The organism is Streptomyces sp. NPDC025638 (assembly GCF_055558775.1).
Genome location: NZ_JBVHLX010000022.1, coordinates 1 through 55,704, shown reverse-complemented (window position 1 = coordinate 55,704; position 55,704 = coordinate 1). Strand labels below are relative to the sequence as shown.

51 protein-coding genes, 1 tRNA gene and 9 pseudogenes (1 of these 61 only partly in view) are annotated in these 55,704 nt (G+C 67.4%); 25 read left to right on the top strand and 36 right to left on the bottom strand.

The window, feature by feature from the left end:
- On the top strand, positions 1 to 491 hold the 3' portion of the coding sequence (locus ACZ4EG_RS39715) for a pyridoxal phosphate-dependent aminotransferase (protein ID WP_453547325.1). 709 nt of this gene lie to the left of the window's left edge; only the last 491 of its 1,200 coding nucleotides appear in the window; its start codon lies beyond the left edge, outside the window; the stop codon is at positions 489 to 491.
- Between the two features lie 223 nt (positions 492 to 714).
- On the opposite strand, the pseudogene ACZ4EG_RS39710 reads toward ACZ4EG_RS39715, so the two are convergent.
- From ACZ4EG_RS39710 to ACZ4EG_RS39700, 3 genes and pseudogenes are all read right to left on the bottom strand, one after another.
- Positions 715 to 957: pseudogene (locus ACZ4EG_RS39710) on the bottom strand (hypothetical protein); the annotation flags it as partial.
- 222 nt (positions 958 to 1,179) lie between these two features.
- Entirely contained in the window at positions 1,180 to 1,311 is a 132-nt protein-coding gene (locus ACZ4EG_RS39705; protein WP_467794092.1) for a DUF397 domain-containing protein, read from the bottom strand.
- Positions 1,274 to 2,188: a helix-turn-helix domain-containing protein gene (locus ACZ4EG_RS39700; RefSeq protein WP_467794145.1), complete on the bottom strand. Its 915-nt coding sequence runs from the start codon at positions 2,186 to 2,188 to the stop codon at positions 1,274 to 1,276. The genes ACZ4EG_RS39705 and ACZ4EG_RS39700 overlap by 38 nt, the downstream gene beginning before the upstream one ends.
- A gap of 177 nt (positions 2,189 to 2,365) precedes the next feature.
- Here ACZ4EG_RS39700 and ACZ4EG_RS39695 point away from each other — a divergent pair, with 177 nt between their 5' ends.
- Positions 2,366 to 2,830 carry an ATP-binding protein gene (locus ACZ4EG_RS39695; protein ID WP_467794091.1) on the top strand — a complete coding sequence of 155 codons (465 nt, stop codon included), beginning with the start codon at positions 2,366 to 2,368 and terminating at the stop codon, positions 2,828 to 2,830.
- Between the two features lies 1 nt (position 2,831).
- On the opposite strand, the gene ACZ4EG_RS39690 is transcribed toward ACZ4EG_RS39695, so the two are convergent.
- Complete coding sequence (locus ACZ4EG_RS39690; protein ID WP_467794090.1) at positions 2,832 to 3,191, bottom strand: hypothetical protein; 360 nt, start codon at positions 3,189 to 3,191, stop codon at positions 2,832 to 2,834.
- Between the two features lie 143 nt (positions 3,192 to 3,334).
- Between ACZ4EG_RS39690 and ACZ4EG_RS39685 the strand changes: the two genes are divergently transcribed.
- Entirely contained in the window at positions 3,335 to 4,555 is a 1,221-nt protein-coding gene (locus tag ACZ4EG_RS39685; RefSeq protein WP_467794089.1) for a hypothetical protein, read from the top strand.
- Between the two features lie 19 nt (positions 4,556 to 4,574).
- Here the strand turns inward: ACZ4EG_RS39685 and ACZ4EG_RS39680 are convergent, their stop codons facing one another.
- Positions 4,575 to 5,105, bottom strand: coding sequence for a type III secretion system chaperone family protein (locus ACZ4EG_RS39680; RefSeq protein ID WP_453547316.1), 531 nt, complete (start codon positions 5,103 to 5,105; stop codon positions 4,575 to 4,577).
- 139 nt (positions 5,106 to 5,244) lie between these two features.
- Here ACZ4EG_RS39680 and ACZ4EG_RS39675 point away from each other — a divergent pair, with 139 nt between their 5' ends.
- Positions 5,245 to 5,748 carry a hypothetical protein gene (locus ACZ4EG_RS39675; RefSeq protein WP_453547314.1) on the top strand — a complete coding sequence of 168 codons (504 nt, stop codon included), beginning with the start codon at positions 5,245 to 5,247 and terminating at the stop codon, positions 5,746 to 5,748.
- Positions 5,749 to 5,811: 63 nt separating this feature from the next.
- Here the strand turns inward: ACZ4EG_RS39675 and clpB are convergent, their stop codons facing one another.
- Positions 5,812 to 8,409, bottom strand: coding sequence for an ATP-dependent chaperone ClpB (gene clpB, locus ACZ4EG_RS39670; RefSeq protein WP_467794088.1), 2,598 nt, complete (start codon positions 8,407 to 8,409; stop codon positions 5,812 to 5,814).
- Positions 8,410 to 8,549: 140 nt separating this feature from the next.
- Between clpB and ACZ4EG_RS39665 the strand changes: the two genes are divergently transcribed.
- The gene (locus ACZ4EG_RS39665) at positions 8,550 to 8,963 is read left to right on the top strand and encodes a pyridoxamine 5'-phosphate oxidase family protein (RefSeq protein WP_467794087.1); all 414 of its coding nucleotides are present in this window, start codon (positions 8,550 to 8,552) and stop codon (positions 8,961 to 8,963) included.
- Between the two features lie 146 nt (positions 8,964 to 9,109).
- Here ACZ4EG_RS39665 and ACZ4EG_RS39660 read toward each other — a convergent pair whose 3' ends face one another.
- On the bottom strand, positions 9,110 to 9,445 hold the full coding sequence (locus tag ACZ4EG_RS39660; RefSeq protein ID WP_263210856.1) for a Rieske (2Fe-2S) protein: 336 nt from the start codon (positions 9,443 to 9,445) through the stop codon (positions 9,110 to 9,112).
- Between the two features lie 300 nt (positions 9,446 to 9,745).
- Between ACZ4EG_RS39660 and ACZ4EG_RS39655 the strand changes: the two genes are divergently transcribed.
- Both ACZ4EG_RS39655 and ACZ4EG_RS39650 read left to right on the top strand, forming a co-directional pair.
- Positions 9,746 to 10,783, top strand: a complete 1,038-nt coding sequence (locus ACZ4EG_RS39655) for a helix-turn-helix transcriptional regulator (RefSeq protein ID WP_453547308.1) — start codon at positions 9,746 to 9,748, stop codon at positions 10,781 to 10,783.
- 174 nt (positions 10,784 to 10,957) lie between these two features.
- Positions 10,958 to 11,323 (top strand): hypothetical protein, encoded by a 366-nt coding sequence (locus ACZ4EG_RS39650; protein WP_467794086.1) that lies wholly within the window; start codon positions 10,958 to 10,960, stop codon positions 11,321 to 11,323.
- 78 nt (positions 11,324 to 11,401) lie between these two features.
- Here the strand turns inward: ACZ4EG_RS39650 and ACZ4EG_RS39645 are convergent, their stop codons facing one another.
- The 7 genes from ACZ4EG_RS39645 to ACZ4EG_RS39615 form a co-directional block, all read right to left on the bottom strand.
- Positions 11,402 to 12,448, bottom strand: a complete 1,047-nt coding sequence (locus ACZ4EG_RS39645) for a helix-turn-helix transcriptional regulator (RefSeq protein ID WP_390708171.1) — start codon at positions 12,446 to 12,448, stop codon at positions 11,402 to 11,404.
- A gap of 343 nt (positions 12,449 to 12,791) precedes the next feature.
- A complete protein-coding gene (locus ACZ4EG_RS39640; protein WP_467794085.1) occupies positions 12,792 to 13,898 on the bottom strand; it encodes a substrate-binding domain-containing protein in 1,107 nt (368 codons plus the stop codon).
- 410 nt (positions 13,899 to 14,308) lie between these two features.
- On the bottom strand, positions 14,309 to 14,755 hold the full coding sequence (locus ACZ4EG_RS39635) for a heat shock protein transcriptional repressor HspR (protein ID WP_363296325.1): 447 nt from the start codon (positions 14,753 to 14,755) through the stop codon (positions 14,309 to 14,311).
- A 5-nt stretch (positions 14,756 to 14,760) separates the two neighbouring features.
- Complete coding sequence (dnaJ, locus tag ACZ4EG_RS39630) at positions 14,761 to 15,942, bottom strand: molecular chaperone DnaJ (protein WP_453547302.1); 1,182 nt, start codon at positions 15,940 to 15,942, stop codon at positions 14,761 to 14,763.
- 33 nt (positions 15,943 to 15,975) lie between these two features.
- Positions 15,976 to 16,629, bottom strand: coding sequence for a nucleotide exchange factor GrpE (grpE, locus tag ACZ4EG_RS39625; protein WP_467794084.1), 654 nt, complete (start codon positions 16,627 to 16,629; stop codon positions 15,976 to 15,978).
- Positions 16,626 to 18,461, bottom strand: coding sequence for a molecular chaperone DnaK (gene dnaK, locus ACZ4EG_RS39620; protein ID WP_453547297.1), 1,836 nt, complete (start codon positions 18,459 to 18,461; stop codon positions 16,626 to 16,628). Before dnaK ends, grpE begins: the two co-directional genes overlap by 4 nt.
- Positions 18,462 to 18,555: 94 nt before the next feature.
- On the bottom strand, positions 18,556 to 19,593 hold the full coding sequence (locus tag ACZ4EG_RS39615) for an MraY family glycosyltransferase (protein ID WP_467794083.1): 1,038 nt from the start codon (positions 19,591 to 19,593) through the stop codon (positions 18,556 to 18,558).
- 193 nt (positions 19,594 to 19,786) lie between these two features.
- On the opposite strand from ACZ4EG_RS39615, the gene ACZ4EG_RS39610 reads away from it, so the two are divergent.
- A complete protein-coding gene (locus ACZ4EG_RS39610) occupies positions 19,787 to 22,069 on the top strand; it encodes a (Fe-S)-binding protein (protein ID WP_467794082.1) in 2,283 nt (760 codons plus the stop codon).
- A gap of 100 nt (positions 22,070 to 22,169) precedes the next feature.
- Here ACZ4EG_RS39610 and ACZ4EG_RS39605 read toward each other — a convergent pair.
- A pseudogene (locus ACZ4EG_RS39605) lies at positions 22,170 to 22,376 on the bottom strand (antibiotic biosynthesis monooxygenase family protein); the annotation flags it as partial.
- Between the two features lie 22 nt (positions 22,377 to 22,398).
- Here ACZ4EG_RS39605 and ACZ4EG_RS39600 point away from each other — a divergent pair.
- On the top strand, positions 22,399 to 24,051 hold the full coding sequence (locus tag ACZ4EG_RS39600; protein ID WP_467794081.1) for a recombinase family protein: 1,653 nt from the start codon (positions 22,399 to 22,401) through the stop codon (positions 24,049 to 24,051).
- 133 nt (positions 24,052 to 24,184) lie between these two features.
- Here ACZ4EG_RS39600 and ACZ4EG_RS39595 read toward each other — a convergent pair whose 3' ends face one another.
- From ACZ4EG_RS39595 to ACZ4EG_RS39580, 4 genes are all read right to left on the bottom strand, one after another.
- Positions 24,185 to 25,549 (bottom strand): replication initiator, encoded by a 1,365-nt coding sequence (locus ACZ4EG_RS39595; protein ID WP_467794144.1) that lies wholly within the window; start codon positions 25,547 to 25,549, stop codon positions 24,185 to 24,187.
- A gap of 297 nt (positions 25,550 to 25,846) precedes the next feature.
- Positions 25,847 to 26,044 carry a hypothetical protein gene (locus tag ACZ4EG_RS39590; protein ID WP_467794080.1) on the bottom strand — a complete coding sequence of 66 codons (198 nt, stop codon included), beginning with the start codon at positions 26,042 to 26,044 and terminating at the stop codon, positions 25,847 to 25,849.
- Positions 26,041 to 27,342, bottom strand: a complete 1,302-nt coding sequence (locus ACZ4EG_RS39585; RefSeq protein WP_467794143.1) for an FtsK/SpoIIIE domain-containing protein — start codon at positions 27,340 to 27,342, stop codon at positions 26,041 to 26,043. Before ACZ4EG_RS39585 ends, ACZ4EG_RS39590 begins: the two co-directional genes overlap by 4 nt.
- Positions 27,342 to 27,689: an SCO3933 family regulatory protein gene (locus tag ACZ4EG_RS39580; protein ID WP_467794079.1), complete on the bottom strand. Its 348-nt coding sequence runs from the start codon at positions 27,687 to 27,689 to the stop codon at positions 27,342 to 27,344. The genes ACZ4EG_RS39585 and ACZ4EG_RS39580 overlap by 1 nt, the downstream gene beginning before the upstream one ends.
- Positions 27,690 to 27,853: 164 nt before the next feature.
- Between ACZ4EG_RS39580 and ACZ4EG_RS39575 the strand changes: the two genes are divergently transcribed.
- The gene (locus ACZ4EG_RS39575) at positions 27,854 to 28,633 is read left to right on the top strand and encodes a GntR family transcriptional regulator (RefSeq protein ID WP_467794078.1); all 780 of its coding nucleotides are present in this window, start codon (positions 27,854 to 27,856) and stop codon (positions 28,631 to 28,633) included.
- A gap of 368 nt (positions 28,634 to 29,001) precedes the next feature.
- Here the strand turns inward: ACZ4EG_RS39575 and ACZ4EG_RS39570 are convergent, their stop codons facing one another.
- Together ACZ4EG_RS39570 and ACZ4EG_RS39565 are read right to left on the bottom strand one after the other, a co-directional pair.
- On the bottom strand, positions 29,002 to 29,298 hold the full coding sequence (locus ACZ4EG_RS39570) for a hypothetical protein (protein ID WP_467794077.1): 297 nt from the start codon (positions 29,296 to 29,298) through the stop codon (positions 29,002 to 29,004).
- Positions 29,299 to 29,618: 320 nt separating this feature from the next.
- Positions 29,619 to 30,176: an ATP-binding protein gene (locus ACZ4EG_RS39565; RefSeq protein ID WP_467794076.1), complete on the bottom strand. Its 558-nt coding sequence runs from the start codon at positions 30,174 to 30,176 to the stop codon at positions 29,619 to 29,621.
- Positions 30,177 to 30,374: 198 nt separating this feature from the next.
- Between ACZ4EG_RS39565 and ACZ4EG_RS39560 the strand changes: the two genes are divergently transcribed.
- Complete coding sequence (locus tag ACZ4EG_RS39560) at positions 30,375 to 31,757, top strand: sporulation protein (protein ID WP_467794075.1); 1,383 nt, start codon at positions 30,375 to 30,377, stop codon at positions 31,755 to 31,757.
- Positions 31,758 to 31,761: 4 nt separating this feature from the next.
- Here the strand turns inward: ACZ4EG_RS39560 and ACZ4EG_RS39555 are convergent, their stop codons facing one another.
- From ACZ4EG_RS39555 to ACZ4EG_RS39545, 3 genes are all read right to left on the bottom strand, one after another.
- Positions 31,762 to 32,676, bottom strand: a complete 915-nt coding sequence (locus tag ACZ4EG_RS39555) for an aminoglycoside phosphotransferase family protein (protein WP_467794074.1) — start codon at positions 32,674 to 32,676, stop codon at positions 31,762 to 31,764.
- 169 nt (positions 32,677 to 32,845) lie between these two features.
- The gene (locus tag ACZ4EG_RS39550; RefSeq protein WP_467794073.1) at positions 32,846 to 34,621 is read right to left on the bottom strand and encodes a UvrD-helicase domain-containing protein; all 1,776 of its coding nucleotides are present in this window, start codon (positions 34,619 to 34,621) and stop codon (positions 32,846 to 32,848) included.
- Entirely contained in the window at positions 34,618 to 36,732 is a 2,115-nt protein-coding gene (locus ACZ4EG_RS39545; protein WP_467794072.1) for an ATP-dependent nuclease, read from the bottom strand. Before ACZ4EG_RS39545 ends, ACZ4EG_RS39550 begins: the two co-directional genes overlap by 4 nt.
- A 492-nt stretch (positions 36,733 to 37,224) precedes the next feature.
- Between ACZ4EG_RS39545 and ACZ4EG_RS39540 the strand changes: the two genes are divergently transcribed.
- On the top strand, positions 37,225 to 37,593 hold the full coding sequence (locus tag ACZ4EG_RS39540; RefSeq protein WP_467794071.1) for a hypothetical protein: 369 nt from the start codon (positions 37,225 to 37,227) through the stop codon (positions 37,591 to 37,593).
- Positions 37,594 to 38,099: 506 nt separating this feature from the next.
- Here the strand turns inward: ACZ4EG_RS39540 and ACZ4EG_RS39535 are convergent.
- Both ACZ4EG_RS39535 and ACZ4EG_RS39530 read right to left on the bottom strand, forming a co-directional pair.
- Positions 38,100 to 38,426: an antibiotic biosynthesis monooxygenase family protein gene (locus ACZ4EG_RS39535; RefSeq protein WP_467794070.1), complete on the bottom strand. Its 327-nt coding sequence runs from the start codon at positions 38,424 to 38,426 to the stop codon at positions 38,100 to 38,102.
- Between the two features lie 69 nt (positions 38,427 to 38,495).
- Positions 38,496 to 38,627 (bottom strand): annotated as a pseudogene (locus tag ACZ4EG_RS39530) (antibiotic biosynthesis monooxygenase family protein); the annotation flags it as partial.
- A gap of 71 nt (positions 38,628 to 38,698) precedes the next feature.
- Between ACZ4EG_RS39530 and ACZ4EG_RS39525 the strand changes: the two are divergent.
- The 6 genes and pseudogenes from ACZ4EG_RS39525 to ACZ4EG_RS39500 all read left to right on the top strand — a co-directional run bounded on the left by ACZ4EG_RS39525 (position 38,699) and on the right by ACZ4EG_RS39500 (position 43,866).
- A complete protein-coding gene (locus ACZ4EG_RS39525; RefSeq protein ID WP_467794142.1) occupies positions 38,699 to 40,036 on the top strand; it encodes an FG-GAP repeat domain-containing protein in 1,338 nt (445 codons plus the stop codon).
- Between the two features lie 194 nt (positions 40,037 to 40,230).
- On the top strand, positions 40,231 to 41,712 hold the full coding sequence (locus ACZ4EG_RS39520) for an FG-GAP and VCBS repeat-containing protein (protein ID WP_467794069.1): 1,482 nt from the start codon (positions 40,231 to 40,233) through the stop codon (positions 41,710 to 41,712).
- A gap of 52 nt (positions 41,713 to 41,764) precedes the next feature.
- Positions 41,765 to 42,775, top strand: coding sequence for a Yip1 family protein (locus ACZ4EG_RS39515; protein WP_467794068.1), 1,011 nt, complete (start codon positions 41,765 to 41,767; stop codon positions 42,773 to 42,775).
- A gap of 177 nt (positions 42,776 to 42,952) precedes the next feature.
- Positions 42,953 to 43,204 (top strand): annotated as a pseudogene (locus tag ACZ4EG_RS39510) (recombinase family protein); the annotation flags it as partial.
- Between the two features lie 77 nt (positions 43,205 to 43,281).
- Positions 43,282 to 43,407 carry a recombinase zinc beta ribbon domain-containing protein gene (locus ACZ4EG_RS39505; protein WP_467794141.1) on the top strand — a complete coding sequence of 42 codons (126 nt, stop codon included), beginning with the start codon at positions 43,282 to 43,284 and terminating at the stop codon, positions 43,405 to 43,407.
- Positions 43,408 to 43,425: 18 nt separating this feature from the next.
- Positions 43,426 to 43,866 (top strand): hypothetical protein, encoded by a 441-nt coding sequence (locus ACZ4EG_RS39500; protein WP_467794067.1) that lies wholly within the window; start codon positions 43,426 to 43,428, stop codon positions 43,864 to 43,866.
- A 139-nt stretch (positions 43,867 to 44,005) separates the two neighbouring features.
- Here the strand turns inward: ACZ4EG_RS39500 and ACZ4EG_RS39495 are convergent, their stop codons facing one another.
- Positions 44,006 to 44,749: a hypothetical protein gene (locus tag ACZ4EG_RS39495; RefSeq protein ID WP_467794066.1), complete on the bottom strand. Its 744-nt coding sequence runs from the start codon at positions 44,747 to 44,749 to the stop codon at positions 44,006 to 44,008.
- A gap of 598 nt (positions 44,750 to 45,347) precedes the next feature.
- Between ACZ4EG_RS39495 and ACZ4EG_RS39490 the strand changes: the two are divergent.
- Positions 45,348 to 45,845 (top strand): annotated as a pseudogene (locus ACZ4EG_RS39490) (IS30 family transposase); the annotation flags it as partial.
- Between the two features lie 194 nt (positions 45,846 to 46,039).
- On the opposite strand, the gene ACZ4EG_RS39485 reads toward ACZ4EG_RS39490, so the two are convergent.
- The 3 genes from ACZ4EG_RS39485 to dcd all read right to left on the bottom strand — a co-directional run bounded on the left by ACZ4EG_RS39485 (position 46,040) and on the right by dcd (position 47,771).
- The gene (locus ACZ4EG_RS39485) at positions 46,040 to 46,477 is read right to left on the bottom strand and encodes a replication initiator (protein ID WP_467794065.1); all 438 of its coding nucleotides are present in this window, start codon (positions 46,475 to 46,477) and stop codon (positions 46,040 to 46,042) included.
- Between the two features lie 203 nt (positions 46,478 to 46,680).
- Complete coding sequence (locus tag ACZ4EG_RS39480; protein ID WP_467794064.1) at positions 46,681 to 47,190, bottom strand: phosphoribosyltransferase; 510 nt, start codon at positions 47,188 to 47,190, stop codon at positions 46,681 to 46,683.
- A 5-nt stretch (positions 47,191 to 47,195) separates the two neighbouring features.
- Positions 47,196 to 47,771 (bottom strand): dCTP deaminase, encoded by a 576-nt coding sequence (gene dcd, locus ACZ4EG_RS39475; RefSeq protein ID WP_467794063.1) that lies wholly within the window; start codon positions 47,769 to 47,771, stop codon positions 47,196 to 47,198.
- Positions 47,772 to 48,299: 528 nt separating this feature from the next.
- Here dcd and ACZ4EG_RS39470 point away from each other — a divergent pair.
- Positions 48,300 to 48,373 (top strand) — tRNA-Gly (locus ACZ4EG_RS39470).
- A gap of 313 nt (positions 48,374 to 48,686) precedes the next feature.
- On the opposite strand, the pseudogene ACZ4EG_RS39465 reads toward ACZ4EG_RS39470, so the two are convergent.
- Positions 48,687 to 48,785 (bottom strand): annotated as a pseudogene (locus ACZ4EG_RS39465) (VapC toxin family PIN domain ribonuclease); the annotation flags it as partial.
- Between the two features lie 437 nt (positions 48,786 to 49,222).
- Here ACZ4EG_RS39465 and ACZ4EG_RS39460 point away from each other — a divergent pair.
- The 4 genes and pseudogenes from ACZ4EG_RS39460 to ACZ4EG_RS39445 all read left to right on the top strand — a co-directional run bounded on the left by ACZ4EG_RS39460 (position 49,223) and on the right by ACZ4EG_RS39445 (position 51,840).
- Positions 49,223 to 49,426 (top strand): annotated as a pseudogene (locus ACZ4EG_RS39460) (cold-shock protein).
- 180 nt (positions 49,427 to 49,606) lie between these two features.
- A complete protein-coding gene (locus ACZ4EG_RS39455; protein ID WP_467794062.1) occupies positions 49,607 to 51,097 on the top strand; it encodes a DEAD/DEAH box helicase in 1,491 nt (496 codons plus the stop codon).
- 111 nt (positions 51,098 to 51,208) lie between these two features.
- Entirely contained in the window at positions 51,209 to 51,478 is a 270-nt protein-coding gene (locus ACZ4EG_RS39450; RefSeq protein WP_059130431.1) for a CBS domain-containing protein, read from the top strand.
- Positions 51,479 to 51,525: 47 nt separating this feature from the next.
- The gene (locus ACZ4EG_RS39445; RefSeq protein ID WP_362698484.1) at positions 51,526 to 51,840 is read left to right on the top strand and encodes an SCO5918 family protein; all 315 of its coding nucleotides are present in this window, start codon (positions 51,526 to 51,528) and stop codon (positions 51,838 to 51,840) included.
- A gap of 127 nt (positions 51,841 to 51,967) precedes the next feature.
- Here the strand turns inward: ACZ4EG_RS39445 and ACZ4EG_RS39440 are convergent, their stop codons facing one another.
- A complete protein-coding gene (locus tag ACZ4EG_RS39440; protein ID WP_467794061.1) occupies positions 51,968 to 52,342 on the bottom strand; it encodes a hypothetical protein in 375 nt (124 codons plus the stop codon).
- Positions 52,343 to 53,048: 706 nt separating this feature from the next.
- Between ACZ4EG_RS39440 and ACZ4EG_RS39435 the strand changes: the two are divergent.
- Positions 53,049 to 53,372: pseudogene (locus ACZ4EG_RS39435) on the top strand (MerR family transcriptional regulator); the annotation flags it as partial.
- A 904-nt stretch (positions 53,373 to 54,276) separates the two neighbouring features.
- Here the strand turns inward: ACZ4EG_RS39435 and ACZ4EG_RS39430 are convergent.
- The 4 genes and pseudogenes from ACZ4EG_RS39430 to ACZ4EG_RS39415 form a co-directional block, all read right to left on the bottom strand.
- Positions 54,277 to 54,528: a SpdD protein gene (locus tag ACZ4EG_RS39430; RefSeq protein ID WP_467794140.1), complete on the bottom strand. Its 252-nt coding sequence runs from the start codon at positions 54,526 to 54,528 to the stop codon at positions 54,277 to 54,279.
- 25 nt (positions 54,529 to 54,553) lie between these two features.
- Positions 54,554 to 54,748, bottom strand: a complete 195-nt coding sequence (locus ACZ4EG_RS39425; RefSeq protein ID WP_467794060.1) for a hypothetical protein — start codon at positions 54,746 to 54,748, stop codon at positions 54,554 to 54,556.
- 15 nt (positions 54,749 to 54,763) lie between these two features.
- Positions 54,764 to 54,955: a mobile element transfer protein gene (locus ACZ4EG_RS39420; protein ID WP_467794059.1), complete on the bottom strand. Its 192-nt coding sequence runs from the start codon at positions 54,953 to 54,955 to the stop codon at positions 54,764 to 54,766.
- A 266-nt stretch (positions 54,956 to 55,221) separates the two neighbouring features.
- A pseudogene (locus ACZ4EG_RS39415) lies at positions 55,222 to 55,609 on the bottom strand (DUF2637 domain-containing protein); the annotation flags it as partial.
- Positions 55,610 to 55,704 lie beyond the last annotated feature (95 nt).

Below are 55,704 nucleotides of genomic sequence, written 5' to 3'. Positions count from 1 at the left end.
GGACGGTGACGATCGGCTCGGCGGGCAAGACGTTCTCCTTCACCGGCTGGAAGGTCGGCTGGGTGACGGCCACGCCGGAACTGGTGACGGCGGTGCGCTCGGTGAAGCAGTTCCTGACGTACGTGGCCTCGGGCCCGTTCCAGTACGCGGTGGCCGAGGCCCTCTCGCTCCCGGACACCTACTTCGACGCCTTCCGCGCGGACATGCTCGCCAAGCGGGACCTGCTCGGCGACGGCCTGCGGTCAGCCGGGTTCGAGGTCTACCAGCCCCAGGGCACTTACTTCATCACCACCGACATCACCCCCCTCGGTGAGAAGGACGCCTACGCCTTCTGCCGCACGCTCCCCGAACGCTGCGGCGTCGTCGCCATCCCCAACTCGGTCTTCTACGACGACCGCGACGCGGGCCGCAGCCAGGTCCGCTTCGCTTTCTGCAAGAGGGACGACGTTCTCACCGAGGCCGTCGGTCGCCTGCGAGGCCTGACGTCCTGAGCCCACGACCCCTTCGCACCGAATGAGGTTCGGTTGCTGCCCGGGTGTCCCGAGCGGTGCCCGCCCGTCGGGGCCATATGCGCTCAATGCGGTCGTGTCGCACGGCGTACGCTGCCGGACCACCTTTCTCTACGGCCCGGTGGATCGCGTCACGGCACACGACGAGCCGTTCGACCATCTCTGCACTGCGAAGCTGCTGGTTGTCCAGGTAGAACAGCACCGCCTCGCGCCGGCCGGGGCGAGGCGGGCGGCCTCCTGCTCGGAGAGGACGAGGCCTGAGCGCCCGCGAAATCAGGATCTCGCCCTCGTTGAAGTGCTCGCACAGGGCGGTGATGGTCGCGGAGGAGCCGTCGGGCAGGGAGGAGATGTACGCCCCTACCCCGATTGTGACCGCGCTGCCGCGCCGCTGGACGAGGGCGTTGGAGATCACCGTGAAGTCGGCTGTCAGCCGGGTGCGGACGTGCATCACACCGGAGGTCGGAGCTCCGGCGTCGGCGCGCAGGCGCGCGTTAGATGCGGGTCAGCCATCGGGAAGAGGTTCACTTCCTGATCGGTCAGGCCCTCGTTCGGGACGGCAATCCCGGCCGGGGGCCGTATCTGTTTGTGGTTGTCGCGGCGAACGTAACCGCCCGCGTCCCGCGCCTGCAAGCCGGTCACTCGGACGGGTGACGAGGGCTTCCCGGCCGACTCAGGGACGGCGGTGCCTGGCCTTCAACTCGCCTATGAACGCGGTCCAGGCAGCCGCTTCGAAGGACAGCACCGGACCGTGCGGGACCTTGCTGTCACGGACGGGGACGACGGCCTGGAACCCGTCGGCCACCTCCACGCAGTCGCCCCCCGCCTGATTGCTGTAGCTGCTCTTGCGCCAGGCGACGCCGTTCAGATCGGGACGGGAGATTCGAGCCACGGTAGTTGCCCTCCATCGTGGACCGGATCATGTCGAGTGACATGATCGGGGGCAGGGCTGCCGCCCGCAGCCGATCGTAAATCACCTTGTAGCGACTGACATTGGCCGGCTCCTCGCTGAGTTGGCCGTAGTCCGAACCCTCCGTGTAGGCCACTTCTGAGCCGTCCGGCAGGACCAGAATCGTCAGTGAGCCGCCCATGGCCTCGTGCCCGCCTTGGTCGAACGGCAGTACCTGCACAGTGATGTGACGCTCCGCTGTAGCGTCAAGCAGTCGCGCCAACTGCTTCCGCATCACGGCATGGCCGCCGATCGGACGCCTCAGCACCGCCTCGTCCAGGATCACCGACAGCTCCGGCCGGTCGGGCAAGCTCAACCGTTCCTGCCGTCCCATACGGGCAGTGACGCGCTCCTCCAACTGCTCATCGCCGTCCAACAGAGCGTCCAAGCTGAGAACAGCACGTGCGTAGTCCTCCGTCTGCAACAGACCCGGCACCACATGAGCCGCGTACTGCCTGATGGCCACCGCCCGCTCCGAGTACTCCATGAACCTCCGCGACCAGTCCGGAAACGCCTCCCGATACACGTACGGCCACAGCTCCACCAGCAAGTTGTCCGCCCCCAGCGCCGCGTCCAGCGCACGCGCCAGTTCCAGCGTCGGCTTCGCTCCGGACGCCCGCTCGATCTGTGTGATCCGCGTGCTCACCACATGCACCCTGTCACCGAGCTCGGCCTGGGTCAGGCCGGCCGCCATACGGAGCCTGCGCACCCGCGCGCCGAACAGCGCCGCCATCGACGCGCTGGGGTCAATTTCGTTGGCCAAAGCGTCACTTCCGTTCCTTACCGACTGAAAAGTAAGGCTGCGTCACCTGTCGAGCGTAGGGCGACCAGACGACTCTTGAGCACGGAACGTGACGACTCGCGTACGCCGCGGGATGTCTCAGGCTCGACAGACAAGGACCGACAAGCCGTGCTGACAGGAACGACCGACGAAGAGAACGAGCCGCGCGAGCTCCCCTCCCTCACAGCGCAGTTCGTCTCCTCACCCCGAGGTGCGCAGCTTGCCCGACGCCACGCCGTCCGGTGTATGGAGGAGTGGGGTCACCCGCCGCTGTCGGACGTGTCATGCACGGTCGCCCTCGTCGTCGGCGAACTCGCCGCGAACGCCGTACAGCACGGCCGGGTTCCCGGGCGCGGCTTCGGTCTCCGGCTCGCCATCGACGCGGTCGCGGGTCTGGTGCGTATCGAGATCGCGGATGCCGCCGCCGCGAAGCAGCCACCCACGGCCCTGCCCTCGTCGTACCCCGACGGAGAGTCCGGTCGGGGACTGCTCCTGGTGGATGTCCTGGCCACGCGCTGGGGGTCGGCACCCCGTCAACCCGTGGGCAAGACGGTGTGGGCGGAGTGCGCCATCGAGCCGCCGATTCCCTACTGACTCAGGTCGCGGCCTGGGTCTGCTTGAGCAGGTCCACGGCCGCGGCGAGGCTCAGTCCCGGCAGGGCTTCGCGCAGGGCCTTGACGGCCTTGATCTCCTGTTCCCTGACGTCCAGCTTGGCCTCGGCGAGCACCTGGGCGGCCCAGCGCACGCGCGGGTCCCTGCCGTCGCCGATCCCGTCCACTATTTCCAGGGCCTGCCGCAGGCCGGCTGCCGTGTCGCTGCCGATGGCGTCGTTCAGTGCCCGCTGGATCGCGGCGCGCGCCTCGTCCAGATCGTTCAGTACGACGAAGTGCGTTTCCTTCTTGCTGAACACTCTTCCCCCTTGGTCGGTCGGCGAGTCGGTCGGTGTATCGGTCATCGACGATCTTTGCCGAACCGCGGCCGTGCGGGCGTGAGGGACACGCCACCCCGTGTCACGCAGCCACGCCGGACGCCGCGAAATCGCACCCGCACGGCCGCCCATCGCTCGCGACGGCCCGTTTCCTCCTGCAATGTGCGGGTGTGACCCACGCCACGACCGTCGCAACGCCCACCGTCACCGAACCCGAGACGCTGCACCGTGCGCGCCCCGGGCTGTCCACGGGCTCCGCGCTGTCCCTCGCCGCGGCGAGCGCGGTGGCCGTCGGGCTGTTCCTCGCCGCCCGGCTCGCCGGAACGGCCGTACTCGCCGTGGCCGCCTGGGCCACCGGCAGGCAGCCGCTCGCCCTGCTCGGCCGGTCCTGGGACTCGGCCTGGTACCTGGGCATCGCCGCGCACGGCTACGGCCGCACCCTGTACTTCCACCCGACCGTCATCCACAGCGACCTGGCGTTCTTCCCGCTCTATCCGGCGCTGGTGCGGGTCATGACCGCCCTGACCCCGCTGAGCGGGGGCGCCGCCGGGCTGATCGTGTCGTGGACCGCGGCCGGGATCGCCGCCGGCGGGATCTACGCGATCGGGGCGCGGCTGCACGGGCGGGCCGTGGGCTCGGCACTGGTGCTGCTGTGGGCGCTGCTCCCGCACTCCGTCGTGCTGTCGATGGCGTACACCGAGCCGGTGCTCACCGCCTTCGCCGCCTGGTCGCTGTACGCGGTCCTGAGCGGGAGCTGGCTGTGGGCGGGGAGCCTCGCGGCGCTGGCCGGGCTGTCCCGGCCCAACGGTTTCGCGGTCGCCGCCGCCGTCCTGGCCGCGGCCCTCTGCGAGGCGTACCGGACCCTCCGGCGCCGCGGCCGGGTTTCCCACAGGCTGTGGACGGGCGCCGCGCTGGCCCCGCTGGGGTGGACGGCGTATGTGCTCTGGGTCGGCCGGCGCAAGGGGGATCTGCTCGGCGGCTACTTCGAGGTGCAGCGGCTGTGGGGGTCCCGGTTCGACTTCGGGCACGGGTCGCTGCACTTCATGCGCCAGCTGCTGCTGCACGGCAACCGCTTCGTCTTCCCCATGACCATGGTGATCGTGGCGGCGGCCGTGCTGATGTACGCGCTGCTGATCGCCGACCGCGCCCCGCTGCCGCTCGTCGTCCACAGCGGGGTGCTGCTGCTCATCGCGCTCGGCGGCTCCGGCTTCTTCGAGTCCAAGCCGCGCTTCCTGCTGCCCGCCTTCCCGCTGCTGCTGCCGCTGGCCCGGGCGCTGGTGCGGACGGCGAGAGCCCGGCCCTGGCACGCGACCGTGGTGGTCTGCGCCCTGGCCGGGCTCTCCTTCGTCTACGGGGCGTATCTGGTCGTGATCGCCCACACCCCGCTGTAGCTCCGCGGAGCCGAGGGTTCTACTCCTCGTCGTCCTCGGGCTTCTCGGCCTCGTTGACCTCCTCCTCAAGGCCGAGCTGCTCGACCAGCCACTTGTCGAACTCGATCGCGGCCCGCACCCAGCTGACCGTGGAGGAGACGAAGTGGTTGAGGTCGACGCCGGTGCCGATCAGCATCTGCGCCTCACCGATGAGGCGGACGGTGCCGTCGTCGTGGGTGTGGCTGTACACCTTGGGCCACAGGGTCCGCCGGTTCCAGTCGTCGATGGACTCCAGCAGCTGCGGCTTCTCGTCGATCTTGTGGGGCCGGTCGTAGAAGGTCCGCACCGAGAAGACCGCCTGTTCGGCCTCCCCGCGGAACATGAAGTACGTACGGAACTGCTCCCACGGCGCCGCGAGGTCCCCCTCGTCGTCGACGACGTACTTGAGCTCCATCTGGTCGAGGAGCTGCTTCACGAGGTCCTGATCCGGGACGACGGGGCCCGCCGGTCCTTGGGGCTGCGGCTCGGGCTGGCCCCCGAAGTTCGGAATCGAGGACGGGTCGATGCTCACCGTGTATTTCCCTTCGTACGGATTCCGCCATCCTCCCCCATGCGGGGAGGGGGGTGGCAAGCCCCGACGTGGCCTGTCGGCTCCTGGCTGACATGATCTGGCCGGTCGACGACGATCCGGAACGCGGGCAGGGGGCTCGATGGCGGGCGTGCGGGGCGGTACGGCGGGTGCGCGGGCGGGCCGGGGGCGGACCCGGTGGGGGGTGTTCGCGGCGGTCATGGCGCTGCCGGCGCTGATCCTGGCCGGGCTGGTCGCCATGGTGATCAGGTTCATGACCTCGGACTATCTCCTGGGCGGAGAGCCCGAGGCCGTGCCGTGCACGGAGGCACTGGCGTTCGGCGGGGCGAAGCTGCCGAAGGGGGCGTACGACGGTCAGTGCACGGTGCAGACCTGGCTGGACACGGACTATCACGCCGCGTTCCGGATGCCGAGGGGGGCGGTCCGGACGTGGCTGACGGACACCTATCCCGAGGGCCCGGAGCCGGGTACCGATCTGTGCGACACCGGCGCCGATCTCTGTCTGAATCTGAACACGCAGTTCGCGACGCCTCCGGAGGACGCGGGTGCCGACGCGGTGACCGTGAACGTGACCTACGAGGACGCAGGCACCGCGGTGGTGTCCTTCTCGGCGTTCACCGTCTGACCCACACCAGACGGCCCGCCCCCCGGGGGACGAGGGGCGGGCCGTCGCGTGTGCCGGAACGGGTCAGAGGGTCTTGCCGGTGGCCGGGCCGACGATCAGGCCGTCGCCGAAGGCGTCCACACGGACCGTGTCGCCGTCCTTGATCTCGCCGGAGAGGATCTCCTTGGCGAGGCGGTCGCCGATGGCGGTCTGGATCAGGCGGCGCAGCGGACGGGCGCCGTACGCCGGGTCGTTGCCCTCGTCGGCGAGCCAGGCCAGCGCCTCGGGCGTGACCTCCAGGCCGAGCCGCCGCTCGGCCAGCCGCCCGGCCAGCCGGTCGATCTGCAGCCGGGCGATCCGGGCCAGCTCCTCCTTGTCCAGCGCGGAGAAGACCACCAGGTCGTCGAGCCGGTTGAGGAACTCCGGCTTGAAGGCGGTCCGGACCGTCTCCAGCACCTGTTCCTTCTTCTCCTCGTCGCTGAGGACCGGGTCGACCAGGTACTGGCTGCCCAGGTTGGAGGTGAGGACGAGGATGGTGTTGCGGAAGTCGACCGTACGGCCCTGACCATCGGTCAGGCGGCCGTCGTCCAGCACCTGGAGCAGGATGTCGAAGACCTCGGGGTGCGCCTTCTCCACCTCGTCCAGGAGGACCACGGAGTACGGCCGCCTGCGCACCGCCTCCGTCAGCTGGCCGCCCTCCTCGTAGCCGACATAGCCGGGGGGCGCGCCGACCAGCCGGGCCACGCTGTGCTTCTCGCTGTACTCCGACATGTCGATGCGGACCATCGCCCGCTCGTCGTCGAACAGGAAGTCGGCGAGGGCCTTGGCGAGTTCGGTCTTGCCGACGCCGGTCGGGCCGAGGAAGAGGAAGGAGCCGGTGGGGCGGTCGGGGTCGGCGATGCCCGCGCGGGACCGTCGTACGGCGTCGCTCACCGCTTGTACGGCCTCGCTCTGCCCGATCAGCCGCTTGCCGATCTCCTCCTCCATGCGCAGCAGTTTCCGCGTCTCGCCCTCCAGGAGGCGGCCGGCCGGGATGCCGGTCCAGGACGCGACGACGTCGGCGATGTCGTCGGAGCCGACCTCGTCCTTGACCATCGTGTCCTTGGCGACCTCCTCCTCGGCCTCGGAGGCGGCCTCCAGCTCCTTCTCCAGGGCGGGGATCTCGCCGTACAGCAACTTGGAGGCGGAGTCGAAGTCGCCGTCGCGCTGGGCGCGTTCGGCCTGGCCGCGCAGGTCGTCGAGCTTCTCCTTCAGCTCGCCGACGCGGTTGAGGGACTGCTTCTCCTTCTCCCAGCGGGCGGTCAGGCCCCGCAGCTCCTCCTCCTTGTCGGCGAGGTCGCGGCGCAGCTTCTCCAGGCGTTCGCGGGAGGCCGGGTCGGTCTCCTTGCCGAGGGCCAGTTCCTCCATCTTCAACCGGTCGACGGCGCGCTGGAGTTCGTCGATCTCGACCGGGGACGAGTCGATCTCCATACGCAGCCGGGAGGCGGCCTCGTCGACCAGGTCGATGGCCTTGTCGGGCAGGAAGCGGGAGGTGATGTACCGGTCGGAGAGGGTGGCCGCGGCCACCAGCGCGCTGTCCGCGATCTGCACCTTGTGGTGCGCCTCGTAGCGGCCCTTGAGCCCGCGCAGGATGGCGATGGTGTCCTCGACGGTCGGCTCGGCGACCAGCACCTGCTGGAAGCGCCGCTCCAGCGCCGGGTCCTTCTCGATCCGCTCGCGGTACTCGTCGAGGGTGGTGGCGCCGACCATGCGCAGCTCACCGCGGGCGAGCATGGGCTTGAGCATGTTGCCCGCGTCCATGGCGGAGTCGCCGCCGGCGCCCGCGCCCACGACGGTGTGCAGCTCGTCGATGAAGGTGATGATCTGCCCGTCGGAGTCCTTGATCTCGGCGAGGACGGTCTTCAGGCGCTCCTCGAACTCACCGCGGTACTTGGCCCCGGCGACCATGGCGCCGAGGTCCAGCGCGACGAGCCGCTTGTCCTTGAGGGACTCGGGGACGTCACCCTTCACGATCCGCTGGGCGAGCCCTTCGACGACGGCGGTCTTGCCGACGCCGGGCTCTCCGATCAGCACCGGGTTGTTCTTGGTCCGCCGGGACAGCACCTGCACGACCCGCCGGATCTCCTGGTCCCGCCCGATGACGGGGTCGAGCTTGCCGTCGCGCGCGGCGGCGGTGAAGTCGGTGCCGAACTTCTCCAGGGCCTTGTACTGCCCCTCCGGGTCGGCGGTGGTCACGCGGCGTCCTCCCCTGGCCTTCTGGAAGCCGTCCAGCAGCTTCTTCGGTGTGGCCCCCTGCCGGGAGAGCACCTCGCCGGCCGCGCCGCCCTTCGCGGCGATGCCGATGAGCAGGTGCTCGGTGGAGAGGTACTCGTCGCCGAGGTCCTTCGCGGTGTCGGCCGCGTTCGCGATGACGGCGAGCAGCTCGCGGTTGGGCTGCGGGGGCGCAACGGTGGATCCGGCCACACTGGGCAGCGCGGCGAGGGCCTTCTCCGCTCCGGCCCGTACGGCGGCCTGGTCGGCGTCGACAGCGGCCAGCAGGTCGATGATGTTCTCGTTGTCCTGGCCCTGGAGCAGAGCCAGCAGCAGGTGGGCAGGCGTCAGATCCGCATGCCCCTCGGTCACGGCCCGGTTGGTGGCCGTATTGATCGCGTCCCGGCTCCTGTTGGTCAGCTCGGCGTCCACGTTCGCGTTCTCCTCCTCGGCGTCGGCTCGTCGGCCATGTCTCCCAGGCCTCCCAGTGCTGACTTAACCAACGTACACAAAGTTGAGTCTATTCCACTCAAGGTGGGTCCGGGAGGACTTCGGGGGCTAACTTCCGGGCCATGAGCACCTACTCCGTGGACCCGGTCGCCCCGAACGCGTCGTACCTCGCCTTCTGGCGCGAGCGCCATCTGTGCACGCTGACGACGCTCCGCCGGGACGGCAGCCCGCATGTCGTCCCCGTAGGAGTGACATACGACCCCGGGGCGGGACTGGCTCGGGTACTGACGAACCGGACGAGCCGCAAGGTGTCCCATGTCCTCGCGGCCGATCCGCTCGGCGCGCGGGTCGCCGTCTGTCAGGTGGACGGCCGCCGCTGGGCGACGCTGGAGGGGCGGGCCTTCGTGCGCACCGACCCGGAACTGATCACGGAGGCGGAGCGGCGCTATGCCGAGCGCTACGAGAGAACGCCCTCGCCGAACCCGAACCGGGTGCTCATCGAGATCGAGGTGGAGCGGGCGCTGGGGCGGGGCTGACACACGGCGGGTTTCGGTCACCGTGGAAGCGCGCCCATACCCTGAAATGTCGCCAGAAACTGCAGCGGCGTCACCGTGTTCAGGTCACGGTGACGCCGCTGCGGGGGGAAGTACCTGAGCGATCTTTTTACGACGGGGGAATCGCGTCAGGCACTGCGGGGGGTGGCAGAGATGGTCCTTACGTCCGGGATCTCCGGCTCGGTGAGCCGGTGATCCCGCTGGTCCAGGTTCACAAAGATCATTCCGTACCGGATGGCGCATCGCACGGGCTGCGGCGCGCCTCGGGGTTTGCGCAGGCATCGGTAGGCCCGTACGTCCTCGTCCTCGTCCCGCGTGACGACGACCGGCTCCCCGAAGACGGTCACCATCAACGAGTCACCGCTGTGGGGGATGGCGGTGACCAGGTCGATGAAGTGCCAGCCGGAGCGGTAGGCGGTGGCCATTTCGCGGCGGAAGGATCGGTCGTCGGGTGGAGTGGTCACTTCAGCTCCCGGCTCCATCGGTCATCGAGATCTGCCCATTGGTGTCGCCCGTGGTCACCGCATCCGCCACGACACTCGGCCACGTGGTGTTGGCACGAACGTCACCCTTCGCCTCGGAGTAGCCACTCCACACTCCGGCAGTCGCTATGACGGAGAGAGCGGCGACAAGTACCGAGCGAAGCACTTTGTTCCGCATGTTCGGCTTCGTCCTCACTTGAAGGTCCCCTTTTCCCCCGTCAGGTACGACGATGGCTCATTCGGGCACGTGGTGGCCACACAATCGGTGCATCATGTTCCTGCATGTTCAGGACCCTGGGGGGTGGAGATTTGGCAACGAATCGGGCGAAAGCGATACATCCCCACTCGGTGACGGATCTGTGCGAGGAAGGACGCCGACTTTACGCCGCCGCCCTGCGTACGGGACGCATCGCTCGGTCCGATGTCGGGGACGCCCCCTGCCTGATGGAGTTCGCCCTGCTCCATCCGGATCCGGACGACGCCGACTGGCTGCGCCCGGTACCCCCGGCAATCGCCCTGGCACACCGGCTCAACCCGATCGAACGCGAGATAACCGAGCGTCGGCGTCTGTCGATCGAACTCGCCGACGTGTTCGAGCCTTTCATGTCACTCAGCACACAGGTGACGGCGACCAGTGATGCACTCACCATCCTTGAGGGCGGTGACCGTATCAACGCGGCCCTCAATCTCGCCACCGAGCAGTGCCAGAGCGAGGTGCTCACGATCCAGCCGAGCGACCGGGTCTCCGAGGCCAGCGTGCTGCGGGGGCTGGAGCGCGACAGACCCCTCATCGAACGGGGCGTCCGGATCCGCACCCTGTACCAGCACACCGCCCGCTACAGCCCGGAGAAGCTGGCCTACGCGTCCCATCTGGCCGACGGCAAGGCGGAGTACCGCACCATCGACGAACTCGTGGAGCGGCTCATCGTCTGCGACGAGAGCGTCGCCTTCATCCCCATACGCGAGGACCAGCAGGTCGCGCTGGAACTCCGGCAGCCGGGCCTGGTCCGCTACCTGATCAAGGTCTTCGAGTTCATGTGGAGCCGCGCGGTCCCGCTGAGCATGGGCGGGCCCTACGAGGTCGCCTCCCACGGCATCACCGAGATCCAGCACTCCATCGCCAAGCTGCTCGTGGAGGGGCATGTCGACGAGGCCATCGCCCGCCGGCTGGGCATGAACGTACGAACCTGCCGCGCCCACATCGCCAAGCTGGCCCAGGCCCTGGGCAGCGGCAGCCGAGCCCAACTCGGCTACCTCATAGCCCAGTCGGGCATCCTCAAGCAGGACACCTCACTCCCGGACGAGAGCGGACACCGGTGAGCGCGCCCTGACGGCAGCGCTACGAACTGGCGCTGAATGAGGGCCGGTTGCCCGGCACCCTGAGGGGGATGGTGCCCGCCTCCCGAGCACGCGCCGCGGACGAACTCCGGTGCGGGGACGGGCTGGTGGAGCAGTGCGGGCCGCCGCTGGGAATCGAGCGAGCGCGGCCGGGCCGTGCTGACGGTCACCGTGGCCCGCGACCGGGCCCTGCTCGACCGGGGCGGCCGTATCCGCGCCCTCCACCCGCACACGCAGCGCCATACGCCGCTGGTCATCGGCCGGTACGAGCCGCCGCTCGCGGACTTGGAGCCACGTGCCCTGGACGAAGTGCCGGACCGGCACCTCGGCATCGACCGCACGGTGGCGTTCCCGCCCGCCGACGATGTCGGGCGGCTCGCCCCCTGGACGTGGGCCTCCCGGCGCTGTCCAGGTTCTTCACGGCAGCCTTCGGCCTGCTGGGGCGGCCGGCCACGCCGGTGTGTCCGCAAACCGTCCGGCTCCCCCGCCCTGAAACGGTGTTCGCCGACCGGCTTGGCATGATCGTGCGCGCCGGCCGCGTCCACGTCGTCCAACTCGCCGCGCCATCCGGCAGCGAGGGCTGGGTTTGACTCCGCTGTCTCAGCGCACGCTCGGGGATTCCTGGTCGGGGATGGTGACCGTGGGGACGTCGGCGGTGCGTGGGGGGCCGTCCAGGCCCACCTGGGCTATCCGTACGCCCAGTTGGGTGCGGCTCGCCGCGCCCAGTGTCTCCGACAGGCGGGCGATATGGGCCCGGCAGGTGCGGACGCTGATGCCCAGGCGCTCGGCGATCACCGCGTCCTGGTGGCCCTCCGCCAGCAGCGCGGCGATGGACTGCTCGCGGTGGGAGATGCCCTCGATGCCGGTGTCCGGGAGCGCGGCCGTCAGCGGGACCGCGAGGCGCCACAGCCGCTCGAAGACCGTCACCAGGTACTCGACCACCGCCGGGTGGCGCAGCTCCAGGGCCATCGTGCGGTCGGCGTTCGCGGGGATGAAGGCGACCGTGCGGTCGAACAGGATCAGCCGGTCGATGACCTCGTCGAGGGTACGGGCCTCGACCGCGTCGCCCATCAGCTCCAGGTAGTTGAGCAGGCCCTGGCCGTGCCGGGCCACATGCGTGTACAGGTCCCGCATGCGCACGCCCCGGCCGCGCAGCGCCACCGCGCGGTGCAGACCCTCCGTGAGCTCGGCCTCCCGCCGGATGCCGCCGGGCTGCACCGTCAGCACCTCGGTCGTACAGGCCTCGGTCGCCTCGTCCATCGCGGCCTGGATCCGGGACAGCCCGTCCAGCACGCGGATCGCCGTACCCTCCGTCGAGGGCGACGCCGAGGCCTGGAGCTGGCGCCCGAGACCGGCGTACCACTCGACGGCCGCCACCGCCGAACCCACCCGCCGCTGGCTGTCCCTGACCTCGTCGTACACCCCGCGCAGCAGCCGGGTCATGACCTCCTGCGGGGAGGTCGGCACCAGCCAGTCCATGTCGTCGGGGTCGGGGTGCAGCAGGGCGAGCTCAAGGAGGCAGGGCACCGGCTCGGCGTCGGTGCGCGGCACCCGGCCCCGCCGTACGGCCCGGGAATACACGCGATCCCCGGCCTCGCACAGGCGGTCGGCACCGTGTGGATGCTCCTCCGTTCCGTGCCCGGCCATCGCCCATTCCACCCCCGGTTTGCTGCCACTTCCGTGGCGCAACTATGCGCGGACGGATGCGGCTCCGCAACACGGCTCTCCACGCCATGGCCGCCGTAAACCGCCGGTATCGCCCCTTTCCTCCCAGCCTCCTCCCCTCCCCTTGCAACAAGCTGACGGTGGAGAGGCCACGGTCACGGGTGCATCGGGGCCACCCGCTTCCCCGGGGGTCACAACACCCGGCGGGGTACGCAACCAAGTGGCCGAAATCGATCCGGCCGGGCGGCGGGCGGAGGGCACGCCCCGGCGTGCGCGCCCCACCCTCGCGGGTGAACCCCTCGTTCCCCGCCGCATTGACCGCCGGCTACTTGAGGCCGATCGTCGCGCAGGCCGTCTTGTACTTGGGGGTGCAGATGTCGGAGATCTTGTAGATGCCGTCCGCGATGACCGTGTCCTTGATGTTGCCCTTCGTCAGGGCGGTCACGGTGACGAGCTGGGCCGGGATCTCCTTGTTGGTCGGGCTGTCGACGCGGTCCTGGGTGAGGGCGTCGAACTGGATGTCCCTGCCCTGGACCTTGGCGACGGCCATCTCGGCGGCGCTCTCGGCCTCGGCCGGGTAGGACTTGTATACGGTCATGTACTGCTCGCCGATGACGATCCGCTGCACGCCGTCCAGCTCGGCGTCCTGGCCGGTGATCGGCGGCATCTCGGTGACGCCCGCGGCCTTGAGGGCCTTGATGACACCGGACGCCATGCCGTCGTTGGCGGAGTAGACGGCCGCGATGTTGTTCTTGCCGATCTTGTTGATCGCCTCGGTCATTTCGGCCGTGGCGTTCTCCGGCTTCCAGTCCTTGGTGTCGTACGTCTCCGCGATCGTCACCTTGCCGTTCAGCTCGGAGAGGGCACCCTGCTTGAACTGCTTCGCGTTCGGGTCGGTGAGCGAGCCGTTCACCATGACGACCTTGTCGGAGGTGTCGACGTTCGACCCCAGGGCGTCCAGCAGGGTGCGGGCCTGCACCTCGCCGACGAGCTCGTTGTCGAAGGAGATGTACGCGTCGATCGGACCCTCGGCGAGACGGTCGTACGCGATGACCGGAATGCCCGCGTCCTTCGCCTTCTTCACATCGCCCGCGATGGCGTGCGAGTCGACCGCGTCGAGCAGGATGATGTCGACCTTGTCGGCAATCATCTGCTGCATCTGCCGCGACTGCTTGCCGGCGTCCGCGCCCGCGTTGGCGTACTCGATCTTGCCCTGCTTCTTGGTGAGCTCGGCGACCTTGTTCTTGATGATGGGGTAGTCGAACTTCCCGTACCGCGTGTTCGCCGTCTCCGGCAGCAGGAGCCCCACTGTGAGGTCGTTGCCCTTGGTCGGGCTTGCGTCGGTCGAACTCCCCGAAGCGTTCAGCACGCCGCAGCCGGCGAGCGAGAGGGTCATCGTGGAGGCTGCCACAGATATGGCGATACGACGCATTCGGGGGCTCACTTCAGGTGCGTTCCGGATGTGGGGCTGCTTGCGACCCAGATGTCTGAAAAGACAACGCGGCCGCAACACCCGGCGTCAAGCCGAACTACTTAACGAGTGCGCAACACCACGCTCCGCTTCGCTTGTGAAGGTCCAGCGGAATCACCTCCAAACACCCTTTACGGACCCTCCACTCAACAGAAGTTCATGGCACGGCAAAGATCAGTACAACCAACTCCAATCCTCACGAGTCGTGATCACCGGCGGCCGTGCACCGCCTTCCGATTCGACCAGAGGACCGAATGATCCCAGCCAGCCGCGCGACCACCACGGCTGTCGTGCTGCCCGCCGCCACGCAGTGGGAGCGCATGCGAAAGGGGCCCGGAGGGTCTCCTCCGGGCCCCTTTCGCAGATCGGTGTCAGTCCTGCTGCCGCTTCGGCCGCCACACCACCAGCGCGCTGGTCTGCTGGACCTCCTGGTACGGGACCAGGTCCCGGCGGTAGGAGGCGTGCACGGCGGCCTCGCGCTGCTGCATCGCGGCCGCCGCGCCGTCCAGGGCCGCCTGCAGTTCCGCGACGCGGGACTGGAGCGCGGCGACCTGGTTCTCCAGTTCGATGATGCGCTTGATGCCGGCCAGGTTGATGCCCTCGTCCTGGGACAGCGCCTGCACCTGACGGAGCAGTTCGATGTCCCGGGCCGAGTAACGGCGGCCCCGGCCCGCGGTGCGGTCCGGGGAGACCAGGCCCAGGCGGTCGTACTGGCGCAGCGTCTGCGGGTGGAGTCCGGAGAGCTGGGCCGCCACCGAGATGACGTAGACCGGGGTCTCCTCGGTCAGTTCATACGGGTTACGCCGACGGCCGTCCATCACTCTCAAGCTCCCTTCGCGGCCTCGAACAGCTCCGCACGCGGGTCCTCCCCCGCGGTCGCCTCGCGATACGCCTCCAGTGCGTCACGAGCCTTCCCCGACAGGTCCCTGGGAACACGCACCTCGACGGTGACCAGCAGGTCCCCGCGGGTGCCGTCCTTGCGGACCGCGCCCTTGCCCCGCGCCCGCATGGTGCGGCCGTTGGGCGTGCCCGGAGGCAGCTTCAGGGTGACGGCGGGGCCGCCGAGGGTCGGGACCCGGACCTCGCCGCCGAGCGCCGCCTCGGTGAACGTCACCGGGACGGTCACCGTGAGGTTGTCGCCCTTGCGGCCGAACACCGGGTGCTCCCCCACGTGCACGACGACATACAGATCGCCGGCCGGGCCGCCCCGCTCGCCGGGGGCTCCCTTGCCGCGCAGCCGGATGCGCTGACCGTCGGTCACCCCCGCGGGGATGCGGACCTGCATGGTCCGGGACGACTTGGCGCGGCCGCTGCCCTTGCACTCCATGCAGGGGTGCTCGGCGATCAGACCGCGGCCCTTGCAGTCGGGGCAGGGGTCGGTGAGCGAGAAGCCGCCGCCCGAACCCCGCGCGACCTGGCCCGTGCCGACGCAGGTCGGGCACACGCGCGGTGTGCCGTTCTTGTCGCCGGTGCCGGAGCAGGCCTTGCACGGGGCCTGCGAGGACATCCGCAGCGGGACCGTGGCGCCCTCGATGGCCTCGGTGAAGCTCAGCGTGACCTCGGACTCGATGTCCTGGCCGCGCCGGGGCTGGGTGCGCGTGCCCGCGCCGCCGCCCCGGTTGAACAGGCCCCCCAGGACGTCTCCGAAGCCTCCGCCGAAGCTCCCTTGGCTCTGGGCGCCGCCTCCGCCGCCGCCTCCGAAGAGGTCGCCCAGGTCGAAGTTGAAGGAGCCGCCGCCCGCGCCCGGCCCCGGGCGGAAGCCGCCGTTGCCGAAGAGGGCGCGTGCCTCGTCGTACTCCTTGCGCTTCTTGGGGTCACCGAGGACGTCGTTCGCCTCGGAGATCTCCTTGAAGCGCTCTTCCGCCTTGGCGTTGCCCTTGTTGGCGTCCGGGTGGAACTCGCGGGCGAGCTTCCGGTACGCCTTCTTGATCTCGGCCTCGGTGGCGTCCTTGGGGACGCCGAGGACCTTGTAGTAGTCCTTCTCGATGAAGTCCTTGGTGCTCATCCCCGACGTCCCTCCTTCCGTTCAGTGTTTACGTCAGCCCTCCTCCGGGCCACCGTTCTCCTTGTCGTCGTCCGCGGTGCCCTCGTCGGCACCCTCGGCCTTGACCGTCTGCGCGCCGGGCTGCGGCTCGGCGACGGCCACCCGCGCGGGGCGGATGGTGCGCTCGCCGATGCGATACCCGGGCTGCAGAATCGCCACGCACGTCGTCTCGGTGACGTCCGGCGCGTACGAGTGCATCAGGGCCTCGTGGATCGTCGGGTCGAAGGGCTCGGCCTCCTTGCCGAACTGCTGCAGTCCCATCTTCGCCGCGACGGTCTCGAGCGACTCGGCGACGGACTTGAATCCGCCGACCAGTTCGCCGTGTTCCCGCGCGCGGCCGATGTCGTCGAGCACGGGCAGCAGTTCGGTCAGGAGGTTCGCGATGGCGATCTCCCGGACCGCTACCCGGTCGCGCTCGACGCGGCGGCGGTAGTTCTGGTACTCGGCCTGGAGGCGCTGGAGGTCCAGCGTGCGCTCGTTGAGTGCCGTACGCACCTGGTCCAGCTGGGCCACCAGGCCCGCTGTCTGGTTCGCGTCCCCGGCCGGGGCCGCCCCCTCCTCGGAGGCGGCCTTCGGCTCGGCGTCGTCAGGGGTGGCGCCGGAGGGGACGTCGGGCTTCTCCTCGAAGCCCGGGGTCTCCTCCGTCACGCGGCACCGTCCTTGCGCTCGTCGTCGACGATCTCGGCGTCCACGACGTCGTCGTCGGCGCGCGGGGCCTCACCGGCGCCGCCCGCGGCCTGCGCGGCCTGGGCGTCGGCGTACATGGCCTGGCCGAGCTTCTGCGAGACGGCCGCGACCTTCTCCGTGGCCGTGCGGATCTCGGCGGTGTCCTCGCCCTTGAGCTTCTCCTTCAGCTCGGCGATCGCGGCCTCGACCTCGGTCTTGATCTCGCCGGGGACCTTGTCCTCGTTGTCCTTGAGGAACTTCTCGGTCTGGTAGACGAGCTGCTCGCCCTGGTTGCGGGTCTCGGCGGCCTCGCGGCGGCGGTGGTCCTCCTCCGCGTACTGCTCGGCCTCCTGGCGCATCCGGTCGACCTCGTCCTTCGGGAGCGACGAACCGCCGGTGACGGTCATCTTCTGCTCCTTGCCGGTGCCGAGGTCCTTCGCCGTGACGTGCATGATGCCGTTGGCGTCGATGTCGAAGGAGACCTCGATCTGCGGGACGCCGCGCGGCGCCGGCGGCAGACCGGTCAGCTCGAACATGCCGAGCTTCTTGTTGTACGCCGCGATCTCGCGCTCGCCCTGGTAGACCTGGATCTGCACCGACGGCTGGTTGTCCTCGGCCGTCGTGAAGATCTCCGAACGCTTCGTCGGGATCGTGGTGTTGCGCTCGATGAGCTTGGTCATGATGCCGCCCTTGGTCTCGATACCGAGGGACAGCGGGGTCACGTCGAGGAGCAGGACGTCCTTGACCTCACCCTTGAGGACACCGGCCTGGAGCGAGGCGCCGATGGCGACGACCTCGTCCGGGTTCACACCCTTGTTGGCCTCCTTGCCGCCGGTCAGCTCCTTGACGAGCTCGGCGACGGCGGGCATACGGGTGGAGCCACCGACGAGGACGACGTGGTCGATCTCGCCGAGGGAGATGCCGGCGTCCTTGATGACGTTGTGGAACGGCGTCTTGCAGCGCTCCAGCAGGTCCGCGGTCAGCTGCTGGAACTGAGCGCGGGTCAGCTTCTCGTCCAGGTGCAGCGGGCCCTCGGCGGACGCGGTGATGTAGGGCAGGTTGATCGAGGTCTCGGTGGACGAGGACAGCTCGATCTTCGCCTTCTCGGCAGCCTCGCGCAGACGCTGCAGCGCCATCTTGTCCTTGCCGAGGTCCACGCCGTGGCCGGCCGCGAACTGCTTGACCAGGTAGTCGACGACGCGCTGGTCCCAGTCGTCACCACCGAGGTGGTTGTCGCCGTTGGTGGCCTTCACCTCGACGACACCGTCGCCGATCTCCAGCAGCGAGACGTCGAACGTGCCGCCACCGAGGTCGAAGACCAGGATGATCTGCTCGTCCTTGTCGAGGCCGTACGCGAGCGCGGCCGCGGTGGGCTCGTTGACGATGCGCAGGACGTTCAGACCGGCGATCTCGCCGGCCTCCTTCGTCGCCTGGCGCTCGGAGTCGTTGAAGTAGGCCGGGACGGTGATGACCGCGTCGGTCACCTTCTCGCCCAGGTAGGCCTCGGCGTCGCGCTTCAGCTTCTGCAGGATGAAGGCGGAGATCTGCTGCGGGTTGAAGTCCTTCCCGTCCAGCTGGATCTTCCAGTCGGTGCCCATGTGACGCTTCACGGAGCGGATGGTCCGGTCCACGTTGGTGACCGCCTGGCGCTTGGCGACCTCGCCGACCAGCACCTCGCCGTTCTTGGCGAAGGCGACGACGGACGGCGTGGTCCTGGCACCCTCGGCGTTGGTGATGACGGTGGGCTCGCCGCCCTCCAGAACGCTGACGACGGAGTTAGTCGTGCCCAGGTCGATGCCGACCGCACGTGCCATGGTGATTTCCTCCAGCTGACTTGAGTGGAACGGACTCAAGTGTGCACGAGGCTCGCCACTGGGTCAACAGACCTGAGTCGTGGCGACTCAACTCTTATCCGTTCCTTACACGCAACTGCCGTGTGACCTGCGAAGATGCCATACGGCGGACCCCGTAGACAGGGATTCGAAGGAGTAGAAGTACGACCACGAGCGCCCCGCCGGCCACCCAGAGGACGGCACCGTCCCCGGCCCAGCCGGTGTGGGCGAGCACCCCGACGAGCACCCCGGAGAAGGCTCCGGTGCCGAGCAGGACGACGGTTCCCTGCGGGGTGAGCCCGAGACGGCGCAGCCGGTGGCCGAGATGGTCGGGCCCGCGCCTGAGGAGCGGGCGCCGGGCCATGCGCCTCGACACGGCCACCAGGGCGAGGTCGGCCGCGCCGAGGGCGGTGAGGCAGAACAGCACGCCCGCGCTGTCCCCGAGCCCGTGCCCGGCCCGGGCGAACACGGCGGCGGAGGCGAGCACGAACCCCGTGAACAGCGATCCGCACGCGCCGAGGCCGATCCGCGCGGGATGCCAGTTGTGCATGAGGAACCCGGTGAGGGCGGCGGCGAGCACGCTGAGCAGTACGGCCAGCCCGTCCATCAGCTCGGCCGCGGCGCAGGCGCCGACTCCGAAGGCGGTGATCACCCCGACCGTGCCGGCGAGCCCGTCGGCGTGATCGAGAGCCCGGAAGGCGAAGGCCACGAGGACGATCCAGCCCACGGCCAGGATCCCCGCGGGCACGCCCGTCTCGCCGTACGGCACGACACACACGGCGGCCAGCGCCGTACCGGCGGCGAGCACTCGCGGCCGCAGCCGCCACACGTCGGCGACCAGCCCGAGCAAAGCGACCCCGGCGCCCGCGCACAGCAGCCTGCCGACCCCGTCGCCCAGTGGCGCGACCCGCGTCCACTGCCCCGCCCCGGCGACCAGACAGGTGGCGGACAGCACGGCCACGCCCCCGAGCAGGGGCACGGGCCTCCGGCGTCGGGCCGGATCCGGCTGCCTCCGCTCGACGATCCCGGCCCGCAGGCCGGGCGCGCGGAGCAGCGCCGCGAGCACGGCGGTGAGCAGCAGGGCGGAGGTGGCGGCGATGATCCCGTAGAGCACGGCTCTAAATTAGGCGTGAATGGAGCAATTCGGTATGAATAACACGATCGGATTGCCGGTCCGGTTCAGGCGCCCTCAGCGACCCAGATCACCTCGCTCCTGGCTACAGCACGGGGGATGATGCGGGTAGTGTCGAACGGACTGCATAAGTTACCGCTTAGTAATGTCCCTCGCAGGCCCGAGGAGCCCCGAAATGCAACTCGCCGCGATCATCGTGTCGCTGGTTCTGATCGTGGTCGGCGTCGCCCTGTTCGCCCGCGCCGTCCTGCAGATCTTCAACTTCATGCGGCTCGGCCAGAGCGTGCCCGCGGGCACGCGCACCGACGAGCCCGTCCAGCGCACCCTCACCGTGGTCAAGGAGTTCCTCGGCCACACCCGGATGAACCGGTGGGGCATCGTCGGTATCGCGCACTGGTTCGTGGCGGTGGGCTTCTTCACCCTGCTGCTGACGATCGTCAACGCCATCGGCCAGCTGTTCCAGGCCGACTGGATCCTGCCGGTCATCGGCGAGTGGGCGCCGTACAACGTCTATGTCGAGTTCATCGGCACCATGACGGTGCTCGGCATCGCGGTCCTGATCGTGATCCGTCAGCTGAGCAAGCCGAACAAGCCGGGCCGCAAGTCCCGCTTCGCCGGCTCCAACTTCGGCCAGGCGTACTTCGTCGAGTCCATCATCCTCATCGTCGGCGTCTGCATCTTCATGCTGCACGCGCTCGAGGGCGCCCAGCACCACGTCGACGGCTACGAGGCCTCGTTCTTCATCTCGTACCCGGTGGTGTCGTGGCTGGAGGGCCTGGACGTCTCCACGCTCCAGAACCTCACCTACCTCTTCGCCGGCGTGAAGATCGCGGCCTCCTTCATCTGGATGATCACGGTCGCCCTGATGACCGACATGGGTATCGCCTGGCACCGCTTCCTCGCCTTCCCGAACATCTGGTTCAAGCGGAACGCGAACGGCGAGACCTCGCTCGGCGCGCTGCTGCCCATGACCTCCGGCGGCAAGCCGATCGACTTCACCGACCCCGGTGACGACGACGTCTTCGGCGTCTCCCAGGTCGAGCAGTTCTCCTGGAAGGGCCTGCTGGACTTCTCCACCTGCACCGAGTGCGGTCGCTGCCAGTCGCAGTGCCCCGCCTGGAACACCGGCAAGCCGCTCTCCCCCAAGCTCCTGATCATGTCGCTGCGCGACAACGCGCACGCCAAGGCGCCGTACCTGCTGGCCGGCGGCGGCAAGACCATGGAGGGCGAGGAGAAGGCTTCGGCCGAGGCCCTGAAGGACGTCCCGGCGTCCGCGCTGGCAGAGGCCGAGCGCCCGCTGATCGGCACCGCCGAGGAGAACGGCGTCATCGACCCGGACGTCCTGTGGTCCTGCACCACCTGCGGCGCCTGCGTCGAGCAGTGCCCCGTGGACATCGAGCACGTCGACCACATCGTCGACATGCGCCGCTACCAGGTCATGATCGAGAGCGCCTTCCCCTCCGAGGCGGGCACGATGCTCAAGAACCTGGAGAAGAAGGGCAACCCCTGGGGCCTGGCCAAGAAGCAGCGCCTGGAGTGGACCAAGGAGGTCGACTTCGAGGTCCCGGTCGTCGGCAAGGACATCGAGGACCTCTCCGAGGTCGAGTACCTGTACTGGGTCGGCTGCGCCGGCGCCCTGGAGGACCGCGCCAAGAAGACGACGAAGGCCTTCGCCGAGCTGCTGCACATCGCGGGCGTGAAGTTCGCGATCATGGGCGGCGACGAGAAGTGCACCGGTGACTCCGCCCGCCGCCTGGGCAACGAGCCCCTGTTCCAGGAGCTCGGCATGGAGAACGTCATGGCCCTGAACACGGCGTTCGGCGAGGAGCTGGACGACGACGGCAAGGTCACCGCGGAGTCGAAGAAGCCGAAGTCGGCGAAGAAGATCGTCGCCACCTGCCCGCACTGCCTGAACACCCTCGGCAACGAGTACCCGCAGCTCGGCGGCGACTACGAGGTCATCCACCACACCCAGCTGCTGCAGCACCTGGTGGACGAGGGCAAGCTGATCCCGGTCACCCCGGTCGAGGGCATCATCACCTACCACGACCCGTGCTACCTGGGCCGCCACAACAAGATCTACACGCCCCCGCGCGAGATCATCGGCAAGGTCCCGGGCCTGCGCAACGAGGAGATGCACCGCCACAAGGAGCGCGGCTTCTGCTGTGGCGCCGGTGGTGCCCGGATGTGGATGGAGGAGCGGATCGGCAAGCGCATCAACAACGAGCGCGTCGACGAGGCCCTCTCCCTCAACCCGGACATCGTCTCGACCGCCTGCCCCTTCTGCCTCGTGATGCTCACCGACTCGGTCAACGGCAAGAAGAACGAGGGCAAGGCCAAGGAGTCCATCCAGGTCGTGGACGTCGCCCAGCTCCTCCTCGACTCCGTCAGGACGCCGGTGGACCCGGCGGGCACCCCGGAAACGGAGAACGAGCCGGAGCCGGAGCCGGTGAAGTAGCCGGCCGCTGAACAGCTCGACGGCGCCCCCTGCCCGATACAGGCAGGGGGCGCCGTCGTACATCCGCTTCCGCTGTCCGCTGCCCGCTGTCCGCTGTCCGCTAGGCGCCTTTCGGGCCCGCCTGCTGGACCACCTCGAAGGACCACAGGGTCGACCCGGAGGCGGCGGGCTTCGGCCGCTCGCCGCCCTCGCCGCCGCCCTGGTGGGCGGACTTCATCGGCCCCTCCATCCACGCCTGGAACGACTCCTCGTCACGCCAGCGCGTGTACACGAGGTACTGGTCGGTGCCCTCGACGGGGCACAAGATGTGCGGATGTACCTTACGAAACATGAGCGAAGATGACTTGGTCTCTCGCGCACAGTGGGGGAACTTAGAGAACCAGAACTGGGCCGTACTCGTCCGTCTGTCCACGGACGAGGGCGACGACGAGCCCGTCGGCGAACCGTCTGAGGGCGGGCAGCGACGCGGTCCCATGACCGGTCGTGACATCAAGAGCACCAAGGAGCAAGAGCGAGACGGCCGGGACCACATAAGCCGCTGTGGCGGCACGTGTGTCCACGTCTACTACGAGCCGGACACGTCGGCATGGCGCAAGAAGCGCGTCCGCCTACCCGACGGTCGTGTGGTGTACCGAGTAGTCCGCCCTGTCTTCGAAGGCGCATTGGAAGACCTCAAGTCCGGCCGGGCGCCCAACGGCCAGCGCCTCGACGGACTGATCGTCTACGACATCGACCGTCTGACACGCGACAACCGGCACCTTGAGGACGCCATCGACGTCGTGGAGCGCCATCGACGGCCGATCATCGACATCAACGGCAGCCTTGACCTGCTGACGGAGAACGGGCGGGCAACGGCTCGCGTAGTCGTGGCGATGAGCAACAAGCAATCGGCCGACACCGCCAGGCGCGTACGCCGCAAGCACAGGGCGTTGGAGCGCGAAGGGATCCCGACGGGAGGGACACGGCCGTTCGGCTGGCTCGACGACAAGCGGACCCTGCATCCAATCGAATCAAAGCTCTTACGGGAAGCAGCTCTCGGGATTCTCGGTGGCGCCCCAGTACGCGCCTACCCGGTCCGATGGAACGAGGCCGAAGTGACGACCCCACGCGGAAGCGCGTGGACGCCGACGAAGCTCAAGACGGTGTTGCGCAACCCGCGGATGTGCGGGATCCGTTCACGCAAGGCGCGCACCCTCAACCCCGACACAGGAAGCGAAAACGAACGCTGGGAAATCGTCTACGGAGACGACGGCGAACCGGTCCGCGGGCAGTGGGAGCGGGTGATCTCCGTCGAGCAGTGGGAGGCACTGCTCGAAGTCATCGGCGAGAACATGCAGCCCAGCAACGGGCACAACGCCCGCAAGTACCTGTTGACCGGGACCCTCCGATGCGACAAGGACGAGTGCGGCGCTCCCCATCGGGCGATCAAGGCCCCGAAGAACGCCAACAAGCCCGAAGGATTCTTCTACTACGCCTGCCCGGACAAAGGACAGGGCGGCTGTGGAGGCGGAACAAAGATCCCCGGTCCCGACGCCGATAAGGCGGTTACAGAGCTAGTGATCGCCAAGTACGAGGAGGAAGCGGCAGCGCGTCAGGCCGAAGCTGCGCCGCAGGATTGGGACGGAGAGGAGACACTCGCGCGCGTTCGCGAGGACATCGAGGAGACCAAGGAAGCCCGCCGACAACGCCTGCTCACCAGGGAGCGCTACTTCGCCATGCTTCAGGAACTCACGGCGCAGGAACGGCGGCTGACCCGGGACCGCAACAGGTGGATCAAGCAGCAGACCGCCGCGCATGGAAAGCCGGTCGACCTGCGTGCGGAATGGGAACGGCTCACCCTCCCAGAGCAGCGGGCATACGTGGAGCAGACGCTCACGGCGGTCTTGGTCAGCCCGGCAGTCGGGCGACGCAAGCCAGTCCAGACGCGGCTGACCCCGCTTTTCCGGACAGAAGACGACGCCTATACCTCTGACGAGGACTGAACAGAACTCGGGCGGCGGGTTGTGACGTTCATGCGAAGCGTGACGTTCGCCCGCCGCCACTTCCGCTCCGACCAGCGGGGCGCGTTGCGGGCGTGCGCCCGTGCCCATTCGCGAAGCTCTTGATCCGGATCGCTCACTGGGCGCCGCTTCCCCCGACGTTGCGCACCTCAGTGCGTGCAATCTCTTGGTTCAGGGCGATGTCGGAGGCGACTCCGGCGGCTATCAGCGCGGCGCCCGAGGTGTGGCCAGAGCCGACGTAGCGCCACTGTCGCTCGGTGACCACGTCGGGCACTTCCACATGGCCCATGTGGTCGGCGCGCTCGGCACGGAGCGCCGCGTAAGTCGTCGAATAGGCGCGGGACTTGGTGAGGATGTGACCCCGATAGCCGAGCGTGTGAGCCCAGGCCCGGAGGCGGAGGGGCTCGTACTCGGGAAGACCGCCGAGGCGCCAGCAGGCGCGCATGAGGGTGCGCACGTGTGAGCTGACGGGTGCCGTGGCGATGTCGGTCCAGGTGGTGAGCGAGTGGTCGAGGCCGGCGCCTGTCTCGCTCGCTCCCTTGGTGACGTACTTGGCCACGTACGCGGCCACGGCGTCATCATCGGGGCCATTGCTCTTGGCACGCAGGGGTCGGACGTCGAGCTGGGCGCCCCAGCGGAGTTCCAGTTCCCCCACGGCAGGGTTGTAGGGCGTGCGGACCAGGACCCGACGGGCGGAGGCGCGTACGGCGCCGATGAGCCGTTCCGGGGTGCCCCAGGCCGGGGGATCATCGTCGGGCCCGGTCGGGCCGTCGAGGCGGACGACGGCATGCACGTGGACCGCCGCCCGCTTCTGGTACTCGGCGACGCGAGCGAAGGACAGCCTGGCGTGTCGGGCGAAGTGGGACTGCACGAGACCGACGGATGAGGCGAGGCGCCGCCGGACGTCGATGACGAACCGGTCCCACAGTTTGGATGCGTGTGCGTGCCACAGCACGTGAGCGGCGTAGTCATAGCAGTCGGGGCAGAGCGGATGGCCGACGACCAGGGCATCCGGTGCGTGGACGACGCCGCAGCCGAGGAGGCGTCCGTGCTCGCAGACGCCGCCGTCTCGGCGGGGGTGGCACGGCTCTCCCGCGCGGTGGACAGGGCCGAAGGAGGGGGCGGTCAGGGTGACGAAGAGCCGGGGGCGGTGGCGAATCGTGGCGGGCACGTTCTTGCCGCCGAGGAGGCCCGCACGGACGAGGTGGAAGGTGTCTCCGGCGTGGAGGCGGGAGCAGGCCGGGCAGACGGTTGCCCGGCGGTTGCGGCAGCGGACAAGGAGACGTTCGCCAGGCTCGTCACGGGTGTCGTAGTGGTTGAGAATCTCGCCGGTCGCGCCGTCCAGAGTGGTGGTGGAGCCGGAGAGGTGGACGGGGTGGGCGCAGCCGCCGGTTGCGGTGATCTGCTCCAGCCAGCGGGGGAACTTCGGGTCTTGGGCGAGGCGGATGGCGTCGCGGTCCGCTTCGGGGAGCTGACGCAGGCGCGCCGCGCGGTCGAGGGCGGCGCGCCTGTCAGCCGGGGTGTAGTCCGGGGTGATGGTGGTGACCTTCCGGGGTGGGCCGCCGAGACGGCACGGTGGTGGGTGCGTGGTGCGCCGTGGGTCATGGGGATCACCTCCGGTGCGCGGTCGGGTGGGGTGGGGGTTCAGCGGATGGTTCCGGTGCCCCGGCAGACGCGGCAGCGCCGCACTCGTCCGGTCCAGGTCTTGCGGGCTCCGTCGCCCTTGCAGTGGGGGCACCTCACGCGAGGCATGGGCATGGTGTGCGTCCTTCCTGGCCTAGAAGTGGGCGAAGCCGCTGAGGATCCAGGTCATGAGGCCGTTGATGGTGAGGCTGACCGGGGTCTGGCCGAGGTACATGCCGAACAGGGCGATGCAGGCCGCTTCCCAAATCCGCACGTCGCGGGAGCGGACGAGGAGGAAGGTGATGATCCCGAAGACCACCACGAGGGACACGGCTGTACCTGTGCTGATCACTTGTCGTCTCCTTCCAGCTCCGCGAGCGCACGGTTTATGGCGGGCAGTTCCGGGGTCAGTGCGGCGTACTTCCTCGTGGTCGCCACGGCTTCATCCGTGGGGGTGAGGTGGGAGCGGGCGCGGCTCCATCCGCCGTCCGGTCCGGTGCACACCGCCACGCCCCGCTCTTGCGCGGTGATCGACTGGGCGACGGCCACGGCATCCTTGTTCAGGTCGCCCAAGGTCATCTCGGCCGTGCCGGGGTCGTTGACGCGGTGGCAGATCCGGCCGCCGAGCTGGGCCCGCAGGGCGGTGACGCCGGGGCCGAGGTCGGAGCCGACCCGCTGGCCGGCCACGACCAGGTGGATGCCGAGCGCGGCCCCGAGCTGCGCGAGTCGCAGCAGGAGCGTCGAGCACTGCTCTGCTTCCGCCTTGCCCTCGCGGGTGCCGTCGGACAGGTACAGTTCCGCGATCTCGTCGACGATCACGACGACCGGCACCGGCCGGAGCTTGTCCGGGAGCTCCCAGATGGAGCGGACTCCGGCCGAGCGGCACGCGCTCATCCGGTCTTGCATGTCGGTCACCAGCGCCGAGAGCACCGCGGCCGCCTCCCTGCGGCAGGTGGCGAGCGCGCTCAGCCGTCCGGCGAACAGGCCGAGTTCCATGCCGCCTTTGCAGTCGATGCCGACCAGGGCAACCCGTTGCGTGGCTAGTTGGGTGATCAGCCGGGCCAGCAGGGTGGACTTTCCGGATCGCGTGGCCCCGACGATGAGCCAGTGCGGCACGAGCCGCAGGTTCATCACCCAGGCGCCGCCGCTCTCCAGGACGCCGATGAGCGCGGAGAGGAGTTCGGCCGGAGCCGTGGCTAAGCCCGGCCGCTCCAGCGGATCCGTCGCCGTGGCGGTCAGCAGCACAAGCCCACGTTCCGGTGAGGTGACCCGGACGGCGTGAACCTTCCACGCGTGCACCAGAGCGTCAGCCGCCTTCAGGTACGTCGCGGGGGTCTGGCCCGCGTGCAGCCGCACGGTCGCGGTCAGCCCGAGGCGGTTCACCTTGGGGAAGGACAGCCGCGGAGTCACCGGCCGCAGCGGATCGCCCTTGACCACCAGATCCCCGAGCAGCCCGCGCGGCGGACGGTGGGAGACGGCGATGTCGTTGAGCAGGGCGACCTTCCGCCAGGTCAGCAGCACCCGGAACGTGGTGGCCGGGTAGCCGATCAGGTACCAGTGCCAGGCCGGACGGTGCCGGCGCACCAGGTCGCCGATGACGAGCAGCCAGGCCGCTACGGCGAGCGCGAAGGCGAGCAGGATCGGCCCCATCACGCGTCACCGCCCTTCGCGTGCACCGGGCCGCCGTGCACGGGGGTGATGGCGTCGGCGCGGAAGCTGACGCCGTGCCGCTCACCCATCGACCACATGAACGCCGTCAGTCCGGTGACCTTGACGATCTGCCCTTCCTCGATGCCCTTGGGCTGGCCGCTGACGGCGATCTCGATGACGGAGATCCGCCGTCCGTCCTGCCGCACGGTGACGGCGACGGTCCAGACCGGATTGCCGTCCCGGTCCCTCTTCACCTCCTGTGTCTCGGAGTTGGTGATCTTCGCTTCGGGCGCGATGGCGCACCGCAGTACGCCCAGTCGCGCCGTGTCCACGGGAATGGACTGCATTTCCTTGGCCTCCCTGGCCACTTGGGACGCCAGGACTCAACCTGACGTCACTTGTCCTTACGAGTTACGACTATGAAGTGCTGTACGGCGGGAGTGCAAGTACTTATACTGACGAGTGATGTCGCGCGTGCGACGTGCCTACGACCTCACCCGGAGATGCCGAGATGTCAGAGATCCAGCGCCCCGGAGCCCTCTACCAGCAGGTGGCCGCCGCGATCCGCGAAGCGATCCTGTCCGGCGAGTTCGCGCCCGACTCCCTGCTTCCATCCGAAGCCCAGCTCATGGCCCGCTACGGGGTATCGCGCCCGACTGTCCGCAACGCCATCGCGGCCCTGCGCGCGGAGGGGTTGATCGATGTCCGGCACGGCAAGGGCAGCTTCGTACGCTCCGACGGACAGCCCGCCCTTACCATCGAGCGCCGCATCAGCCGCACCAGCGACGGCCGGTTCGTCATGCCCAACGGCGACATCTGGCAGGAGGCCGAGGAGCCGAGCACCTACCGGACCCGCACCACCAATACCACCGGCCGCCTCCTCCAACTCGACGAGGAAGAAGCGCTGTTCGGGTGTGACCGGCTGCTCGTCGACCCGAACACCGGGACGCGGGCAATGCACCGCACCCTGATCCCCTTCGAGGTCGCCGAAGCCGTGCCGCTGCTCGCGGAGGAGCCGTGCAAGCGACCGGCCGCGATCTACCGGCTGCTCACCCAGGACGGTCGCGCCCTGTCGTGGACCGAGACGGTACGCGCTCACATGCCGATGCCCGACGAACGGACCACGCTCCAGCTCCCGGACGCGACCCCGGTCCTCCACGTCGCCCGCGTCGCGCACGGCAGCGACGACCGGCCCCTGATCCTCGAAGAGCTCCGCTTCGGCGCGGACCGTGCCGAACTCGCCTACCGGATCACCGCCGACAAAGAGCCCACCCGACACACCCGCACCTGAACCACAACGAGCATCGGTCGAAACCGCCTTCACTTCCTCAAGGGCGCGCCTCCGGCGCGCCGGGGCGCCCGGCCGCCCCGGCCGGGCGTGCGGCGTGCCCGCCGGTCCCGTCCGGACGGCCGACGCCCCACGCCACAGCACGCCCGAGGAAACGAGGTGACGACCGGCCGTCAGCTCCAAGCCGCAGGCCGTGTGGGCCTTGTCCAGCATCAACAGGCAAGCATGGTTGCTGCCGGTGGGCGGCTGAGCGAGACATACGCGCGCCAGCCCGTTCGTCACACCGCATCGTCGTGGCTGACTGTCTGTGGCCAAGGCATCAGGCGCGGACGGAGATGAGCCGGCGGGGCGAACCCCAGCAACGAGCCCGCTCACGCGGCACCACCGTGGCCATGCGCGTGTTCCTCCAGGAGCCGGGCGAGCCGCTCGACCGCGCCGGGCCAACCCGCCAGCCGTACGACACCGCGCCCGTCCTCGTTCGTCGAGGCGGCGGCCCGTACGGCGGACAACTCGAAGCCCGCGCCCAGGAGCGCCCGGTTCATGCGGTCGGCAGCCTCGCGCGCCTCACGCCACCCCGTGATGTAGTCGACGCCGGACACCCACAGACCCGAGTCCGCGCCCGGCATGTCGAGACCGTCACTCAGCCAGCCCTCACCCGAGCCAGTCACGTTTCCCACCTCTGCCCTGATCTCGTAACGGATCGCCAACTTCCTTGGGCCAGGGCCGGAATGCAGCACGACGGCCCCGGTACCATCAGGCACCGGGAACCGTCGCGTTCCCAGCCGGGTCACCCTTCGCTTTCCAGGGCAGATGGGGTGGCCCGGCCTATAGGGGATGTGAAGCGCGGCCCCTCACGCGGGAGGGGAGCCCCCCGGACGTCCGAGAGACCGCGCCCCTGCGGCCGGAGTGGTCGAACTCCGGCCAGTGACCGGGTCGCCGCCCGCTCCCGATCGCGAGGGAGCAGAGCAGGGCAGCGACCCGGCGTCTGTCAGGGCGAGTAGTCGGCCCTTGACTGGTCAAGATCGAAGCGGGCCCACACGGTCTTGCCGCCCCGTTCGTCCGGCGTCCACCAAAGAGCAGTGGCCAACCGCTGAACGATGAGCAGGCCCCGGCCGGTATCCGGCAACACCGCCTCGGACAGTTCTCCCATCAGACCCGCAGAGAACGTCTCACCTGCCGGAAGCAGCGGGGGTGTCGAGTCCTCATCAGCAACCCCGATGAAGAGCCACTTCGGATACTTCTTGAACTTCACGTCGATGCGCCGACAAGAGCCAGGTAGCGCCCGACAGCGATCCGGCACCGCATGGTTCACCACATTTCCGACCAGTTCCGAGACCACAAGCCGAGCGTCATCCACGATCTCACCAGCGTTGGCGCCCCGAAGGAACACAGCCGTCATGTCACGTGCGACGCGTGCGGTGTCCCGCAACTCGGCGAAGAGCGTGAGCGCCAAAAAGTGTCCGTCGGAGGACGGATCGGGCGCCACGAACCAGTGAGCGTAAGCGTTTAGCTCACTGTCGTAGTGCTTGAGTTCCTCCGCATTCATCACATCCCCTTCCAAGTCTCTGACACCGATTGCTGCACACAAGTCAGTACACGGCGCCAAAGTCGTGACCGGGAGCGTTCAGCAAGGGGTCCACGTGAACGCCAGCAAAGGCAAAGGGGGTTCACGAATGAACCCCCCAGAGCGAGACTGCTGTGACACGATGAACACTCGCCGTCATTCTCGGGTTGGCAGGGGAGCATGAGCCGAGAGCCAAACGCGCAGTTGATCGCAGCGATGGACGAAGCGAAGGTCTCGAACAAGGGCCTTGCGAAACGTATGGCGGAAGAGGCCAACCGGCGTGGCCTCGATCCAGGTGCGGGGACGACGCACATCTCCGTGGGGCGATGGCGAGCAGGTGCAGGCATCCGGCCGGAGACGGCAGCACTGATGGCAGACGTGCTCTCCGCCAAACTCGGACGCCGCATCATGGCAGGCGACCTAGGTTTCTTCGACCACACCACGGCGCCGGCACCCGAGCCCATCGGCTACCCGAGCACTGTTCCCGACGTTCTGTCCATGCTCGACGGACTCACCCACGAGCACGCCGACACCCCCGCGGCGGACAACCTAATCATCGCGGACGCCGATCTCAGCTCTGCCGTCCTGTCATGGATGATCGCCCGCCCCGATGGCGTCCAGGCCGACAGCCCCGTTCCCCGACGAGTCGGCATGCGAGACGTCCGTGCGATCAGGGAAGCCGCAGGCCTGTTCATGCAACTCGACTTCAAGTACGGCGGAGGCCATGGTCACAAGGCACTTCGCCACTACTTCCGCGAAGACGTGCTGTCCCTGCTGAACGCGAATTACAGCGAAAAGGTAGGCAACGCATTATTCGGCGCCGCCGCCGAAATCTCCCAGTTGTTGGCATGGACCGCCTACGACGTTGGCAACCACCGGCTTGCCCACCGCTACCTGACATCGACGCTGCGCCTGTCCCAGGTCATCGACGACCGCATGTTCGGCGCCCGCATCCTCGGCAACCTCAGCCACCAGGCCAACTACCTCGGCAACCACGCCCAGGCGATCCAGCTGGCCCGCGCTGCCGTCGAGGGCGCCAAGGGCCGAGCCACCCCACGCGCTATGGCGAACTACTCAGCCATGGAAGCGCGCGCCCTGTCCAACGCAGGCGACCACGCCAGAGCAGGCCGCGCGATGAACGAGGCGGAACGCCACTTCGAGCACGCCGACACCTCCGACGACCCTGCATGGCTGAGCTACTTCGACGAAGCGGAACTCATGGGCGAACTGTGCCACTGCTTCCGCGACCTCAAGATGCGCCGGGAAGCCGTCGTGCAGGCCCAACGAGCCGTCGACAGCACCGACCCGAAGTACGCCCGCACCCTCGGCTTCTGCCGCATGGTGCTCGCCCAGAGCCAGTTACTCAACGGCGAGCTGGAAGCCGCCGTGACCACCGCGAGCCTCGCAGTCGACGGCGGCGACTCCCTACAGTCCACCCGCTTCCAGCGCTACGTGACCGACTTCCAGAACGAGGTCAGTGTTCATGTGGCGAACCCCGTAGTGGCCGCCTTCAACGAGAAGGTGCAGGACGCACTCACCCGCCTCGACGAGGACGACGAGTAGGCAGCTACCAGGGCCGCCAATCCCGAGGCGCGTTGTCGTTTCGGAGACCGGCGATGCGCCGGCGGTACTCACCCGCGGTTTCCTCGTCCTCCTGCACGTTCTGCATGAGCCAGGTCGTCATCCCGAACTCCTGGATGCCCCGCAACGTCTCGTACCCATGCCAGTCGTACAGGTCTCGTCCATACGCAGCTACGAAGTCGGCGTACTGCTCGTCGGTCTGCCAGCCAAGGCTGTGGTGCTCAACGGCCGAGACCATGAGATCCCACTCCGGATGGTCGTAGCAGAAGGCCTCGAAGTCGATCAGGATCACCCGGTCCTGGTCATCCACCATGAGGTTCTGCACGTGGGCATCCCCATGCACTGGCCCCTTGGGTGTCTCGAACTGCAACTCAGCGTACTTGTCTCGCAGTTCGCGCCACCGCTTCTGCAAGAAGACCTTGTCATCCTCCGGGATCACTGCCCGGTCCAGCCGTAGCTGTTGCTTGTCGAAGGGATCGAATGCCGGCAGTACAAGACCGTCCGGCACAGTCAGCGAGTGAAGATCCTTAAGGACCCGGCCCAGCTCCCCGTACGTCGCCTTACGGTCCCCCTCGACGATGAGATGCCAGAACGTCACCGGATGGCCATCGATCAAGAAGGGCTGCTCCAGGTCCTCGACGATCCGCGCGGCCAGGAACCCTTCTTCCGCCAGCCATTGCGACACAGCCACTTCAGTGCGGGCTTTGGCTAGCCACTCTTCCCCGCGAGCCACGCGCACGATGACCGGCCTTGAGGAGAGCCGAAACAGCGCGTTTTCCCCGAGACGGATCAGCTCTGCGCCTCTGTCATCGAGCCCTGCAGCCCGGCACGCGGCAGCCATCACCCGCGCAGCCCTCGCCGACGTGAACCCCTCTTCCGATCGAGCAGCGTCAACCGCCATGCCCGTACCAGCTCCCCTAGTCGCGCGCGATCAACCAGCGCACGCCTACGGGTGACCAACCCAGCGCACGCCGGACACGACCTTGACCGTACCCAGACGAGCACGATCGAGACGAGTGTTCACTGCCATGGCAAGGATGGGTTGAAGCGGGAGCAGCTCCCCGCGGCACTTAAGAGCTCGTAAGTACACCCTCGGAGCCGTATGGAACCGCCGTGATATTTGTTGGACCTACCCAACTTTCAAGAGTCTGCAGTGCATCTTTGGGCAACTCAGTGGTGAATAGAGCAATGAGGTTCTCTCTAGCACGCGAGGAAGCCACATAGAAGAGATTACGTGACCTTTCAAATCGTTTTAGGTCATCACCACTGAGGTGTCCCCTGTTCGGGAAGTCTGCCAACATCCTAGGGAAGTTGTAGAGTGTCCAGCCTCCAAACACCGCCAGAACGGTGGGATATTCAGCACCCTTCACGCCGTGCTGCGTGGAGAACGGCGTGTTCTCTTCCACATATTGCCGCAGCGCCACCACCTCTCCATAGCGCACAGACCTGAACTTGCCATACTCCTCCAGGCGCCTCGGAAGCGCAGTATCCTGACTCGGATCCTGCTCCTTCAGAGCTCGCTCCCATTTCTGCTGGCGGTCGTACACAGCCTGAGGAGGAGCAAAGTATTTCTGCGCGAGGATGAGGTCCAATAAGTCACCGACGGTACCGTTGGCGCGAGCGGAATCGAAAGCCGTAAAGAGGTTCGCCCAGCCTGTCTTATCACTTCGTTTCTGCATGCGCGGGCGAGAGCGTTTGAGGACCTCGAACATTGACCCATATTGCTTGCTCTGAAAATGTTCGCAAGCAGGTTCAAACGCATCTAGCAGAAAGGCGACGACCTCATCCCGCTTTCGCACATAATCCTCATTATATTGAAAGGCTCGATCAACGCCACCGAAGCCGAGTTCAGAAGCAATGGAGGAATGAGTGAGCATCAGAATTTTTGGTCGCTCGCTCTGCTCTTTCCCGTATCGCCGCAGCGCATCTTCTTCTACCCATTTCAAAGTCCCGGTTAGGACGCTGTCAGGAATTTGCCCCTTTTTAGAGCGTGACCCTCTAGGGCCGATCCAATTGTTCGTGTGGTAGACGAGCACTGTGCCTGGCTTGGCGTCAGCGACCGGCGCTTGAGGGAGCTCGGGACGCATATTATTAAGAAGGTCGACTACGGCTAAGCTGGACCGCCAGTTTGCGTTCTTTTGGATCGGCATGACGGGCAGATGGTCTATAGATCCGCACGTTCTATCATAGATCTGTTGCCAATGGTCCCCGAAGAAACCATGCGTTGAATCTACCGACGTATCCTCGCCACTGAGCATCGCCTCCGCCAACCCGGCGGGAGTATCTTGATACTCGTCAATGAAGATAATGGGAAATCTGTCTGCGACGAGCGATCGAAACTTGCGGTTACTGAAGAGACGGACAGCCAGCGCGGGAACATCATCATGGTGGAGCCGAATGACGTCATCCCTGATGCCACGGAATCCCAAATCGTACGCTACGGTAAATCCCTGCAGAGAAGTCCTACCCTCCAAGATTGGATCCCACTTTGACAGAGTAGGGATTTCTCGAAGTAGCGCCTTAGTGAAGGGGGATATGATGTGCCAGAGAAAACCATGGATTGTGTCAGCAAAGACATACGGGCTAGCGTCTGTGCGGCGAATGATTTCGTTACGTGCCACGTTAGTGTAGGTCACGCATGCGACACGCTGTCCGTCCCTGGGGAGATATTTTGACCTGTTGCTGAGGATGCGCTGCAGAGCATTAATCAGAGAAGTCGTCTTCCCTGCTCCTGCGCCAGCTTCTAGTTTGAAATTGCTTCCACTTTCCAAAGCAGCGAGGATACTACGGAGTGCCTTCTCGCTCTCTTCTTCGGCGGTAGTAACTCCACTTCGTGTCTGCATCATCTGACCGCCACTTGACCGGAAGCGTCACTTTCCGAATGGAGCCCATCGGAATCGCCAGCAGCTTCAGGCGATCGACCGAGAAGCCACTCCAAACCGCGCCTTATGTAGCGGGGAATTTCCCAGTTCCCCTCATCGATGGCGAAGGTAAGTGCGAAGTCGCTTTTCTTGTAACGCTTGGCCTCTTGCCGAACGATTTCCTCGCGCTCCAACAGGGAGGCCGTCTTGTCCTCTTGCAAATCGAAGAGGTGAGGATTTGCGAGGATGAAGGCATCCTCAAATGTCCGACCGCAGGGACCGCCGGGATGCTCGGGCACCTGGTAGGCCAGGGCGCGCGTGCCCGTAACCGGGAGACCGTCTTCGGCGTACTGCAGTAGTTCCGCCGGCGAGATCGCGTCTCGGTCGAACCACTTCGTGATACCGCGGTTTGTGGTGGCTGTACCTTCCTGAACGCAGCAGGCTTCAAGCTGTTTTGGATTAGGTCTTGCCGGGTCCAGGTCAGTAATGACAAGAGTCTGAATCCCGAGGAAGTCCAGGAACGGGTAGAAAATGTGAGCGTAGGCACCGCCCACTTCCATGATGCTTACGTACTGACTCGCCAGGCTATTGCTGGCTTGCCGGTCCCTGTCGTCAAACTTTGCGATGGCAGCGGGGATGAAGATGCGCTCAGTCGTTCCCTCTATGAGAATCGCCTTGTCTGCAAAGAATAGGTCAGCTCTAGTCAAGGTGAGGTACTTGTGCAGAAATTCCTTCTCGATGCCCGGGGCTTCAGCGAGGTTGAGAACAGCTGAACTTGTGGCCTCCTCCGAGTCGCCGTTTTCACACAACCGGAAGTATCTTACGGCAGAGAACCCAGCCCTGTTGGCGATGTGTGCAGAGTGAGTCGTTACCAGGAACTGTGCATTCCAGTATTGAGACGAACCATCGGCGGCAGGGAATTTGTCTTTAAAGACCCTCAGCTGCTGGATAAAGATTTCCTGCATTTGTGGATGGAGATGCGCCTCAGGCTCCTCGATGAAAACAAGGTGTACGGATGTCTCATTTCTGCGCGCCGAGTATTCCCTGTAGTAGCTGAAAAGGGTCAGGAGGATAAGCAAAAGGTTTCGTGATCCGAGACCGCTGTACGACTCGGGGAGTTCAACTCCACCAGACCCTGGATAATTGATACTCGTGAAGTTAGACAGTAGCCGCTTCGAGTCGAGCGTGGTTTTCGTCGAAAAGTTCCGATTCCCCATGCCTGGGTATCCAAACTCGGAAACGGTCGGAGCCATCTTGCTGTACGTGTCTTGCAGATGAGTGTTCAGCCTCGCAACGATGCCCTCCAAAGCCGATTCCGTTTCGTTGGCGAAGGTTCTAAGAATCGAGCCATCATCTGCTTTTGCGGCCACCATGAAGAGAGACTCTAGAATCTTACCAATCTGATCCTTAGGGCGTTCCTTTTCGTCGTCAAGCCCGCGCTGGGCCTTGACGAAGTCTACTTTGATGGCTTTTGCGACCTCGGCAATGGAAATATGCCGGAAGTTAGTTGCGTCGGTGGGATCGACAGCAACTGCTGAACGCTCAAAGAGGTGCGGGATGCGCGGGCCAATGAGGGTCAGCAGTAGCGACTCTTCATAATCTTCGGTAAGGGTCTTAGGAGCATCCCGAAAGAACTCCTTCATAGCACCCGACTTCAACCCATACCGAATGGTGACAATTACTTCCGCGCAGTCTGGGTCGAGATCTACGATAAGCGGCCCCAAGGCGCCATATTCCCTGACATCACTGTCGTAAGAAATGGAGATCGTGACTGAAATCTCCGGTAGCACCTTGCGGGCCGCCCCCTCGTCGCCCGTAGAGAACTCCCGGTATGCGTCGGCGAATTCGACATACGAGTCGGCAGAGAAATCTTCCAACCGTAAGTTTACGTCTGCAGTGCGAAGAAATCTGCTCAGCACCTCTGCCAGCGACGTTTTTCCTGTGTTGTTCCGGCCCACGCATACCGTCACGTCTTCGTTAAACGTCACCGTTGCATCCCGCAGAAGGCGGAAGTTTTTTACTTCCACCCTCGTGACTGTGGGTGGGCACGTCGGCCGTGCAGCTTCGTTCTGCTCTGATGATGCTGGTTGGCTCACGTGCACAGTCGCTCCTGAACAGACGGACCCTCTGAGCCGACACCAGCTTCCCTAGATGCGACCCGTGACTGCAGTGGAGCGGGGGGAGGCCCAGTGCTCCTGGTGAGGCAGTTTGTCACGCAAGATGCATGTAGGTAGGCGTTTTCGCCAAGGTCGTGCGAAGGCCACAGCACGGACCGTGGTGAGTGCACACAAGCACGTGGCTCAACTGGCCGTTAGACATGTCGATCTTGGGTCGTTGCGCTCGCAGGTGCATCCCCCGTAGCTAAGCCCACTCCCGTAGTTGACACGGGTGCGGCAAGATTGCGTGCCATGGATCAGGGGACTGCAGCGGTGTGGGCTGCTGCTGTTGCTGGCTTATCGAGCGCGGCTGGAGCTGCTATCGGCGCGGTGGCGGCGGGTCGCTCAGGACGCGTCACAGTCGTTCAAACAGCCGCGGAGGGGCGGCGGGACAGGCACGAAGAGCAACGAAGACAGAGCTACCAGAGGTACATGACCAAGGTCAACGCGGCATGCGAAGCCTTCGATGCCATAGTGCGTAGGTTGCAGGCCGGCCCGGAGGCCGCCGCAGAGGAGTCCCCCGCGCACCAGGTCGCCTTTAAGGCCATGAGTGAGGTCGAGCTCAGCTACCTATCCGACGTGTGGCCCTGCGGACAACGTGAGGTCATCGTCGCGGCTGGCACCGTGCACGATCACCTGTTGGTCGCTCGCGAAATCATCGAAGCGCTTCTTGGCCATCCGGAGGACGCGCGCGATGAGCAGTCCCAGAGGATGCAGCACTGGATAGACCACAGGGGTGAAGTACGTACCGCCCACATGTTGTACTCAACGTGCGTCAGCCAGGCTCTCTACACGACGTAGCGCAGGTGGAGTAGGCAGGCAGAGATCGCCACGTCGACTCACGCCCCTACACGCCGTCGTCCACCATCGAGCGCTCTCCAGGAGAGCAGGGGCCAGCCGACAGACGGGCGCATGGAGGCGTCCGAGAAGGCTCTCAGACCCACTCCACCTCTGAGTGGATGTCCGTGGTGCCTCTAGGCCCAGGCAGAGGCGTTCGTGGCGTCGCTTGCTTTGGCGGTAGTCGTCGGCTGAAAGTGCCGACAGCGCCCAACACAGCCGCGACCTCGTCCGCGCTCGCCCCCCGCCAACGCCTCAATCACCCGATCGAGTGCCTCGCTCACCTCAGTGCGCGTGACCACTCGAAGCAGGCGCCGACGCAGCGTTCTTGACCGTCAGAGGCAGCAACTTCTGGCCGGTCGGGCCGATTTGTATAGCCGTATCCATCTGCGGACAGGCAGTGCAGTCGAAGCACCCCTTGTCTGCGCCGGGGCGATCCCTTTCTGGCACGAGAATGAGGGGCTTCTGGTCTATGTGTTCTTGGGCTCGGCCTGCTGGACGACCTCGAAGGACCACAGCGTCGAGCCCGAGGCGGCAGGCTTCGGCTTCTCGCCGCCCTCCCCACCACCCTGGTGCGCCGCCTTCATGGGCCCCTCCATCCACGCCTGGAACGACTCCTCATCGCGCCACCGCGTGTAGACGAGGTAGCTGTCGGTGCCTTCGACCGGGCGGAGAAGTTCGAACCACTCGAAGCCGTCGGAGCTCTCCACGGCGTGGGCTCGATGCGCGAACCGCTTCTCCAGGGTCTCCCGCTGCTCAGCGGGAACGGTCAGTACGTTGATCTTGACTACGCTCATGCCCCTATCCTGCCGCAGGGGCGATCAAGAGCGCGTGAGTGACTTAGTGGTACATCAGCGCACCTGTTGTGGCCGCAGCAGCTCGAACCACTCGAACCCGTCGGAGTTCTCCACGGCGTGCGCCCGCGAGGCGAACCGCTTCTCCAGGGTCTCCCGCTGCTCGGCGGGCACGGTCAGTACGTTGATCTTGACTACGCTCATGCCCCCATCCTGCCCGGTGCCTCCGGCGGACGGGGGCGCCAGGGTGTCGCGTCGTGTCGGACGCGGGCATCATGGCCCAGGCGTTGCCGAGGGTGTGGACGGGATGGGCGGTGCGTGTGCGCAGGGGTGGAAGAGCCGGGACGGTGACCGCTGTGATCGGCGGGCTGGGGCTGCTGCTGGCCGCCTGTGGGCCCACGGAGGACACGGGTGCCGCCGAGCACACCCCGGTGACCGTCGCGGACGCCCCGGCGAAGATCCCCGTACCGCACGGCAGGGGCAGCAAGGTCCCGGACGACTTCAACGGCGACGGCCACCCCGACCTCGTCCTCGACGACCTGGTCAAGGAGCAGAGCCACGCCGACGACGCCGGCATCGGGATCGTCTACGGCAGCGCGCACGGACTCACGCCCGGCGCACGGCAGTTGCTCGACCCGAAGACGCACGCTGCGCCGACCAAGGGCCGACTCCCCGCCGTCTTCGACGCGGAGGCGAGCTGCGACCTGGACGGCGACGGCTTCACCGATCTGGTCGTGTCCACCGATCCGCCGTACGACGGGCAGGGACAGCCCCCGGTGCCGCTGCAGATTCTGTTCGGGTCCCCGGACGGGCTGACCGGCCGGGCCGTGAAGCTGGCCGTCCCCGCCCGCGCCCGCTTCGGCAACGACTGGCCCGACCAGCCGGTGTGCGGCGACTTCGACGGGGACCGCAGGTCCGACCTGGTGCTGCACGCGTCGGGCGGCCGACTGTCTTATCTGCGCGGCCCGTTCAGCCGCAAGGGCGCCCCGCACGCGGCAGCCGCGCCGCTCCCGTCACCGGGCGAGGTGCCGGTCGGCCCCTCCGCCGACGTCAACCGGGACGGCTACGACGACCTGGTCGTCCGTACGGCGGAGGGCACCGCCAAGTCGGCCCTGCTCCTGGGCGGCCCGGACGGACCGGCCCGCACCGGTGCCGTCCTCCCCAGCGGCGTCGATGTCGTCCTCGGCCGCTTCGGCCGGGGCAAGGCGCTGGACGCGGCGGTGGGCGGCATGGCGGAAACGTCCCTGCGCTACGACCTCCCGGCGGCCGCCCGCGCCACCCTCGCCACGCCCGGCTCGATGCTGGACGCGGCCGACTTCGACGGCGACGGCCGGGACGAACTGGTCTCCAGCGGCTCGCGGTTGCGCATCCTCCGGGGCCGTACGAAGGGACTGTCACCGGCGGGCACGGTCACCGTCGCCCCGCCCGCCCGGGGGACCACCCGCGTCCTGACGGCCGGTGACTTCGACGGCGACGGACGGGCCGACCTGGTGGTGCGGACGTACCGGGGGGAGACCGAGGACACGGTGGCCGTGTACCGGGGAGTGGAGAAGGGACTCGTGGCGGCGAAGCCCGCGGTGACCTTCTCGACGTCGGAGTTCCTGGTGCCGTAACACACGCACCGTCCGCATACAGCCGTCGCGGAGGATTACCGAACTTCCGTACAACCCTTGCCCGTCGACGCAGGTCTCATGATCGGCGACCACTCCATGAACCCCGGGACAACCCGAGGCGAACACGGACGGTCCGCACACCATTGACTGCGGATGCCCGCCAGGCATCCCCCGCATGCCGCAGGAGACCCCGCATGCACACGCACCTGCGACTCGCCCTCGCGACGGCCACCGCGGCCGCGCTGACGGGCGGTCTGCTCTCGATCTCGGCCGCCACCGCCACCGCCGCGGACTCCGTCAGGGTCGCGCAGGCCGACTTCAACGGCGACGGCATCGGCGACGTCGTCACCTCGGCGGCCACCGCCTACGTCAGCGGCCACAAGAACGCCGGCCAGATCGTCGCCCTCTACGGCACCACCTCCGGCGTGACCTACGCCAAGCACACCACCATCAGCCAGAACACCGCCGGCGTCCCGGGCACCGCCGAGGCCGACGACATGTTCGGCGGCGAGCTGGCGTACGCCGACTTCAACGGTGACGGCTACGACGACCTCGCCGTGAGCTCCCCGAGCGAGAAGGTCGGCACCGACACCAACGGCGGCGCCCTCGCCATCCTCTGGGGCTCCGCGAGCGGCCTCACCGGCAAGGCGATCGACGTTCCCGACCCGGCCACCGGCTCCCACGACTACTGGGGCAAGAACCTGGCCGCCGGCGACTTCGACGGCGACGGCAAGGCCGACCTGGCCGTCGGCAGCTCCGCCGACACGATCTACGTCTACAAGGGCGGCTTCAGCACCGGCGGCACGCCCGGCGGGCGGACCACCGTCAAGCCGCCGATCCAATCGGGCACCAACGACTTCCCGTACGGCCCGATGCACCTGACCGCCGGTGACGTCAACGGCGACGGCCGCACCGACCTGATCGTCGACGGCTACGAGACGGCCACCTCGCACGGCTGGAACACCAACTACTGGCTGCCCGGCACCGCGAACGGCCTGAGTGTCGCGTCCGCCAAGAAGCTCAAGACCGGCACGGTCACCGGCATCGGCGACATCAACGGCGACGGCTTCGGGGACATCGTCAGCGGCGCCTCCTGGGACGCCACCACCGCCGACGGCACCGCCATCCCGGACTCCGCCAAGGGCGGAAAGGTGAACATCACCTACGGCTCCGCCTCCGGCCCGGCGAGCACCACCGGCATCACCCAGGACACCGGCAACGTACCCGGCACCTCGGAGAAGGCCGACGGCTTCGGCTGGGACCTCGACCTGGGCGACGTCAACGGCGACGGCTACCAGGACCTGGTGGTCTCCACCCCGAACGAGGACATCGGCGGCGTCACCAACACCGGCCAGGTCACCGTCCTGTACGGCTCGGCCTCCGGGGTGCGGACCGCCTCCGGCGCGCAGGCCTTCGCCCAGAGCACGGCGGGCGTCCCCGGCAGCGACGAGAAGAACGACCTGTTCGGCGCGGACGTCAAGCTCGACGACGTCAACGGCGACGGCAAGGCCGACCTGCTGGTGGGCTCGTACGAGAACAGTGCCGACGGCCAGGTGATGTATCTGCCGTCCAACGGCACGAAGATCGTCACGACCGGCGTCCACACCGTCGCCCCGGGCTCCGTCGGCGTCTCCACGTCGGGCACACCCCAGTTCGGCGCCCTGTTCGCGGACTGAGCGGCCGTACGCGTCCGGGCACTTACGGGTTGCCCTTGAGACCCCCTAGGGGATGTCACAGCTCGGCAGCAAAGCCGGGCCCGGAGGGCCGGGTCCGGCACGTCACTCTTCAGGACCAGGTACGTTCGAAGGCGTGGCTGGATTCAGGATCGGACGCGGCGGCCGGGACAACCGTGCCCCGCAAGGACAGCAGGGACCGCAGGGACCGTCGTACGGCGGACGGGCGCCGCAGGGACCGCCGCACGGCTACCCGTCGGCGCCGCAGCCCCACCCGCGGCAGCGGCCGCAGTACGGCGAGGGTGCCCAGTGGCCGCAGGCGAACGGCGGCTACCAGGGCGGCCGGCCCGGCGACGGACCGGAATACTTCGGCGACGACTACGGCGGCCACCCGGGCCAGGGCGGCGCCCCGGACCCGTACGCGGCCAACAACCCGGGCCACACCCAGGCGTTCTCGGTCGACGACCCGTACCACCAGGGCGGGACCTACCGGGCGGGCGCGGCCGCACCGGCCGGCCCGATCGGGCCGCGCCTGCACTGGAAGGAGCTGCTGCGGGGGATCGTGTTCGCCCCCAACCAGACCTTCCTGCAGATGCGGGACTACACGATGTGGGGCCCCGCCCTCGTCGTGACGTTCCTCTACGGCCTCCTCGCCGTGTTCGGCTTCGACGGCGCCCGCAAGGACGCGATCAGCGCCACGCTCTCCAACGCGGTGCCCATCGTCCTGACGACGGCGGTCGCGATGGTGCTGAGCGCGTTCATCCTGGGCGTGGTCACCCACACCCTGGCCCGCCAGCTGGGCGGCGACGGGGCGTGGCAGCCCACGGTGGGCCTGTCCATGCTGATCACCTCCATCACGGACGCCCCCCGCCTGGTCGTCGCGATGTTCCTCGGCGGCGACGCGGGCTTCGTACAGCTGCTGGGCTGGGCGACCTGGGTCGCGGCCGCCGCGCTCCTGACCCTGATGGTCAGCCGCTCCCACGATCTGCCCTGGCCGAAGGCGCTGGGCGCGTCGGCGATCCAGCTGATCGCGCTGCTGTCGATCGTGAAGCTGGGCACGTTCTAGCGGGCCGCAGACACACGAAAGGGCCCCTGGAATCCGCCTCTGCGGCAGGGGCCCTTTTCCGTGCTCACCTTGGTCAGGCGTCCAGCACCTGCCCGGCCCGCTGGACGACGGGCGGCTCGACACTCCAGGCTGAGTGAACCGTATGAGGGCAGTAGCCTCCTCCTGCATCGTCGCAGCATGTCGCAGGCAGGGGAGGCCCCGACAGTGGCACGCAAGGTGGGGATCTACACCCGCATCTCGCGGGACGACGAGGGGGACGCGTTAGGCGTAGCACGCCGGCGCTCCGACTGTGAGCCTCTCGCCGATCTCCGGTCCTGGCAGGCCGTGAAGGTCTACGAGGACAACGACGTGTCCGCGTTCAGGCGCAACGTCGTACGCGATGAGTTCGAGCTGATGCTCAAGGATCTTCGAGCCGGACTTGTCGACGGCATCGTGGCGTACGACCTTGACCGTCTCGCCCGCCAGCCGCGCGACCTTGAACGACTGATTCCCTTGCCCGCACGTACCTGCTCTCGGGGATCGCTCGGTGCGGGCTGTGCAAGACCAAGATCCGGGGTCAGAACAACCGTCTGTGGAAGCCAGGCTCCAAGGCCGCGAAGTACACGTACCAGTGCTCGGTGGTCAACGGCTGATGCGGCAAGGTCGGCCGCGTGGGCGAGCCCGTGGACAAGCTGATTGCACGGCTGGTGCTTGAGGAGCAGCGCGCGAAGGCCGCTGCGGCGGGCGTACCGGTGGAGCAGCAGTGGCCGAGACAACAGGAGCTGGAAGACGTCGTTGCCGACATCCGCCAGCTCGTGGAGGCGGAGAAGGCCAAGGAGATCACCGTGTCCACGCTCTTGCAGCTCCTGCCCGGCAAGGAGCGGCTGCGGGACGAGTTGAAGTTGGAGCGCTCCCGGTTCCACAAGGAACAGAGGCAGAAGGAAGCCAAGGGCCGTACTGGCGATCTCACCGAGGCCGAGTTCTTCGATCTCCCCGTTGAGCACCAACAAGAGATCGTCCTGCACTCCCTGTCGGCGGTGCTCATCCATCCGGCGGGCAGGGGCAGGCGGAAGTTCGATCCGGACCTGATCGAACCCATCTGGCGTGAGTGACTCGGCTCGAGCGACGTGAAGAGGCCCCGGAAGCGCGCGATTCGGGGCCTCACGCTACCGTTGCTTACGGACTGCGGCCGTTCGCCCTCAGTGCGAATGAGGGCGAACGGCCGCAGAACCTATGCTGAGGCGCAAGGTCTCAGGAGGTTGCCTTCCCTATACAGAACCACACAGTTCCGGCGCCGAGGCCCCCAGCAGCGGTGATGCACGGCACGCATGCTGCACCAGCCGTTCCCACGCACGCGGCCGCACAGGCGGTCCCGATCAGCGCGAGGGTCCAGGACGAGACGCCTGCGTTGGCGAGGCAGCTGTTCAGCTTTTTCCAGCTGAAGCCCCTGGCAGCAATCTGCGGCTCCTTGGTGGGTGCGCTCGGAAGGTCGGCGACCTTGATGATCTTGTCGTTGGTCAGGGAGCCGTTGCGCCAGACCTGCGCGTGACCGGTCTTGTCGTCGTGGGTGAGCTGCATCTCCAGCGTGTTGTCCAGCTTGCCGGAGGCGTCGTAGACGGCGTTCAGGCTTGCGCCGACGACTTGGCCGCTGATGGGCACTGCGACCTGCGTGTTGCCGTTCTTGAAGGCGTAGACGGTGGCGCGCTCGAACGCCAGGGATGAGCCCGCCTTCAGATGAGCGGATATCTCCTTGCTGTCCACCTCGGCCTTGACGCGGTTCACCCACGTCTGCGCCTGCTCGCCCTGCAGCACGGAGGACTGGCTCTGCAACTCCTGGACCTTGTCGACAAGCGCGGCAGCTTCGGGGGACAACCCACTGTCGGCCGAAACGGAAGCGAAGGCAGCGGGGGTGTAAGCGTTGCTCTGAGCGGCGGTAGTGCCGATGAGGGCCAGGCCGGCGAGGGCCGCAGTGGCAAGACGGTAAGAGAGTCTCACGGAACCGTTCTTTCTAGCCGACTGTCAGATACAGCCAGCACGAGGGACAGGGCGCGTTAGGCGCTAGCGACGGCCAAGAAGCACGAACAGAACAAGCAGAGAACTCGCGGCGGCTGCCGCCCAGGGGCTAGGGCCGCCGTCCCAGGTCGCCACGGTTGCCGCCAAGGTCAGCGCCACATTGAAGGCGGCAACTCCCACAGCAACGCCGGGCGTTCGCTTGTCACTCATGGCATGTCCTAACTGGCTATGCGCCACGTAAACGCGATCATGAGAGACCATAGCAGCACCTGTATAAACAAGTTGACAAACATTCAATCCTCAATAATCAAAGGCTGTTGCACCGCGGCGTCATGGAAATGAGGTGTCGAGCATGGTCCCGTCAACCAGGCAATGCGTCGCGTCCTTCGGCCGGCCACCAGCCGGTTCGGCACCAGAACACGTTCACCGTTCGGTGAGCCCCCTCTCGCGCATAGTGCTCCGAACAGGGTGCACGGCCTCGCTGCCGTCACGAGTAAGCGCCGCCGACGAGTGGGCACTGCATCGCTGCACGGTGAACGGTGACGCCGCAAGGAGAGGTGAACCGTTCCGGGTTCGGTAGAGATCGGCCGAAGCCGAGGACCGGGCCGTCCCCGGCCACTGGGAGGGCGACCTCATCATCGGCAAGGACGGCCGTTCCGCCGTCGGCACCCTCGTCGAACGCTCCACCCGCTACGTGATGCTCGTGCATCTGCCCCACGGACACAGTGCTCTCGCGACCCGCAACGCGTTCCCCACCACCGTCCAGACCCTCCCGCCGCACCGGGGGCGATCCCTGACCTGGGACCAGGGCACTGAGATGGCCGCCCACCGCGCGTTCACCGTCGCCATCGACATCCCGGTCTACTTCTGCAACCCGGCCAGTCCCTGGCAGCGCGGCTCGAACGAGAACACGAACGGCCTGCTACGGCAGTACTTCCCCAAGGGCACCGCCCTCAGCGGCCACACACCCGAGCACCTGGAGACCGTGGCCGCCGAACTCAACAGCCGCCCACGCAAAACGCTCGGCTGGGAAACCCCAGCCGAGCGCCTCGCTAAGCTACTGGACCTGGCCAGCTGACCAGCAGTGTTGCAACGACCCCTCGAATTCGCCGCGATCCGGGGCCTCTTGCCGTGCAGTCACTTGCGGTGAAGCAGTGAAGCAGTCGCACGCGCTCCGCCCACGCCTTGTCACGTGCTGGCGCCCGTGCGAGATGCTCCCTGATCCACTCTTTTCCACTGGTGATCCTTTTCGGATCGGACTCGGGCACTTGATCACCCGCCGTTCCTGGACTCGCGAGCGATCTGGCCATTGCGCGCGTGGTCTTCGGCGATGCCCGCAGCAATGAGCGCGGCCCCGGGCGGGTAGCCGGAGCCGACGTAGCGCCAGTGGCGTTCCGCGATCGCGTCGGGCAGGTCGGCGCGACCCACGTGGTGGGCGCGCTCGGCGCGGAGTGCCGTGTAGGTGGTGGAGTAAGCGCGGGATTTGGTGAGGATGTGGCCCCGGTGGCCGAGGGTGTGCGCCCAAGCCCGGAGACGGAGGGGTGCGTACTCGGGAAGGCCACCGAGGCGCCAGCAGGGGCGCATGAGGACGCGGACGTGGTCGGTGACGGGAGCGGACGCGATATCGGCCCAGGTCAAGAGCGGGCGATCGGTGCCGACGCCCGTGTCGCCGGCCCCCTTGGTGACGTACTTGGTCACGTACCCGGCCACGGCGCCAGTCCGCCTGACCACCAGTGCCGAGACAAGGCCATTCAGCCGTTCGAGGTGACGCTTGAACGGCTCATCTCCCCCGCACGCCACGAGCTGGACGACATCAGGCCCCCACGCACATGACGATCAAGCTTGCCTGGTGCCTCCACCGCAGAGGCAGCGGAGGCACCAGGCACCCATACTCGGTCAATCCGCAACGAGCCTCAGAGAGCCTCTTTTGAGGGAGTGATCGGAGTGCCAGACCTACGGCATGGAGGCAACACAGACCACGGGAAGTTGATCCACTCGTCGGTCCGCTTCCACACGTACTCGCACTTCACGAGGGAGTGGGACTTCTCGTAGATCACGGCGGACCGCACCTCGGCGACGGTGTCGAGGCAGAAGTCGCGCACCAGCTTCAGCGTCTTGCCGGTGTCGGCGACGTCGTCGGTGATCAGGACCTTCTTGTCGGAGAAGTCGATGGCGTTGGGGACGGGCGCGAGCATGACCGGCATCTCGAGCGTGGTCCCCACACCGGTGTAGAACTCGACGTTCACCAGGTGCAGGTTCTTGCAGTCGAGGGCGTAGGCGAGCCCGCCGGCGACGAAGACTCCGCCGCGCGCGATGGAGAGCACTATGTCGGGCTCGTACCCGTCGTCGGCGATGGTTTGGGCGAGCTCCCGGATGGCCACACCGAACCGCTCGTACGTCAGGTTCTCGCGCACGTCGCTCATGGCGCTCACACCTGCGTCCGGTGGAAGTTGAGGAAGGACCGCGAGGCGGTGGGCCCGCGCTGGCCCTGGTAGCGGGAGCCGTACCGCTCGCTGCCGTAGGGGTGCTCGGTCGGCGAGGTGAGCCGGAACATGCACAGCTGCCCGATCTTCATGCCGGGCCACAGCTTGATCGGCAGGGTGGCGAGATTGGACAGTTCGAGGGTGACGTGCCCGGAGAACCCGGGGTCGATGAACCCGGCGGTCGAGTGGGTGACGAGCCCGAGGCGCCCGAGCGAGGACTTGCCCTCCAGCCGCGAGGCGAGGTCGTCGGGAAGGGTGATGACCTCGTATGTCGAGGCCAGCACGAACTCCCCGGGGTGCAGGATGAACGGCTCGTCGCCCTCCGGCTCCACGAGCCGCGTGAGGTCGGCCTGCTCCACCGAGGGGTCGATGTGCGGGTACCGGTGGTTCTCGAACACCCGGAAGTAACGGTCCAGCCGCACGTCGATGCTCGACGGCTGCACCATGGATTCGTCGTAGGGATCGATCCGTACCCGCCCGGCGTCGATCTCGGCCCGGATGTCCTTGTCTGAGAGAAGCACGTCCAGAGGATACGCAAGGCGCGCGGAGCCGTGACAATCGTGACGACCCCGCGCGCCGATGACTACAGGCTGCGACCGACCACAGCCTTCCCTGCCGCTGCTACCGCTTCTCGAGCGAGACAGGCACGACGCTGCGCAGCCGGGCACACCGTGGACACCGGAGGAGCCGGCCGGGGCCGAGCCGCTCGGCCTGCTGCATCGGGAACGAAGCGGTGCTGAACACGTGCCCATCGGCACAGCGGACGACGGTGCGTTCCATCAAGTCCTAGAGTCCCTTCCCCAAAGCCGCATCTGGCTTACTGCCGCGACGACAAAAGCCACATTACGGGATCAAAGAGACGACTCTCCAGGCGGCACTCCGGCCTCACCGAGACCCCCTCCCACGCCCCCACGGTACGCCCCAACTCCGTTCCCCCGCAGCCGGATCCACCCCTCGAAACGCGCGTGGACCCCACGGCGAGAACACCGGGGGTCCGCGATGAGGTACAGTGAGCGAGCGTTCGGATACCGACTCCGTCGGCGTCTTACGCGGGTGTAGTTTAATGGTAGAACATCAGCTTCCCAAGCTGAGAGCGCGAGTTCGATTCTCGTCACCCGCTCCATGATGAGACCCCAGGTCAGTGACCTGGGGTCTGTGTGTTGCTGGAGCCCCCCCCGGACGCCGACCCGTCGAGCACACGAAGATCGGGCACGGGGAGGGCACGAGTGCTTGGCGGACGCCACGCAGCCACCGCTCACGTTTGCCAAAGGGCGCCGATGGCCTGAGGTTTCGTGGCCGACTTGGCAAGCGTTCGCATGTCCTGGCCCTCGGCCTGCCGTTCCCTCGGTGAGGCCGAGTCACGTGCCCCTGCGCCTGAAGGCGACCGCTGACCAGGTCCCGTCTGTGGATGGGACTTCAGTACCAGGGCACTCGCGTCAAAGTGGCGGATCGTCGGGCAGCACCCGGAATGCCTTGTGGCGGCCCAGCGGGCAGACAGCCCGGAAGCCGCACCGGTCGAGGGTGAGAATCGCGTCCAAGTGCGGAGCTCGATCGGCCCGCGGGCCGCAAGACCGCCGCGGTCGCCCCGCCGGAACCGCCGTGTGGCCTTCGTCTCGCTGCTGGGGTCTCGGCGCGTTCGTCGGCATGTCGTCAGCTGATGGCGACGGCAGCCGCGCCCAAGCCGTCGAAGGAGGTCACGGCGCTGCGACCGGACAGACTCGACGGCAACAGTGCGGCCCGGGAGAGCAATTCCTGTGGTCGGGAAGTGAGAAATCGACACGGCGCACGAGAAATATTCCTGAGGTGGGAGACGGCCAGGAATTGTTCACCGCGTGGGGTCGCTCACGCCGTGCTACTGTCAGTATCAGTTGCAGGTGTGGTTGCCAGAATGGTTTTCCGGCGGCTGATCATCACGGCGACACGGAAAGCGCACAGAGCGTATTCCTGACACCGTCTCCGAAGGAGAAACAGAATGGCTACTGGCACCGTGAAGTAGTTCAACGCGGAAAAGGGCTTCGGTTTCATCGAGCAGGACGGCGGCGGCGCCGACGTCTTCGCCCACTACTCCAACATCGCCGCCCAGGGCTTCCGTGAGCTGCTGGAAGGTCAGAAGGTTTCGTTCGACATCGCGCAGGGCCAGAAGGGCCCGACGGCCGAGAACATCGTTCCCGCCTGACGCGTCGGCACTGACGCATACTTCGCAGCTGGGGCCCGCACCTTGGGGTGCGGGCCCCAGCTCGCTTCATTTTCAGGGCGATTCAGCCCTGTTTTTTTCGGCTCGTTCTCGCGATTCTCTGCGCCGTTCTTTTTACTGCGGAAATTCCTTGATACGCGCCCACGTCGAGGAAGGTTCCGCATGAACCGTGCACGCACAACTCGCACACGCACGACTCGCACATACGACCGCTTCGGAGGAAGTGCTGCTGTCGGCCGCTCCGGTGTTCAGAGCCGCTCCAAGGGCAACGGAAATCGGCGGGCCGCACAGGGTGAGTTCGCACCGCCGAAGACGACCACACCGGCGTTGCCCGCCGTCGAGACGTTCGCCGATCTCGCCATGCCGACGCCGTTGCTGGCCGCGCTCGGCCACGAGGGCGTGACCGTACCGTTCCCCATCCAGGCGGCGACCCTGCCGAACTCCCTGGCCGGCCGTCACGTACTCGGTCGTGGCCGCACCGGGTCGGGCAAGACGCTCGCCTTCGGCCTCGCGGTAATGGCCCGCACGGCAGGCCGGCGCGCCGAACCACGGGAGCCGCTGGCCCTGATCCTCGTACCCACCCGTGAACTCGCCCAGCAGGTCACCGACGCGCTCACCCCGTATGCCCGCGCCGTCCGGCTGCGGCTGGCCACCGTGGTCGGCGGAATGTCGATCGGCAGGCAGGCGAGTGCGCTGCGGGCCGGGGCCGAGGTCGTCGTCGCGACACCGGGGCGGCTCAAGGACCTGATCGACCGGGGCGACTGCCGACTGCGGGACGTCGCCGTCACTGTCCTGGACGAGGCCGACCAGATGACCGACATGGGCTTCATGCCCCAGGTCACCGCCCTGCTCGACCAGGTGCGGCCGGAGGGCCAGCGGATGCTCTTCTCGGCGACCCTGGACCGTAACGTGGACCTGTTGGTCCGTCGCTACCTGACCGACCCGGTGGTCCACTCGGTCGACCCGTCGGCCGGTGCCGTCACCACGATGGAGCACCACGTACTCCACGTGCACGACGCGGACAAGCACCGGACGACCACCGAGATCGCGGCACGGGACGGCCGGGTCATCATGTTCCTGGACACCAAGCACGCCGTGGACCGGTTGACCGAGCACCTCCTCAGCAGCGGCGTCCGCGCCGCCGCCCTGCACGGTGGCAGGTCCCAGCCGCAGCGCACCCGGACCCTGGCTCAGTTCAAGGACGGTCACGTCACGGTGCTGGTCGCCACCAACGTCGCGGCCCGCGGCATCCATGTCGACAACCTCGACCTGGTCGTCAACGTGGATCCGCCCGGCGACCACAAGGACTACCTGCACCGTGGCGGTCGTACGGCCCGTGCGGGGGAGTCCGGCAGTGTCGTCACCCTGGTGACACCCGGCCAGCGCCGCGGCATGAGCCGACTGATGGCCTCGGCGGGCATCACCCCGCGCATCACTCCGGTGCGCTCGGGTGAGGCGGAGCTGAGCCGCATCACCGGCGCCCAGGCGCCGTCCGGTGTCCCGGTCGTCATCACCGCTCCGGCTGTGGAGCGTCCCCGCCGCACGTCTTCCCCGTCCCGTGGCCGTCAGGGCCGCACCGGCCAGGGGCGGCCCGGCGGCGCGGCGGTGCGCCAAAGGGCACAGCGGCGCACCGCCGTCGACTCGGCGGCCTAGGCCCAGCACGACCCCGGAGCCGCAGCGGTCTCCCCAGGCCGCAATGGCCACCAGGCCGACCAACCCGCAACACTGGAGGCATTTTTGACGCTCACTCAGACGCAGTGCCGCGTGGCGGACCCCGCATCGACGACCGTGGTCGACGGCATGGAAGCGTACGGGCCTCGGGTCTGTGACGACATGACCGTCGAGGTGGCTCTGGCCGTCATGGCGGGTGCACGTGTCGAGTACCTGACTGTGTGCGACGGGGACGACCAGAGCACGGGTTCGATCACTCTGGCCCGGCTCGCCGTTCTCCGTGCCAGTTCCACGTACACGGACCGCATCCGTCTGCGGGACGTCCTCGGCAGCCGGCTCCGGCCTGTTCCCGTCCGCGGCTGATCCACCCCGCCCGGGTCAGTTCCTTTCCGTCATGCCTGGGAGGCATCATGCGTTGTGTCATCGCCCGGTACCCGTTCGACCTCACCAAGATCGGGGTGCTGGCCTCGATGAAGGGCGTCAAGCCCGAGCTGGTCACGGGCGCGTCCGTGACCATCGGCCGCCGCCGCTACCCCGTCAAGCAGGTGGGCCAGGTCACCACGGGACAGGACCGCCGTGACTTCACCGTCGGCGAAGTCACCCGGGCCATGGCGCGCCTCGGCTTCACCTGCCACGACGGCCCCGAGGCCGCGCCCGTGAGCGTTCCCCTTCCGCTCCGGACCCCGTCGGCACTGCTCGACGGCACCTGCCCTGTGGGCGTGTGAGGACGGGCGGGTAACCGCCCTCAAGATTCCGGTGGGGGCTCTGTCGACGCGCGTCGACAGAGCCCCCACCGCTGTGTCCTCGTCCGCTCGGAGACTCTTGGCCGAGCACCGGGGCGGGGACAGCGTCTCACCGGTCGAAGTAGCTGAAATCACCCACGGTCCACGCGCTGACGTCCTTGATCGCGACTCGGTACATGCCGCCCGTCTCCGGGATACCGAGGCTGCCCTGCAGGATCCGCGCGAGATGGAAGTGCAGATGCGTGGGATCTCCGCCGCGGCCGGGCCGTGCCCCTCGCGGGCCGCCGGTGAAAACGCCGGAGAACGGGCCGAGGCGGTCCGATTCCATCAGGACCTCCGCCACCCGCTCCCTCCACACGGCCTCGGGAGCCAGCCGGCCGGTGATGACGGCGCCGCCGACGACCACGGTCAGCGACATCTGATTGCTGCGCTCGGACTCCACCGCGGCGGAGAGAGCGACAAGCAGTTCATCAGGGTTCGACATGAGAGCAGATCCTATTCAGCTGCCTGTCTCGGGCCAGCCCCGCGGGGGGTGAAGCAGCTTCGCGGACGGCGGGAGGCGGTTCTTGACCGAGTGGCGAGGGCGAGGGGTCGCATCCGTCGTGGCGCCGCTCGCGACGACCTAGGGGGAGGTCATCGTCGCAGGTGACAGGATTCCTCTTCCGTCATAGGGGTGAAATCTACTCTTGCCAGAGTAGACATTGCCTCTCGGCGTGGTTATGCTTCCTGTCGTAGAACACGGTCGAACGAGACCCGGCAGAAACGAACTGGCGGGTAGCTGTACACGAAGTTCGCAGGTCAGTGCGGCTCTCGAGCCTCGAAGCCAAGGTTTCCCAGAACGGCGACGGCGCTGGGAGCCGCACTGGGCGGCTCGCATCTCAAGGAGCTGCCGCAGCAGTACCGCAGTGCCGATTCATCCAGTGGTTGGTTCAGAGAGGAACGGAGGAGCAGACGCCATCAGGATCGCCCGGCCCGAGAAGCACTCGGCCCGGGTACCGCAAGACCCCGGAATGGATGGTGGTCCCCGGTCAAGCAGCTGCGATCCCCCGCTACCCCGCCCTCTGCCGGGCCGGGTAGCGGAAACAGAAGGTCGGCACAGCAGTAGGGCCGACAGATGGTGTTGAATTTCCTTCGGGGCCTTGGTGCCGTACGGCACCAAGGCCCCTCGACGCGTTGCACAGCGAGGTGACATGACAGCAGACAACCCTCTTAGTGATTTTCTGGACGACGACGACTACCCCGCCTACACGATGGGCCGGGCAGCCGAGATGCTCGGCACCACGCCGGGCTTCCTTCGAGCCATCGGCGAGGCTCGTCTGATCACTCCGCTCCGCTCGGAGGGTGGGCATCGCCGGTACTCCCGCTACCAACTGCGGATCGCCGCTCGCGCCCGCGAGCTCGTCGACAGGGGCACCCCGATCGAGGCCGCCTGCCGCATCGTCATCCTCGAGGACCAGCTCGAGGAAGCTCAGCGCATCAACGCCGAGTACCGTCGTGCCGCGGACGAGGCGGCCTGGCAGCTCCGGTTCCAGCTGATCGCGTGGACTCGGGCCACCCGGAGCGCCTTGTGGTGGCCACACGAGAGTGCGGGCCGGAAGTCCCGCGGTGGGGGTGACGACAGCGTCGGCTGTCGTGGGAGCGACGGGATGGAGCTGGGCCGGTTCCCGCCCGTCCGGCGCCCCCAGCCCTCACCGGGCCGACCTCAAGGGTGGGCATCAGGAGGGCTGTGCACCGATGCCGCGGATCGGGTACGGCGAGCCCCACCGCCGCGCTGCGATCACATAGTGCAGCCGACGCCCAGATCAATGCCCCAGCCAGGCTATGGTCGCTCCCGATGCTCGACCCACTGCTTAAGCGGCCTGCTCGAAACCGCGGATCAGTTCCGGAGGAGGGTCACCCTCCTCGAGCGGCAGTTCCTCGCCCGAGTCGAGGCTGTCGGTGGCCTCCAGCCGGCGCGCATCTCGTCGAGGGTGAAGCCGAGAGGCTTCCATACGACGCAGTGTCCTCAGTGCCGATTGGCGCCGCACTCATTGGGCCAGTATGTTCGCCATCGCAAAGCTCCATTCGAGGCGCTCTCGGGCCAGAACACCGCCAGGAGCACCAAGGCGCTCGCACGACGATGCATCCGACGTTCCATGACGGCGTGCCCCAGCCGTGCCCATGAGAGCGGGCAACAGCGGTCAATCACGGTGCGATCCCGCACTCGTGAGGAACTCCGATCAGCGCGTACGTCCAGCTCGGGGCGTATGAGTCCGCGCAAGCGCCGTCGCTTCCCAAGCTGAGAGCGCGAGTTCGATTCTCGTCACCCGCTCCACAGCTAAGGCCCAGGTCAGAGACCCGGGCCTTTTTGCTGTCCTTGGTGATCAGCGGTCGCGTGCCAGGGTCGTGTGCCGCCACCCCGGCGGCCAGGGGGCGGATTCAGCGCCGTTTGTGGTCGCGGAGCATGGAGCGCAGGACGGCGGCGGCCACGGCTACGGAGATGGCCGTGACGGCGACGGCGGCCAGCAGCGCGGTGAGGACGACTCCACCGACGACCAGGGCGACGACGGCGTTGCGGTCGACGGACACCGATGGGAGCGAGCGCTGTACGGGCGCCGGGTCGGTCATGGTCGGGGTGTGGGTGTGCGCGGGCGGCAGGGTCGGGTTGTCGGGGTACTTGGGCAGGAACACGGCGAACCCTTTCTCATCTACTCGTCTAGTCATGTGAGCCGTTTATGGCGTCCACGCCAGAGCACGTGCCGGACTCGATGGCTGGGGCCATGAAGGTGTGGGAGAGCCAGAAGCCGAAGAGGGCGATCAGGACGACGATCCAGGTGCGGACGCCGAGGAACTTGATCGCTCCCCAGGCGAAGAAGCCGAGGACGAAGACGAGCGGAAGGCTGACGGTCACGGGGCGAGATCCCTTTCAGCGGGCGGGGCAGCGGTGGGTGCGGGCGGCCAGTTCGGCGGCGGCGCGGCTGTCGTAGTCGGCGGAGAAGCCGCAGCGCGGGGCGGTGCAGGCGGCGGTGTGCTTCTCACGGCCCCGGCCGTCGTAGGAGGTGCCGACCTGGACGGGGCCGATGCGGATGACGCTGCGGAAGCGGCGGTTGGCTGGCACAGCCGGTTTCCTTTCTCTTGTTCGCTTGCCTGGGTCGCGCGGGCGTGCGTAGATGAGCGGCATGTCACAAGGGGCGCGGCGGCTGGCCGCCTTCGGTTCGGCCGCGTTGGTACTTGGGCTCGCGTGTGTTGGGGGAAGGTGGTGGGTGGGCGAGTCCTGGGCCACCGCGATCACCACGTGCTGCCTTGAGGTACTGATCGTTTCGGCCGTTGTCGGAACGCGGCGAGTGCGGCGGAAGCGGTAAAGCCTCCTGACAGGGCCCGCCTTCAGAGCTGGGCGGCGATGGCTTCGGCCATGGGAGCCGGAACGCCGAGGCGGGCACGAAGGGTTGGCGTGTCGATCGGTGTACCGGTGCGGGTGTGGTGTTCGGCAGCGACCTTGCGGGCATGGTCGACCAGCGCACTCGGGACCGCGACGGCGGGACGTTCGGGCGCCTTCTCGACAGCGGGTTGGGCAGGCGGCTCGGAGGCGGATTCCGGCGCTTCCTCCTGGCCCTTGACCACGTGCACGTCGTTATCAAGTGCCGTCGTAGGGGCGGAGTGGGCGAGGAGTGTGCCGCCGAGGAAGGCGACGGCGGGCCAGCCTGCGACGAGGATGCGCAGCCAGGCCAGGCACCTGGTGCATGTCGAGCAGCCCAGCCGTGGCGACGTTCGCTCGTGGCTGGGGCGGTCGGCTCCAGGGCTTCCCGGAGCCATTTTGGCGCGAGCCCCGAAGATCATGGCCCCAACGTCGTGCCTTACCGGGGAGAT

Excerpts from the sequence above, each read along its gene's own strand:
- dnaK (WP_453547297.1), bottom strand. The coding sequence starts at position 18,461 with ATGGCACGTGCGGTCGGCATCGACCTGGGCACGACTAACTCCGTCGTC.
- ACZ4EG_RS39640 (WP_467794085.1), bottom strand. The coding sequence starts at position 13,898 with ATGCGTCGTATCGCCATATCTGTGGCAGCCTCCACGATGACCCTCTCG.
- ACZ4EG_RS39445 (WP_362698484.1), top strand. The coding sequence starts at position 51,526 with ATGCGTTGTGTCATCGCCCGGTACCCGTTCGACCTCACCAAGATCGGG.
- ACZ4EG_RS39550 (WP_467794073.1), bottom strand. The coding sequence starts at position 34,621 with ATGATGCAGACACGAAGTGGAGTTACTACCGCCGAAGAAGAGAGCGAG.
- ACZ4EG_RS39555 (WP_467794074.1), bottom strand. The coding sequence starts at position 32,676 with ATGGCGGTTGACGCTGCTCGATCGGAAGAGGGGTTCACGTCGGCGAGG.
- ACZ4EG_RS39690 (WP_467794090.1), bottom strand. The coding sequence starts at position 3,191 with ATGACCGATACACCGACCGACTCGCCGACCGACCAAGGGGGAAGAGTG.
- ACZ4EG_RS39440 (WP_467794061.1), bottom strand. The coding sequence starts at position 52,342 with ATGTCGAACCCTGATGAACTGCTTGTCGCTCTCTCCGCCGCGGTGGAG.
- ACZ4EG_RS39535 (WP_467794070.1), bottom strand. The coding sequence starts at position 38,426 with ATGAGCGTAGTCAAGATCAACGTACTGACCGTTCCCGCTGAGCAGCGG.
- ACZ4EG_RS39540 (WP_467794071.1), top strand. The coding sequence starts at position 37,225 with ATGACCAAGGTCAACGCGGCATGCGAAGCCTTCGATGCCATAGTGCGT.
- ACZ4EG_RS39610 (WP_467794082.1), top strand. The coding sequence starts at position 19,787 with ATGCAACTCGCCGCGATCATCGTGTCGCTGGTTCTGATCGTGGTCGGC.
- ACZ4EG_RS39560 (WP_467794075.1), top strand. The coding sequence starts at position 30,375 with ATGAGCCGAGAGCCAAACGCGCAGTTGATCGCAGCGATGGACGAAGCG.
- ACZ4EG_RS39655 (WP_453547308.1), top strand. The coding sequence starts at position 9,746 with ATGTTCAGGACCCTGGGGGGTGGAGATTTGGCAACGAATCGGGCGAAA.
- ACZ4EG_RS39700 (WP_467794145.1), bottom strand. The coding sequence starts at position 2,188 with ATGGCGGCGCTGTTCGGCGCGCGGGTGCGCAGGCTCCGTATGGCGGCC.
- ACZ4EG_RS39565 (WP_467794076.1), bottom strand. The coding sequence starts at position 30,176 with ATGAATGCGGAGGAACTCAAGCACTACGACAGTGAGCTAAACGCTTAC.
- ACZ4EG_RS39580 (WP_467794079.1), bottom strand. The coding sequence starts at position 27,689 with ATGCAGTCCATTCCCGTGGACACGGCGCGACTGGGCGTACTGCGGTGC.
- ACZ4EG_RS39585 (WP_467794143.1), bottom strand. The coding sequence starts at position 27,342 with ATGGGGCCGATCCTGCTCGCCTTCGCGCTCGCCGTAGCGGCCTGGCTG.
- ACZ4EG_RS39480 (WP_467794064.1), bottom strand. The coding sequence starts at position 47,190 with ATGAGCGACGTGCGCGAGAACCTGACGTACGAGCGGTTCGGTGTGGCC.
- ACZ4EG_RS39525 (WP_467794142.1), top strand. The coding sequence starts at position 38,699 with ATGGCCCAGGCGTTGCCGAGGGTGTGGACGGGATGGGCGGTGCGTGTG.
- ACZ4EG_RS39675 (WP_453547314.1), top strand. The coding sequence starts at position 5,245 with ATGGCGGGCGTGCGGGGCGGTACGGCGGGTGCGCGGGCGGGCCGGGGG.
- ACZ4EG_RS39455 (WP_467794062.1), top strand. The coding sequence starts at position 49,607 with ATGAACCGTGCACGCACAACTCGCACACGCACGACTCGCACATACGAC.
- ACZ4EG_RS39515 (WP_467794068.1), top strand. The coding sequence starts at position 41,765 with ATGTCACAGCTCGGCAGCAAAGCCGGGCCCGGAGGGCCGGGTCCGGCA.
- ACZ4EG_RS39665 (WP_467794087.1), top strand. The coding sequence starts at position 8,550 with ATGAGCACCTACTCCGTGGACCCGGTCGCCCCGAACGCGTCGTACCTC.
- ACZ4EG_RS39520 (WP_467794069.1), top strand. The coding sequence starts at position 40,231 with ATGCACACGCACCTGCGACTCGCCCTCGCGACGGCCACCGCGGCCGCG.
- ACZ4EG_RS39635 (WP_363296325.1), bottom strand. The coding sequence starts at position 14,755 with ATGGACGGCCGTCGGCGTAACCCGTATGAACTGACCGAGGAGACCCCG.
- ACZ4EG_RS39645 (WP_390708171.1), bottom strand. The coding sequence starts at position 12,448 with ATGGCCGGGCACGGAACGGAGGAGCATCCACACGGTGCCGACCGCCTG.
- ACZ4EG_RS39575 (WP_467794078.1), top strand. The coding sequence starts at position 27,854 with ATGTCAGAGATCCAGCGCCCCGGAGCCCTCTACCAGCAGGTGGCCGCC.
- ACZ4EG_RS39600 (WP_467794081.1), top strand. The coding sequence starts at position 22,399 with ATGAGCGAAGATGACTTGGTCTCTCGCGCACAGTGGGGGAACTTAGAG.
- dnaJ (WP_453547302.1), bottom strand. The coding sequence starts at position 15,942 with ATGAGCACCAAGGACTTCATCGAGAAGGACTACTACAAGGTCCTCGGC.